Annotated in this window: 51 protein-coding genes and 5 pseudogenes (1 of these 56 running past the window's edge); 34 read left to right on the forward strand and 22 right to left on the reverse strand. The window is 68.3% G+C overall.

What is annotated here, in order from left to right:
• From K9S39_RS41580 to K9S39_RS41605, 5 genes are all read left to right on the forward strand, one after another.
• On the forward strand, window positions 1-314 hold the 3' portion of the coding sequence (locus K9S39_RS41580) for a hypothetical protein (protein ID WP_248868492.1). The gene continues 112 nt to the left of window position 1, outside the view; the window shows 314 of its 426 coding nt (coding positions 113-426); its start codon lies off the left edge, out of view; it ends in the stop codon at window positions 312-314.
• Window positions 315-340: 26 nt separating this feature from the next.
• Window positions 341-514 (forward strand): hypothetical protein, encoded by a 174-nt coding sequence (locus tag K9S39_RS41585; RefSeq protein WP_248868493.1) that lies wholly within the window; start codon window positions 341-343, stop codon window positions 512-514.
• A 392-nt stretch (window positions 515-906) separates the two neighbouring features.
• Entirely contained in the window at window positions 907-1,122 is a 216-nt protein-coding gene (locus K9S39_RS41590) for an ArsR family transcriptional regulator (protein ID WP_248868494.1), read from the forward strand.
• Window positions 1,123-1,892: 770 nt separating this feature from the next.
• Complete coding sequence (locus K9S39_RS41595; RefSeq protein ID WP_248868495.1) at window positions 1,893-2,219, forward strand: hypothetical protein; 327 nt, start codon at window positions 1,893-1,895, stop codon at window positions 2,217-2,219.
• A 1,203-nt stretch (window positions 2,220-3,422) separates the two neighbouring features.
• On the forward strand, window positions 3,423-3,932 hold the full coding sequence (locus tag K9S39_RS41605; protein WP_248869257.1) for a hypothetical protein: 510 nt from the start codon (window positions 3,423-3,425) through the stop codon (window positions 3,930-3,932).
• 30 nt (window positions 3,933-3,962) lie between these two features.
• Here the strand turns inward: K9S39_RS41605 and K9S39_RS41610 are convergent, their stop codons facing one another.
• Entirely contained in the window at window positions 3,963-4,397 is a 435-nt protein-coding gene (locus tag K9S39_RS41610; RefSeq protein WP_248868496.1) for a response regulator, read from the reverse strand.
• Window positions 4,398-4,807: 410 nt separating this feature from the next.
• Here K9S39_RS41610 and K9S39_RS41615 point away from each other — a divergent pair, with 410 nt between their 5' ends.
• Both K9S39_RS41615 and K9S39_RS41620 read left to right on the forward strand, forming a co-directional pair.
• Window positions 4,808-4,999 carry a hypothetical protein gene (locus K9S39_RS41615; protein ID WP_248868498.1) on the forward strand — a complete coding sequence of 64 codons (192 nt, stop codon included), beginning with the start codon at window positions 4,808-4,810 and terminating at the stop codon, window positions 4,997-4,999.
• Between the two features lie 7 nt (window positions 5,000-5,006).
• Window positions 5,007-5,780 carry an IS5 family transposase gene (locus K9S39_RS41620; protein ID WP_248868499.1) on the forward strand — a complete coding sequence of 258 codons (774 nt, stop codon included), beginning with the start codon at window positions 5,007-5,009 and terminating at the stop codon, window positions 5,778-5,780.
• On the opposite strand, the gene K9S39_RS41625 is transcribed toward K9S39_RS41620, so the two are convergent.
• Together K9S39_RS41625 and K9S39_RS41630 are read right to left on the reverse strand one after the other, a co-directional pair.
• Window positions 5,734-6,243 carry a hypothetical protein gene (locus K9S39_RS41625; protein ID WP_248868500.1) on the reverse strand — a complete coding sequence of 170 codons (510 nt, stop codon included), beginning with the start codon at window positions 6,241-6,243 and terminating at the stop codon, window positions 5,734-5,736. The two genes, K9S39_RS41620 and K9S39_RS41625, sit on opposite strands and share 47 nt — an antisense overlap.
• A 356-nt stretch (window positions 6,244-6,599) precedes the next feature.
• Complete coding sequence (locus K9S39_RS41630) at window positions 6,600-7,730, reverse strand: DUF6183 family protein (RefSeq protein ID WP_248868501.1); 1,131 nt, start codon at window positions 7,728-7,730, stop codon at window positions 6,600-6,602.
• Window positions 7,731-8,009: 279 nt separating this feature from the next.
• Here K9S39_RS41630 and K9S39_RS41635 point away from each other — a divergent pair, with 279 nt between their 5' ends.
• The 6 genes from K9S39_RS41635 (at window position 8,010) to K9S39_RS41660 (ending at window position 13,428) form a co-directional block, all read left to right on the forward strand.
• A complete protein-coding gene (locus K9S39_RS41635) occupies window positions 8,010-8,468 on the forward strand; it encodes a hypothetical protein (RefSeq protein ID WP_248868503.1) in 459 nt (152 codons plus the stop codon).
• Window positions 8,465-10,660 (forward strand): type IV secretory system conjugative DNA transfer family protein, encoded by a 2,196-nt coding sequence (locus tag K9S39_RS41640; RefSeq protein WP_248868504.1) that lies wholly within the window; start codon window positions 8,465-8,467, stop codon window positions 10,658-10,660. The genes K9S39_RS41635 and K9S39_RS41640 overlap by 4 nt, the downstream gene beginning before the upstream one ends.
• 8 nt (window positions 10,661-10,668) lie before the next feature.
• On the forward strand, window positions 10,669-11,613 hold the full coding sequence (locus K9S39_RS41645) for a replication-relaxation family protein (protein ID WP_248868505.1): 945 nt from the start codon (window positions 10,669-10,671) through the stop codon (window positions 11,611-11,613).
• Between the two features lie 17 nt (window positions 11,614-11,630).
• Complete coding sequence (locus tag K9S39_RS41650) at window positions 11,631-11,966, forward strand: hypothetical protein (RefSeq protein ID WP_248868506.1); 336 nt, start codon at window positions 11,631-11,633, stop codon at window positions 11,964-11,966.
• 89 nt (window positions 11,967-12,055) lie between these two features.
• Window positions 12,056-12,682: a hypothetical protein gene (locus tag K9S39_RS41655; RefSeq protein WP_248868507.1), complete on the forward strand. Its 627-nt coding sequence runs from the start codon at window positions 12,056-12,058 to the stop codon at window positions 12,680-12,682.
• A 2-nt stretch (window positions 12,683-12,684) separates the two neighbouring features.
• Window positions 12,685-13,428, forward strand: coding sequence for a hypothetical protein (locus K9S39_RS41660; RefSeq protein ID WP_248868508.1), 744 nt, complete (start codon window positions 12,685-12,687; stop codon window positions 13,426-13,428).
• A gap of 151 nt (window positions 13,429-13,579) precedes the next feature.
• On the opposite strand, the gene K9S39_RS41665 is transcribed toward K9S39_RS41660, so the two are convergent.
• The 3 genes and pseudogenes from K9S39_RS41665 to K9S39_RS41675 all read right to left on the reverse strand — a co-directional run bounded on the left by K9S39_RS41665 (window position 13,580) and on the right by K9S39_RS41675 (window position 15,136).
• Complete coding sequence (locus tag K9S39_RS41665; RefSeq protein WP_248868510.1) at window positions 13,580-14,167, reverse strand: hypothetical protein; 588 nt, start codon at window positions 14,165-14,167, stop codon at window positions 13,580-13,582.
• Window positions 14,168-14,376: 209 nt separating this feature from the next.
• A pseudogene (locus K9S39_RS43445) lies at window positions 14,377-14,469 on the reverse strand (IS5/IS1182 family transposase); the annotation flags it as partial.
• A 316-nt stretch (window positions 14,470-14,785) separates the two neighbouring features.
• Window positions 14,786-15,136, reverse strand: coding sequence for a hypothetical protein (locus tag K9S39_RS41675; RefSeq protein WP_248868511.1), 351 nt, complete (start codon window positions 15,134-15,136; stop codon window positions 14,786-14,788).
• A 320-nt stretch (window positions 15,137-15,456) separates the two neighbouring features.
• Here K9S39_RS41675 and K9S39_RS41680 point away from each other — a divergent pair, with 320 nt between their 5' ends.
• The 12 genes and pseudogenes from K9S39_RS41680 to K9S39_RS41730 all read left to right on the forward strand — a co-directional run bounded on the left by K9S39_RS41680 (window position 15,457) and on the right by K9S39_RS41730 (window position 22,200).
• Window positions 15,457-15,651: a DUF5708 family protein gene (locus K9S39_RS41680; RefSeq protein ID WP_248868512.1), complete on the forward strand. Its 195-nt coding sequence runs from the start codon at window positions 15,457-15,459 to the stop codon at window positions 15,649-15,651.
• Between the two features lie 84 nt (window positions 15,652-15,735).
• Complete coding sequence (locus K9S39_RS41685; protein ID WP_248868513.1) at window positions 15,736-16,752, forward strand: transposase; 1,017 nt, start codon at window positions 15,736-15,738, stop codon at window positions 16,750-16,752.
• Window positions 16,753-17,129: 377 nt separating this feature from the next.
• On the forward strand, window positions 17,130-17,393 hold the full coding sequence (locus K9S39_RS41690; protein ID WP_248869211.1) for a hypothetical protein: 264 nt from the start codon (window positions 17,130-17,132) through the stop codon (window positions 17,391-17,393).
• Entirely contained in the window at window positions 17,365-17,889 is a 525-nt protein-coding gene (locus tag K9S39_RS41695; protein WP_248868514.1) for a DUF6879 family protein, read from the forward strand. The genes K9S39_RS41690 and K9S39_RS41695 overlap by 29 nt, the downstream gene beginning before the upstream one ends.
• 16 nt (window positions 17,890-17,905) lie before the next feature.
• Entirely contained in the window at window positions 17,906-18,754 is an 849-nt protein-coding gene (locus tag K9S39_RS41700) for a DUF5753 domain-containing protein (RefSeq protein ID WP_248868515.1), read from the forward strand.
• Between the two features lie 99 nt (window positions 18,755-18,853).
• Window positions 18,854-19,069, forward strand: coding sequence for a hypothetical protein (locus K9S39_RS41705; RefSeq protein ID WP_248868516.1), 216 nt, complete (start codon window positions 18,854-18,856; stop codon window positions 19,067-19,069).
• Entirely contained in the window at window positions 19,066-19,452 is a 387-nt protein-coding gene (locus K9S39_RS41710; protein WP_248868517.1) for a restriction endonuclease, read from the forward strand. The genes K9S39_RS41705 and K9S39_RS41710 overlap by 4 nt, the downstream gene beginning before the upstream one ends.
• A gap of 164 nt (window positions 19,453-19,616) precedes the next feature.
• Window positions 19,617-19,763, forward strand: a pseudogene (locus K9S39_RS43450) (DoxX family membrane protein); the annotation flags it as partial.
• Between the two features lie 17 nt (window positions 19,764-19,780).
• A complete protein-coding gene (locus tag K9S39_RS41715; protein WP_248868518.1) occupies window positions 19,781-20,068 on the forward strand; it encodes a hypothetical protein in 288 nt (95 codons plus the stop codon).
• Window positions 20,069-20,483: 415 nt separating this feature from the next.
• Window positions 20,484-21,248 carry a hypothetical protein gene (locus K9S39_RS41720; protein WP_248868519.1) on the forward strand — a complete coding sequence of 255 codons (765 nt, stop codon included), beginning with the start codon at window positions 20,484-20,486 and terminating at the stop codon, window positions 21,246-21,248.
• Between the two features lie 280 nt (window positions 21,249-21,528).
• Window positions 21,529-21,726 carry a hypothetical protein gene (locus tag K9S39_RS41725; RefSeq protein ID WP_248868521.1) on the forward strand — a complete coding sequence of 66 codons (198 nt, stop codon included), beginning with the start codon at window positions 21,529-21,531 and terminating at the stop codon, window positions 21,724-21,726.
• Between the two features lie 243 nt (window positions 21,727-21,969).
• Window positions 21,970-22,200: a DUF6087 family protein gene (locus tag K9S39_RS41730; RefSeq protein WP_248868522.1), complete on the forward strand. Its 231-nt coding sequence runs from the start codon at window positions 21,970-21,972 to the stop codon at window positions 22,198-22,200.
• Between the two features lie 901 nt (window positions 22,201-23,101).
• On the opposite strand, the gene K9S39_RS41735 is transcribed toward K9S39_RS41730, so the two are convergent.
• From K9S39_RS41735 to K9S39_RS41750, 4 genes are all read right to left on the reverse strand, one after another.
• Window positions 23,102-24,025, reverse strand: a complete 924-nt coding sequence (locus K9S39_RS41735; protein WP_248868523.1) for a DUF1353 domain-containing protein — start codon at window positions 24,023-24,025, stop codon at window positions 23,102-23,104.
• Between the two features lie 507 nt (window positions 24,026-24,532).
• On the reverse strand, window positions 24,533-26,239 hold the full coding sequence (locus tag K9S39_RS41740) for an IS1182 family transposase (protein WP_248868524.1): 1,707 nt from the start codon (window positions 26,237-26,239) through the stop codon (window positions 24,533-24,535).
• A gap of 101 nt (window positions 26,240-26,340) precedes the next feature.
• Window positions 26,341-26,490, reverse strand: coding sequence for a hypothetical protein (locus K9S39_RS41745; RefSeq protein ID WP_248868525.1), 150 nt, complete (start codon window positions 26,488-26,490; stop codon window positions 26,341-26,343).
• A 113-nt stretch (window positions 26,491-26,603) separates the two neighbouring features.
• Window positions 26,604-27,062, reverse strand: coding sequence for a hypothetical protein (locus K9S39_RS41750; RefSeq protein WP_248868526.1), 459 nt, complete (start codon window positions 27,060-27,062; stop codon window positions 26,604-26,606).
• A 50-nt stretch (window positions 27,063-27,112) separates the two neighbouring features.
• On the opposite strand from K9S39_RS41750, the gene K9S39_RS41755 reads away from it, so the two are divergent.
• Window positions 27,113-27,292: a hypothetical protein gene (locus K9S39_RS41755; protein WP_248868528.1), complete on the forward strand. Its 180-nt coding sequence runs from the start codon at window positions 27,113-27,115 to the stop codon at window positions 27,290-27,292.
• A gap of 25 nt (window positions 27,293-27,317) precedes the next feature.
• A pseudogene (locus K9S39_RS41760) lies at window positions 27,318-27,545 on the forward strand (NF041680 family putative transposase); the annotation flags it as partial.
• A 246-nt stretch (window positions 27,546-27,791) separates the two neighbouring features.
• On the opposite strand, the gene K9S39_RS41765 reads toward K9S39_RS41760, so the two are convergent.
• The 10 genes from K9S39_RS41765 to K9S39_RS41810 form a co-directional block, all read right to left on the reverse strand.
• Entirely contained in the window at window positions 27,792-28,211 is a 420-nt protein-coding gene (locus K9S39_RS41765; protein ID WP_248868529.1) for a PaaI family thioesterase, read from the reverse strand.
• Complete coding sequence (locus K9S39_RS41770; RefSeq protein ID WP_248868530.1) at window positions 28,208-28,642, reverse strand: nuclear transport factor 2 family protein; 435 nt, start codon at window positions 28,640-28,642, stop codon at window positions 28,208-28,210. Before K9S39_RS41770 ends, K9S39_RS41765 begins: the two co-directional genes overlap by 4 nt.
• A 10-nt stretch (window positions 28,643-28,652) precedes the next feature.
• Entirely contained in the window at window positions 28,653-29,453 is an 801-nt protein-coding gene (locus K9S39_RS41775) for a helix-turn-helix domain-containing protein (RefSeq protein ID WP_248868531.1), read from the reverse strand.
• Between the two features lie 688 nt (window positions 29,454-30,141).
• Window positions 30,142-31,394 (reverse strand): IS3 family transposase gene (locus K9S39_RS41780; protein WP_248861262.1). Its coding sequence is split into 2 segments (ribosomal slippage): window positions 30,142-31,112 and window positions 31,112-31,394, totalling 1,254 coding nucleotides; the frame shifts between segments, so codons are not numbered across the junction.
• Between the two features lie 11 nt (window positions 31,395-31,405).
• Window positions 31,406-32,266 carry a hypothetical protein gene (locus K9S39_RS41785; protein ID WP_248868532.1) on the reverse strand — a complete coding sequence of 287 codons (861 nt, stop codon included), beginning with the start codon at window positions 32,264-32,266 and terminating at the stop codon, window positions 31,406-31,408.
• Entirely contained in the window at window positions 32,263-36,846 is a 4,584-nt protein-coding gene (locus K9S39_RS41790) for a hypothetical protein (protein WP_248861257.1), read from the reverse strand. Before K9S39_RS41790 ends, K9S39_RS41785 begins: the two co-directional genes overlap by 4 nt.
• A 3-nt stretch (window positions 36,847-36,849) precedes the next feature.
• Window positions 36,850-37,596, reverse strand: a complete 747-nt coding sequence (locus tag K9S39_RS41795; RefSeq protein ID WP_248861256.1) for a hypothetical protein — start codon at window positions 37,594-37,596, stop codon at window positions 36,850-36,852.
• Window positions 37,593-39,230, reverse strand: a complete 1,638-nt coding sequence (locus K9S39_RS41800) for a hypothetical protein (RefSeq protein ID WP_248861255.1) — start codon at window positions 39,228-39,230, stop codon at window positions 37,593-37,595. Before K9S39_RS41800 ends, K9S39_RS41795 begins: the two co-directional genes overlap by 4 nt.
• A 459-nt stretch (window positions 39,231-39,689) precedes the next feature.
• Entirely contained in the window at window positions 39,690-40,151 is a 462-nt protein-coding gene (locus tag K9S39_RS41805) for a hypothetical protein (RefSeq protein ID WP_248861254.1), read from the reverse strand.
• 471 nt (window positions 40,152-40,622) lie between these two features.
• Window positions 40,623-41,654 carry a TniQ family protein gene (locus tag K9S39_RS41810; RefSeq protein WP_248868533.1) on the reverse strand — a complete coding sequence of 344 codons (1,032 nt, stop codon included), beginning with the start codon at window positions 41,652-41,654 and terminating at the stop codon, window positions 40,623-40,625.
• A gap of 255 nt (window positions 41,655-41,909) precedes the next feature.
• Here K9S39_RS41810 and K9S39_RS41815 point away from each other — a divergent pair, with 255 nt between their 5' ends.
• The 5 genes and pseudogenes from K9S39_RS41815 to K9S39_RS41825 all read left to right on the forward strand — a co-directional run bounded on the left by K9S39_RS41815 (window position 41,910) and on the right by K9S39_RS41825 (window position 44,789).
• A complete protein-coding gene (locus K9S39_RS41815; protein WP_248861252.1) occupies window positions 41,910-42,203 on the forward strand; it encodes a DEAD/DEAH box helicase family protein in 294 nt (97 codons plus the stop codon).
• Window positions 42,204-42,311: 108 nt separating this feature from the next.
• A pseudogene (locus tag K9S39_RS43285) lies at window positions 42,312-42,497 on the forward strand (DEAD/DEAH box helicase family protein); the annotation flags it as partial.
• A 497-nt stretch (window positions 42,498-42,994) separates the two neighbouring features.
• The gene (locus K9S39_RS41820; protein WP_248868534.1) at window positions 42,995-43,516 is read left to right on the forward strand and encodes a helicase associated domain-containing protein; all 522 of its coding nucleotides are present in this window, start codon (window positions 42,995-42,997) and stop codon (window positions 43,514-43,516) included.
• Window positions 43,517-43,907: 391 nt separating this feature from the next.
• Window positions 43,908-44,234 carry a helicase associated domain-containing protein gene (locus K9S39_RS43290; RefSeq protein ID WP_406708112.1) on the forward strand — a complete coding sequence of 109 codons (327 nt, stop codon included), beginning with the start codon at window positions 43,908-43,910 and terminating at the stop codon, window positions 44,232-44,234.
• 171 nt (window positions 44,235-44,405) lie between these two features.
• The gene (locus K9S39_RS41825; RefSeq protein WP_248868535.1) at window positions 44,406-44,789 is read left to right on the forward strand and encodes a hypothetical protein; all 384 of its coding nucleotides are present in this window, start codon (window positions 44,406-44,408) and stop codon (window positions 44,787-44,789) included.
• Between the two features lie 335 nt (window positions 44,790-45,124).
• Here K9S39_RS41825 and K9S39_RS41835 read toward each other — a convergent pair whose 3' ends face one another.
• A complete protein-coding gene (locus K9S39_RS41835; RefSeq protein ID WP_248868536.1) occupies window positions 45,125-46,198 on the reverse strand; it encodes a hypothetical protein in 1,074 nt (357 codons plus the stop codon).
• Window positions 46,199-46,276: 78 nt separating this feature from the next.
• Window positions 46,277-46,903 (reverse strand): hypothetical protein, encoded by a 627-nt coding sequence (locus K9S39_RS41840; RefSeq protein ID WP_248868538.1) that lies wholly within the window; start codon window positions 46,901-46,903, stop codon window positions 46,277-46,279.
• Between the two features lie 63 nt (window positions 46,904-46,966).
• On the opposite strand from K9S39_RS41840, the gene K9S39_RS41845 reads away from it, so the two are divergent.
• On the forward strand, window positions 46,967-47,233 hold the full coding sequence (locus K9S39_RS41845; RefSeq protein ID WP_248861247.1) for a putative ATP-grasp-modified RiPP: 267 nt from the start codon (window positions 46,967-46,969) through the stop codon (window positions 47,231-47,233).
• 194 nt (window positions 47,234-47,427) lie between these two features.
• Window positions 47,428-47,945: pseudogene (locus K9S39_RS41850) on the forward strand (ATP-grasp ribosomal peptide maturase); the annotation flags it as partial.

Consider the following 47,945-nt stretch of genomic DNA (forward strand, 5'->3'; position numbering starts at 1 on the left):
CGGCCGGACACGAGACAGCCACCGCTACCGGAGAGCGGTGGATCGAGCAGCCCCGCTCCCTGGTGATCAGCGGAAAGCTGTCCAACACCGGTGCAGGCTGCTATTCGGTGTGGACCCGGTTCATCAACGACTTGGCCCCTGGCCCGCTCCGGAAACAGGCCGAGGTCTGCGGCCCTGGCACCGTCGGTGTCAAGGCGCGGCAGGCCTACCAGCTCACCACCACCGGCCAGCTCACGGTGTGCAAGGGCGCCGAAAACGCCAAGGACTGCGGTCCCTGGCAGTACATCACCTCGTGGCCCGTCAACCGAGACTGACCACGCCTACCGAAAGGAAAAGCAGCATGAACGGCATCGACAAGAACGACCTGGACGAGGTCATCGCCAAGACCTTCAACGAGGTCAAGACCGCCGTGAACACGCACAGCGAGAAGAGCATCCAGATGTACAGCCATGCTCTGCGGGCGCTGGTGGAGCTGCGGCAGCAGATCCTGTCCGAGGAGCGTGTTGGCAGCTAGCCACCGCGAAACGTCGGTCCTCAGGACCTGATCGTGGTCTTGAGGACCGGCGCTGTCGTCGGGGGAGACTGCCCCTGCCCGGCAGCCGGTCAAACCGGGACGTGAACACAGCCCGCCATGCGTTTCGACGCCGGCCACATCAAGCATGGCGTCACGCAGGGCGGATAACGACGGTCCTGGTCCGGCACGCTGATCGGCGTTCTGGCGGTCCGCATCTGCATGAAACCGGTCAATGGCGCTGCCGCCGACCGCGAAGGAATGGGGCTGCATCAGCGGACTCTCCAGATGACCGGCATACCGTCAGGTCATGCGTGGGGTAAGAAGAGTTACCTTGAGCGCCATGAAGCGAGCAGTCCGGCGCTGTGGCCCTCATAAAGGCACTAGGGCACCCTGTGCGCCTGCGCCTTGTTCAGGCCGTCATTCAGGGACCGTGCACGGTCCGGGAGCTAAGCGCTCTCGACGGCACCGGAACGAGCGGTCAGCTCTACCACCATCTGCGCTTGCTTACAGACGCCGGGTGGCTGCATAGCCCCCACCGCGGGCAGTACGCCATCACCGAAGAACGGGGCAAGCGCGTGCTCCTGGCTATCGCTGCGGCCAAACATTGACGTCCGCCTGATCTGACTTGAGTGCTCTTCAATCTTGAGGAAGGGCTCGCCGGCCCCCTCTGGGTCCAATCCATGCCCCGCCGAATGCGCCAGAACTATGCGACACGGTCGCTCGGCGATGGGCCACACGATTACTTCTGTGAACCCATCGAGGAGCGGATCTATGTCCTGCGGACGCCGGCCTGCGGCGACAACCATCACGGTCCAGGCCTTCAGCTGTGATCGGTCACGAAAACGCCTGGAGGCCACAGCTTCGGCTCCGAAATGCGCGAGAGATAGGGATCTGATCCTGCCCGGCGCAGGCGACCAGTCCAGTGCCTGAGTGAAACCCGTCACGCTGGCCGGTGCGCCTCAGCCTCGGCCCCCTTCATCAACAGCCGGAAGAAATGAATCCGGATATCGCTTGCTCGCAAAGGGGGATGGCCGAAATGATCTCTTGCGAGTCTGGCCCGATCCGTGATGATGTTTCCTTACTCGAAGCGGTTGCACTGTCCCTCAGCAGAGCGTGACTGCGCTCGCGCCTGCTTTGCGAGGAAGGAAATGAGGGGGAGGAAAGGTGCAGCAGGCGGCTGCAATTGCCGAACAGTCCGTCACATCTTTCGTAGCACCTGGCCTCGTTGAGCTTCCAGGGGATCGCTGAAGGCAGGGCGCGCCCCCCTCCTCTGCCCGTCCCAGGCTTGCGACGCAGACGACTGGGTTTCGAATGCTACATCCGAACAGTCTCCACCAGCGCACCGCACTGGACGATTCACGAACAACAAGGAGCAAAAATGCGCAAGTCCTTTTTCGTGGCAAGCTTCACAGCTGCAGCTCTCATCAGCTTGGCGCATACGGCCACTGCAGCACCTGTGACACAGTCAGGAACGGGTATCGAGAGGTCAACCGACGCCTCTGCTTCATTTGAAGCTCGTGGGTGGGTGCCTCCGGCCGGATACTTTCTTGAAAATAAGCTCGTAGGGTGGGACGAGGCTAGCTGCCGAAAGGGAGGAGACAAAGGAAAGGCCCAAGGAAAATGGCGTCAGTACATCTGTCACGAGGAGATGGTGAAGGTCGCCGACGTCTGGGTTCTTGCGCAGGCTCTGTACGTCAAGAAGTAACCATGACTGGGCGTTTCCGTAGCTGATGGCGCTGGTGGGAGTGGTTGCGCTTGCGGCACCTCAGGCCGATCAGCCCTACGGGGACGCCGTTCGAAGCGACCCTGGCGGGTTCTGCCGGATGTGGAGTTGACCCCCTGGTTCGCCAGCTCTCGGTGGGGCCTCCGCGTCACCGAGAGAAGCACAGCTCATTACATAGGAAAGCCTGCGATTGTCATTACCGCATGGCCAGCCCGGTACCTGCGAGTAGGATTCTCGGGCACGTCGGCACGGAGCCCGTCCTCTGTAGGCGATTGCGCAGATGTCTGCCAAGTGGCAGCTCTCCAACTCTGTCAGCAAATGCACCGTAATCGGTGTGTTGTGACAGCCTGATTGCGGCCATGGAGAGTGCGAGCTTCGTTTATTCCGTCGCGTGCTTCCTGCTCCTATCTCGCCCCCCAGTCACGACGCTCCCGGCCGCCGACGATGATGCCGGTCACTAGCAGTGGCGTCAGAGCTGCCGCGGACGCTTTGTGCGCTGGGCAGATGACGATCACGAACGAGGTGGGAGCAAGTCAGCGGGAGGAGACGAAGCCCGGTGACTGGTCTAGGTGGAGTGAGTACCGGCGCTCTCAGGTGCCCATCCTTGATGCGAGCGGAGTGATCACCATTGTGGGTCACGGGAGTCTCCGCGGGCTCGACAGCATAGGTAAGGGGAGACCAGAGCCTGATCGTAGGTCGGCCTTCCGCGAAGCCTCCATGGGTAGGTGGTGCTGTCAGCCTTTATGCGCCGCGATCCCTTATTCACCCGTGCCTTGACGTGCGGGTCTCCCCTGTCGAGATCAGCCTCTGAGCCACTGAAGCAACTCGTGGACGGGTGTGGCGTTGGGCTGATCGTGGAGATCATCTCACTCAACACCGTGAGTTCATCGAGGCGTTCACCGGGCTGCGCCCTCGCCAGTTCCCATGCTTGGTCCATGCAGTCCAGCGCGAGGGCGGCCGGGCTTTACCCGGATCGGCCAGGCCGCCCATGGGTTTTGACGCTGGAGGACCGGGTCCTGCTGGTGGCGATGTACTGCCGCACCAACCTCGCCATGCGCCAGCTCGCCCCGCTGTTCAGAATCTCCCCTGGCGCGGTCGGCCGGATCATTATTCGACATGGGCCCTTGCTGGCTGGCGCCGGCCAGGCACAAGCCAGGGAGACGTCAAGGCCTCATCATGGACGGTATGTTGGTACCCACTCGGGACCGGACAGTGTCGGCCTCGTCGAAGAACTACCGATACTCGGCGAACCTCCAGGTGCTGGTCAAAACGGAGACGCCGCTCGTACTGGCCGTCGGTCGGCCGCTGCCGGGCAATCGCAACGACTGCACCGCCTTCGCGGAGTCCGGTATGAAGGCTGCTTCGTCGATCGCCCCTCGTGCCAGGGCTCAGAGCATGTGGTTTCCGGGGCGACGCAAGGAGAAGGCCGTATTCGACATTTGCTGCGAGGTTGCCGACGCAGAAAACCCTACGTCTCTCCCGGCGCATCGGATTTTGGCGGCTTTCGTTTCCCGCAGTATTGAAGAGAGGGATCCCATCTGGTCCGAGCTGTCCGGATTTCAGTTCCTGCTCGCGCAATACAGCGGCCACGATGACTCAGAGGAGCCGGAGTATGTGTTCGTCTCCCCGTTCATTTCGAGTCCTGCGGCCGCCGGTTCGGAAGCGGCCGTCCAGGACGGCGCCGCCGGCAATTAGTGGGGCGGGGCGCAACTGGCCTGTTCTGCTTCAGTCCGTTCCTGGAACTGAGCCTTCGGAACTCACAGCGTCAGCGACGAGAGAAGGATCGATATAGCGGTCCCCTCTGTGTACCCTGCGGATGATCTGGGCAAGCTCGTGGGCCGAAGCCGACTTGGGCACGAACGCATTGACGCCAACTTCCAGAGCACGTTTGAGGTGGCCGGGCAGATCGTGAGTGGCAACAACCACGGTTTTGCATGCTGGGAGCGCTTCGTGAATGGAGGCCGCAGCGTTGATGCCGTCACGCTCCGGCAACCGTAGATCGAGGACAGCAACGTCCGGATGGTCTCGGCAGGCCAGGGACTTTGCCTCTGAACCGGAAGTGGCTGTGGCAACCACTTCCAAATCCTCCTCAAGGGCCAGTAGCGCGGTGAGCGCGTCCCGTATGCGGTGGTCGCCATCGGCGAGCAGAACACGGATCACGGGTACTCCCTCTGGGTAGTGGCAGGCAGACAGTCCCTTCTGCGGGAAGGACATGATACCCAATCTGCCGACTTACTCATTCCATCTTTGGCTGTACGGAGCCAGCCACAGTAGCGGGTTTTCGGCCACCGTAAGCGGAATGTTCAATTCAGCACCTCGCCATCCAGAGTGATCCGCGTCATATGCACATTCCGCAAAATGCTGCATTCATTCTCCAAGAGGCAGTCTTCGCGCAGATGCGGAATGTGTTCTACCAATAGCGAATCGGGCGGCAGGTCCCCTGTGGGCCAGTGTGAATGCGGTCCGCTTGGTGGCGAGAGCAGACGCCTTCCAGTTGCAATCGAAGAATGAGAAACAGGGAGCCCGTATGAATGACATCGTTTCTTTCCTAAACCACGACGCGAAGACAGGTGAAAATCGAGATCGAGCAGACCGAAGGAATTGTTTTCGCGGAGCAGGTGCCGGTGCTAGCCGCCCTCACCGCTGCGGTATTCACGGCCGGTATTTATCTACGCGACCACGAATGCCCTGTTCGGCTGATCGATTTGTTCGCGGCGCGGCCATCAGGGCCACCTGGCCGGGCGCGGCACCCGAATCGCTGAGTGGGCCGTGGTCCGGCCGCTGTTGCCGGTGCCGGCCTGGCTGCGTGGCCGGGGCGGGCAGCCGGAGACGTACTGCCACCGGGCGATGCTGGACGCGATCCGCTACCTGGTGGACAACGGCATCAAGTGGCGGGCGATGCCGGTGGACTTCCCGCCGTGGGACCGGGTGTATGCATTCTTCCGCCGGTGGCGCGACCACTGGCTGGTCAAGGAGTTCCACGACCGGCTCCGAGCGAAGGTCCGCGAGGAGCTGGGGCGGGACGCGGAGCCGACGGCCGGGGTGATCGACTCGCAGTCCGTCAAGGCGGATGCCGTCGTCGGATCCGATAGCCGTGGCTTCGACGGCGGCAAGCTGATCAATGGGCGCAAGCGGCACGTCGTGGTCGACACGCTCGGCCTGCTGCTGGGGGTGATGGTGACCGCCGCGGACACCGGCGACCGCGCCGCCGCCCGGGTGCTGCTTGCGCAGGTGGCCGACGCACATCACCGGCTGGCCCTGGTCTGGGCCGACGCCGGCTACACCGGCAGCCTCATCGAGTACTGCTTCGCGGCACTGGCGCTGGTCGTTTCGATCGTCAAGCGCAGCGACGACCAGAAGGGGTTCGTGGTTCTGCCCAAGCGGTGGATCGTCGAGCGGTTCTTCGCCCACCTGATGCGCACCCGCCGCCTGGCACGCGACTACGAGCGCCGCACCACCAGCGCCGAGGCGATGATCTACTGGTCGATAACGCTCCTCATGAGCCGTCGCCTGGCCGCGAGGCGACGGGTTGGGGAAGCGTGAACCGGCCGGGCGCGGACTCGGCCAGCCAGCCGCGGGCAACCAGGCGTTTCGCCTTCGACCGCAGTGCCTCCACCTTTGCCGGCACCACGTCCATGCCGAACACCGAGGCCATCTCCTGGCAGGTCAGCGGCCCTTGATGCAGGCGATGCCGGTCCGCGAGCGCCTGCAGGATGCGCTGGTAGTCGACCGACAGCACCGACCAGGCCAGCCCCTCACGCCACACCGGCACCTGCGACTTCGGCCTCGCCGCATCCCGCAGCTCCCGGGCGGCCTCCGCATCGGCGTTGCCGTTCTCCGGAACCAGCACCGCGCCGACCCGCGAGCGGGCGATGGCCCATTCCTTCCATTCCTGCTCGGCCAGGGCCAGCTCGGCCTGGATGCGGTCGGCTTCCTCCCGCAGCTCGTCCACCCGGCGTCGAGCGGAGAGTTCGTGCTGTTCCAGCAGTCCCACGACCGACGACATCCGCAACCTCCACAGGAGCGACGACACGACAGCCCACCACTCCCACGGGATCGCCAGCCCTATGCCCCACCAGCGAAAACGCAGCCCTCAAGCCCGGAAAAACAACAGCTACTAAGACGCGCTGTAGCCGACACCGCCGCTCAGCGGCTCCCCGAGGGACACCACCGCTCGCGGCGAACCAGATTACCTGAGATGAAGAGCGAACCAGACCAGATCACTTGAGGCAGGGGCCAGATCGGCAGAGACGGGACAGTCCGGTCTGCCGCCCGCAGCGGACACCTCACTTGTCCTTTGCCATTGAAGCCAGTCGATGTGCCATCCAACCCAGCCGACGCGTGGCCTTGCAGTCGGCGTGGTCAGTCCGTGTCCGTTGCTGCCAGCACCGCAAGGCCCCGGCGCTGGGGCTCCAGGACGGCCAGTCCGATATCCCACGCCACGTCCTCGAACCAGTTGGTGGTGGCGCCGAAGCTGTACCAGTCGCACGTCTGCACCCGGGACTCAGCCGCCGTCGCCGAGGCTCCTGACTCAGCTCCCGTCAGGGCTGTCATGGACTGCCATGCGGCTAGACGCCCGTAGGCACCCTGCAGGCCATTGTTGTATGCGCCTCCCGTTGAGGCGGCGGAAAAGAGCAGTCGCCACGCCTGGGCAGCCGAGCACGGGGCAACCGCGGAGGGGGCCAGCCCGTCCAAGCATTCCTCGTCCAGGGCCGCCAGGATGCCTGGCACGGCATCGATGGTGACGGGCTCCGCGAGGGCGAACGTTGCGGCCGCGATCCGTCCGTTGGACTCTTGAGACCAGTTCGTCACCGCCGCTGAGATGGCCTCCACCGCGGATTTTGTCGTGGTCCGCTTCACCGCGTGCACATGGGCGATCGGCTCCACGGCCGGCTCGCCGTGCGCCTCAGCCCGTCCCGACGGCAGCGGCCAGGACGCGCCGCGAGCGTGGTACCTCGGAAGCCCAGGTTCGCCTTCGGTCTCAAGCCGCGACAGCGGCAGCCAGGCCAGAGAGTGCCGGGCCCACTCCACCGAGGACACCCAGCGTGCGACCTCGGGCAGTTCGGCCACCTCGGCGCCTCGGAGTACCAACTCCTGTACGAGGCAAGCACGCAACTCCACCATCGGCTCGGCAGACGGGGCAGATTCGGCGAACACCGCGGCCAGTAGTTGCGGAGGCTGCTCGGAGGCCAGCTGGGACGCAGCCGCGCGGATCTGCTTTCGGGTGCCGGTGGCGATTATCAGCCGCACCGCCTGTGCGATGTTCTCCCGGCCGGGAGTAGTGGTGAGCAGCTGCAAGAGGCTCCCGAAGACGCTCCGGTACTGCCACATCCGTTCGCCGGTGGTCCCATATCGGGCGTGCAGAGCGGTCCCCAGGTCGGCGACGAAGGCAGGGTCGCCGTCACCAAGCCGACGTTCGGCCAGCTCCACTACGGGGTCGGCGTCTTCCAACTCCGTCAGGTTTGCCACGATCGCTTCTATGTTGTCCGGCATGCCCAGAGCCTATGTGGGGTCGGACACAGACGATCGCCGGGTCCGGCGTTACTGCCATTGCCAATGAACGGCCCGTGAGCCGACTGGGTTGGATGGCAAATCGACTGGCTTCAATGTCCAAGGACATCACTGTCAACGGCCGCCGACTCCAAAGGTAAAGAAAAAGAAAAGTCGAGGGGGTGCTGTCCGAATCGGCCTTCCAGCCGCACTTGGTCCTGGTGAAAGGACCGCAACCGCTGGAGGACCCATGCAGTACACCCACCCCGCCCGGAGCCGGGCATGAGCGCCGAGCTGCCCGGTGTGGCAGCCGCCCGCGACGCCGCACACGTCATTGCCGCGAGCTCCCCCTACCTCGCAGCCCTCATCCTCGCCGGAGCCGTCGCCGCCGGGATCGTCAGCCTGCGCCGCCGCCGGCATGCGGACGCAGCCCTGGCCCACCGGGCCTGTGTCGAGCTGGTGCCGACGTCCACGTTCAACCCCGGCCTGGAAGAGGTCGGCCGGGCAGCCCACCAGTTCGCCCGGATCCATCACGCGGCCGGCGCCCCGGCCCGCGGCTCCGCCGCCCGCCTGCGCTACACCGTCACCGACGGCCAGATGCGCTGCTACCTCGAAGGCCCGGCCGACGCGGCCGCGGTGATGCGCATGCCGGCCTACTCGGAGGTCGAGGTCCGCACCCCCCACGCCAGCGCCGACATCCACCCCGTGCACTTCTCCCTGGCCAAGGAGGCACGGCGATGACCCTCATCGACTTGACCAAGCCCCACCAGCCCTCGCCCGCCACCGACGCGGACGCGGACGCGCCGCAGTACTTCGAGCGCGCCGAGCTCATCCTGGCGCTCCCCGACGCCAAGCCCCTCGCGTCCCTGGGCTTGAACCCCGACCCGCTGCAGCCTCTGGCCGCCGCCTTCGCCGACGTCCGCAGTGAGGAGGGCGAGCAGGCCGAGGTGTGCCTGGACCTGATCCCGGTCAGCGAACGCCGCCTCGCCCGCCGCCGCCGCACCCTGCTCGCCGCCGCCCGCCGCCGCGGACCCTCCGCCTACGGCGAGCGCCTCACCACGGTCAGCGCCGCCGGCCTCGGGGCAAGCCTCATGGACGCCCTGACATCCGACTGGAACGGCAACCGCTCCGCACGCACCACGAACCGGGTGCCGCGACAAAGCGACGTCCGCGACAGCGTCGGCAAGTTCACCCCCGGCGGCGCGGTCTTCGCCGTCCAACTCCTGCTGCGCACCACCGCCCGCCACCCCCAGGCCGCCCGCGCCCGCATGAACCAGCTGCTCGCCGCCCTCGCCTCCACCAGCGGGGAAAACTACTTCCGCCCCCACCGCCCCAAGACCCGCCGTGCCATCGCCCGCTTCGACCACCGCATGGCCACCGGCCAGTTCGCGCCCCGCCGTCGGCAGTGGCTGACCGCCCCCGAACTCGCCGGATTCCTCAAGCCCCCCACCGCCCGCTGCTCGGGCAGCAACGTCATGCGCTCCGGCGGTATCGTCCCGCCCGCCCCGGCCACCCTGCCCGTCTACACCGGACAGCCCGACCTCGTCCCGCTCGGCGCCGTCGTCTACCCCGACGGCCGCGAACGCATCGGCGCGGCCCGCATCAAGGACCTGCTGTTCGCCCTCTTGCTGGGCAAGTCCGGTCACGGCAAGACCGAGGAGGGCCTCGTCCAGGCCATCGCCCTGGCCCACAACGGCCACGGCACCTGGTTCCTCGACCCCCACGGCGAAGCCTGGACGCGCGCACAGCCCTACATCGTCCACCCGCACCTGCAGGACCGGGTGTGGGAGATCAACCTGGCCACCCCCACCCCCGACCAGCGCGTGGTGTCGTGGAACCCGCTGTCGATGGAGGGGCGCGACGCCACGCACGTCCAAGAAGTCGTCCGCGCGGTCACCGAGGGCATCGCGGCCGCGCAGGACTGGGGCGACAAGGCACCGCGCGCCCGCACCATCCTGGCGCGCACCGTCCAGGCCCTGGCCCTCCTCGCGCTCCAGGCGGTCGCGGCCGGCCGCCCCGATCTGCAGCCCACCCTCTTCCAGATCCGCTCCTGGCTGACCGACGACCGCTGGCGCGAAGCCCTCCTGCCCCATCTACCGCCCACTGTGCAGAAGTACTGGACCACGACGTTCCCGAAGCTGGCGGAGAACGCGGTGCCCACGGTCACCTACGCCATCGACCGCCTCGACACCTCCGACTCGCTGCGCGCCTTCTTCGGCTCCCCGCGCTCCGGCTACGACGTCCGCACCGCCATGGACACCGGCCGCATCGTGTTCATCTGCCCCTCCGGCTCCGAAGCGGACGCGCTGGTCTCCTGCCTGCTCATCCACGACCTGCACCGCGCCGGCCTCTCCCGCCAGGACACGCCCCGCGAAGACCGCAAGACGTTCTGGGCCTGGGGCGACGAACTCACCGCCCTGGACTCCTCCTCCAAGGGCTTCCTCGCCGCCATCGCCGAACAACTCCGCAAGTACGAAGTGCGCTTCGTCGGCATGACGCAGATGGCACTGCGCCTTTCCGCAACCACCCGACAGGCGCTGCTGCAGAACCAGTCGATGCTCTCGACCTGCGCCGCCGACTACGACGAAGCAGCCTTCGTCGCCCGCCGCTGGAACGGGCACGTCACCGCCGAAACCATCACCGAACTGCCCAAATACCACTACCTGATGTCGATCGCCCTCGACGGCCGCCCCACCAAACCCTTCCGCGTCCGCGGCCTGCCCGTCGACGAACTCTTCGCCCACTACTACAACCCCGACAGGCTGCCCGCTCTTCGCCAGGCCATCGACACCAACACCCGCCGCCGCGCGGTCGGCGAGATTCTCGACGCCCTCGAAACCCTCGACGACGACATCCGCGCGCTGTTCACTGCACGCCCCGCCCTGCCGGCCGCCGGCGGCCCCGGCGACGACCAGCACACCCACCTCGGCTAGGAGCCACCATGCCCTACCCCCACCCTGTCCCCGCCGGCGTCAGCGTCACCGGCCAGCACGCCCTCGACGCCCTCTACCAGCACCGCCTGGTCTCCACCGGCCAACTCCACCGCCTGATCACCCCGCAGAACACCAGCTCCGAATACCTCCGCCGCCAGCTCCAGAGCCTGCGCAGCGACGGCCTGGCCGATTGCGTCAACCGCCGCCGCCACGGCCAGAGCGAACTGCTGTGGTGGCTGACCGAAAACGGCGCCGAAGCCGTGGAAGCCACCGGCCTGCTGGCCAAACGCCCCTACCGCATGAGCCGGCAGGCAGCCGCCGGCCCCCTGCAGGAGCACACCCTGGCCACCGTCGAAACCGGCACCGCTTTCGTCACCCACGCCGCCCGCCTCGGCCACGAATGCGGGCCCCTCGACTGGACCCCGGAGATCGCCCACTACTACCGCGCCGAAGACCGCCCCGGCGAGGAACTGTCGCTGATCCCCGACGCCGTTCTCCACTACGTCCACACCGAAGCCGACCGGCGCACGCTGCTCACCTTCTTCATCGAGGTCGACCGCGCCCAGATGACCGTGGGCCGCCTCGCCCAGAAACTCCACGCCTACGCCGCCTACCACGCCTACGCCCCGCAGCCGGCCACCCGCGCGGCACGCACCACCACCGCCAAGCCCCAGCTGGCATGGCGCAGCCGCTATCCCCTCTACCCCCGCGTCCTTCTCGTCCTCACCGGCGCCACGAGCGCGCGACTCCAAAGCCGCATCAACGACCTGCGCAGCCTTGCCGCAGCCGACCCCCGCCTGCCCACCGCCGGCATCAAGGCCGGCATCACCACACTCGACGAACTGCGCGACCGCGGCCCCTTCGCCCCCATCGTCACCCCCGTACTCGGCCCAGCCACCCCGACCGACGTCTGGCTCGCCCCCACCACCGCGCCTGCCGCCACCGCGGCCTGACCGACAAGGACACCCCCATGCTCTGGTTCACCACACCCAACCCCCCGGCTCCCGCACCCGCGCAGCCCCACCAGCCGGCCTGCACCGACCTGGACGCAGCGGCCCGGCCGCACACCCCGCCTATCGCCGAAATGCTCGCCCTGTACCGCCACACCCGCCCGATAGGGACGCTCGCCGGACAGGAACAGTCCGCGGAGGAGTACCGGAGGATCGCCCGTTCCGTCATCCACCACATCTATGAGGGCTGGCAGCAGCAGACCGGCGGCCGCGGAAGCATCGACGACCTTCTCCTGGTCCCCCGCGCCCCCACCACGGCCCCGCCGCAGGCGGACAGAGCCCGCATCCCGCACTGAAAAAAGCGGTGGCCGCGAAGTCATCACCTCCGCGGCCACCAAACGCCGTTCAGCGTCTGCACTCCCTGCTAGGAAAGCGCATCCTCATCATGCCTGACACCACCGGCGACCACCACACCGAGGAATCCGGCCCGGCACGACCAGAATTCACCCTCGTCCTCGACCCGAGCGACCAGGAGTGCCACACCACCGCCTCCCGCCAGCTGCGCCGCAGTGAAGACTTCCTCGCCGCCGCCCACCACATGATCACCAGCGGCTACCACCCCAAGGCCGGCACCACCACGCTGCGCCTGGCCAAGCTCTTCGCCGCCCGCATGCGCACCAGTCGCAACGGACACTTCGCCTTCGCCGCCGACGCCACCGCCCGCGCCCTCGGCGTCTCCCGCCGCACCGTGATGTACGCCGCCAAGCACCTGCGCGAGCTCGGCCTGATCGCCTACGTCGAACACGGCACCAAGGCCAACGTGCGGCGCACCAGGGGCGCCTGGAAGCCCGGCGACGGATACCGCGCCACTGCCACGATTTTCGCTGCCGTCGCCCCGCCCGCGTACGACGAAGCCCGCGGCCGTCGCCTGTCCGGACACGGCTACCACGCCCGCATCATCGGCGTCACCTCCCACGGCCGTCACCGCGCTATCGCTGAAGCCCGCCGCAAGGCCACCCAGACCGACCGGACGCGTTGCACCCCTTCTGTGGTGGTCTCTACAGACACCTAGAGGTGCAGGTAGACGGGGGTATTAACTACACCTCGCGCACGCGCTCGAGGCGCAAAACCCCCACCTCCCACCACCACCGCACCACCCCGCAGCGCTGCGCCCGGCACATCACCGCCACCGAGCAGCTCCAGACGGAGATCTGGTGGCTCCACCGCACCTGCTCACGCAAACTCGCCTACGCCCTGCGCCCCCTGCTCGACGCCGGCTGGACCGCCCAGGGCCTGGCCGCCGAACTGCGGACCTGGGGCGTGCCCGGACATCTCCGCAACCCCATCGCCTACATCCACCACGAACTGGCACGCCGCCAGCACACCGGAGACCTTCCCCCCACCCACGCCGCGCCCCAGCCCGCCAAAACCCCTGCCGCGGACGAGAACGCCGAGCGCTACACCGCCCTGCTCCGCTCCCTGGATGGCCCCAACACCCCCGCCTGGCAGCACTACGAGGCCGAGCTCCGCCCCGGCCTGCGCAGCGCTCTCGCGGCCCGTCGCGCCGAGGTGCCGGCGCAGCCGCCCCGGCACGCTGCGCGCCTGCGCGAACCGGAGAGCCATTTCTGGCAGTCGCTCGCAGCCCCTACCAGCGCCTCTCCGCTAACGTACCGGCGACGCACTCGTGGTGCGTGCCCACCGCGTCAGCCGGACGCGGAAGCGCGCGAAGGGTGGATGGAAGCCCTGCGCGACCAGCAGGCAGCCGAACGCGCCTTCGCTGCCCTGCGTGCCGAACTGGACGAGCGAGCCGGCCGATGACCAGTTGGACCGAGGGTAGGTTTCATCGTTTGCTCCACGGTTTGCTCCACGGTTTGCTCCACGGTTTGCTCCACGGTTGGTTTCATCGTGTGACCGAGAGTTGGACCGAGGGTGGGAAACCCCCTTTGACGCCGTGCCTCATTGATGCAGGTCAGACCCGGTGGGCAGGCCCTTTCGCCGCGCGGACATCTCTTCCTACGCGGTAGCCGGAGGAAGAGAATCCTTGTTTGGTGTGCCGCGCGGGCCCTGCCACGGCCGACCGGTCGGCCGGCGCCCGCACCCCTGCGACCCCGGCCGCGCCGCCCGCGTCCAGCTGGCCACGTTCATGCTGCGGGTCGGTGTCCCGCAGTGCCGTACCGCTGTGCTGGCGCGCCTCTGTTGTCAGCCGGGCCGCCGAAGCGAGCGTGCCGGGTCCGAAGAGCATGAGCCACAGGGCGATCATGTCGGTCTCTGTGGCGATGAAGTACGTGGTCAGGCTCACCTCTGCCAGCAGGACGGTGAGCAACCACCGCACCAGGGCCGTGTGTGATGAGCGTGCGAAGGGGGGAAAGACGGCCAGTGCGACACCATAGGCACTGACGGCGACCAAAATCGCCACCGGGCCCAGCAGGAAGGTGAGCAAGAGAGCGCCCAGGGAAATGGCAGCAATGGCCCAGCTGAGTCTCTTCAAGGGGCCCTGGACTCCCATAGCCGTGATAGCGCCCCCCAAGCCGAGCAATGCGACGATGGTCAGCAGCACTTCTTCTCCTGATGATTTTACTGAGTTCTGTGGATCGATATGAGCGGGGGCCCGCCCGCATCTTCCGCGAGAGATCCCGAAGATGCGGGCGGGCGAAGATCAGACCATTGACCGTCGGCTACTGGCCACTAGCTACTCCAGCACCCCCGACACAACACCCTCACACGGAAACGGACATCACTTCACGAACCGCCCACTAAGAAGCCGTCTCATTTGGTGAGTCGGCGGTAGCAGATAAGAGCGGCAGCGATGCCGACGAAGGCGAGGAAGTGCTCGGCTTTGCGTTCGTATCGGCGGTGGAGGTCGAAGAGGGCTGGCCGGCGCCGGTGGTCGGCCTGCTTGCAGCGCCCTGAACAGAAGCGAGCGTCGGAACGACGCTCCAGGCCCGCCAACCAGGTGACCCCGCAGACCGGGCACTCCCTCGTCTGCATCCGGGAGGAGGCGTCACGGAGCGCGCGTACGGTCCGGGCACCAAGGTCACGCGAGCTGACGGCAGTGTGTGTCCACTGCCGGCCACAGCGCCCATCGGCTGGCGCACCGCGCTGAAGGCGGCGAGCGGCGCTCGTGATGCCGGGTGTGGGCATCGCGAGCGCCGCTCGGGGGAGTGGGGCGGGGCCTTCAGTCTCTCGGGAGACGGAGGCGGTTGCGGCCGGACGGGCGCCGGGCCTGGGCGTTGCGGTGGGTCCAGCGCCAGCGGTTCGTCAGGGCGAGGCCCGCACCCATCACGAGGGCTGCGCCAACGATCAGGGGCGGGCCGACTGCGAAGCCGGCGAGGAGGAGGCAGTATCCGGCGGGCAAGAGCCAGCGGAACCAGGGCTCCCCGGGTTTGCGCAGCGCGTCCCAGACCAGGCCCGCCAGCAGCGCGAGGGCGATCACGGCGCCGATGACGGGCACGCCGGCCGGGGTGACGTTCACCGCGAGCGTCGTCGACGTCATCGCGCTGCCTCCCGCCACGCTGTCTCCCTCCATGCCGCCGCTCCGCATGTCGCAGCCGTCACCAGACCGGCCAAGGTGGCCATCCCCGATGCTGACCGTATCGAGTCAGTTGATCATTGCGGGACAGCCCTTAGCGACGCGGCTGGCGCGCCGGTGAGCGGCTTACGGGCCGCCCCACGATTGATCGCGGGGCGGCCGTGACATGACGAAGACCGCGACTTCCGGTCCATCGAAGTGTGTAGTGCGCATCTCATCCGTCGGGTTGAGGTTGCGCCCCGCGTCCCCACCTAGGGTTGTGAGCGAGCAACAGCCCTGGACGCCAGGGATGAAGCGACCTCAAGGAGATCAGCCACGTGGCTCCCGCCTCGAAGAACATCGTCGAGGGCGCAGTCTGCGCCGTCATCGGAGTTGCGCTGGGCTTGTTCACCGAGGATGTCCACATTCCCGTCTTTACGCTCACGAAGGTGGGCGTGGTGCTGATCGCTATCGGTGGCATACAGCTGCTTTACGGCGTGTACCAGGCGTTCGGCGCGCGGAGTGTGGAGTAGCGGACGGCCGGGCAGCGGCATACCGCTTGGACCGTGCTGCCTTCACGGGTTGCCTCGCGATTGATCTTGTTCACAGGTGGGGACATGGCGAAGGCCGTGCGAGTTGTCTGGGGTGTGATGCTCAGTCAGGCCCGCACGGCCATGTCCCATTCTGCCTTCTGCGGCCTGTCGGAGGAGCACCTGGGCGAGCTGGCCTCCGAGCTCGCCGCGCGCTGGGAGGCGCGATGTGAGTCCGGACGGCACGACCGACGTGGGGGTTCCCGTCGCCGGGAGGCGGGGGCCGGACCGAAGTACGGACTGGTCTTCGTCGACCGGCTGCTGGTGACGCTGGTGCACCTGCGGACCGGGCTCACCCACCAGGCCCTGGGAGTGGTCTACGGGGTGGGCTCGTCCACCATCGGCCGCGCGATCGGTGAGATCCGTCCGCTGCTCGCCGAGCGCGGATTCGCCGTCCCGGACCATCCTGGGCTGCGGCTGCGCACGCTGGAGGACGTGTTCGCCTACGCCGAAGCCGAAAACGTCACCCTGCGGATTGACGGGATGGAGACCCAGGTCCGCCGCCCGAGGGCGGGCAGACCCGGCCGGCGCGCGTTCGTGTCAGGCAAACGGAAGCAGAACACCATCAAGACGACCACGATCAGTGACGGGCACGGGCGCACCCTGTGGTCCGGGGCAGTGCGGCCGGGCCGGATGCATGACCAGACCTCGGTGCGCACCGAGGGCATCGCCGAGCAGTTCCGTCGGCACCCCACGGTCAAAGCAGAGGTCGACGACGGCTATCGGGGTCTGGCCATCGAGTTCCCCGGCCAGGTCTTCGCCCCGCCGAAGAAACCGAAGGGGGCGGATGACGACGCGCCGTTGACCGAACGGTATGGCTGGCGCGAGATGAAGCGCCGCCAGTCCTCGCGTCGCATCTGTGTCGAACACGCGAACGCCGAGCACCGCCAGTGGCGTCCGCTTCAGCGGTACACCGGACGCCGCGAGACCTACGGCGAAACCCACCGCGCCGTCGCCGGGCTGGTCTCTGCCCGCGCCGCCCGCAGGCCCACCCGGCACAAGCCAAGCACCGAACTCGTGCCCGTCCGCCCGGCGGCCTGCTGAATCACGCATCAGCCGAATCGCCAGGCCAACACACCCCAACATCAATCGCGGGGCAGCCCGTTAGCTGCGGGACGCACAGAGGCGCCCCGCAGGACGCCTCTGCCGTCTCCCCTCGCCGTGTGTGCACCCTGTTGTTACGCACCCGATTCCAGGCGACCGGCAGGAAGCCCGCGTCGGTGACGAAGTTACACAGATATCAGAGGCGACTAATTGAAGCCGAAGCAGAAAGAGGGCACGAACCGCGCCTCGCACTGGCCCGGTCGCCTCTGGTACGCATTCGCGGCGACCTGCGCGTCCCGGTGGCCTTGGCCGTCAGACGCGGGCGCGGGACGGTCGTGGCGCAACTGCGCGCAATCGGCTCGACAGGGGAGGCAGTGGTGACGTTACGGTTCGTCGGGATGGATCCGAACACCGGCGGTGAGGGATCGCCGACGGTGTGGGTGGAGGAGGAGAGCGCCGACCTCGTCCTGCAAGGCGAGGAAGCCGAAGCGCTCCTCAAAGATTTGATCGGCAGCACCCAGTGGGTGCCGGGGCACGCGACCGGCATCCCCGCCCACGAGCGGGTCATCCGGATTCCGGCCCGCATGGTGCCGATTCTGAGGGAGGCGTGCGATGTCGCTGAACGAAAAGCCGTTCGCTGACCTGCTCGCCGCTACCCGTCACAGCGCCGTGCATCTGGAGATGCGTGACCTGTACGCGGTCGGCGACGAGGCCGAGGACTACGCGGCCTTCCTGCGCACTGGGACGGCCAACACCGACCCGACCAAGTCGTTCTGGCCCGAGTGGCTGCCGCTGGTGACCGACGCGGTCGCCCGTGGCGTGGTGATGCGGCGGGTGCGGATCGTCTCCGAGCCGGTCACCGACTACATCCGCTACGAGCACGCCATCACCGTGCTCAACCTGCAGGCCGGGGAGGACGTGCGCTGGCTGTCCCGCCGCCAGGCCGCCGACCTCGCCCTGCCCGGAGCCGACTTCTGGCTCCTGGACGGCAAGGTCGTGCAGTTCAACCACTTCACCGGCGACGGCGACTGGGCGGCCAAAGAACGAACCGACAACCCGGACACCGCGGCGCTGTGCGCGGCCGCATTCGAGGCGGTGTGGCAGCGCGCCGTCCCACACGAGAAGTACACCGTCTGACCAGTAGCGACAGCCCATGCCCGCCTCCCCCTCCTCCAGCGCCCAGGCCGCGCGCGAAGCCCTCGCCGTGCGCCTGGCCCACCTGGCACGGGACGCCGGGATCAACGGGCGTGAGCTGTCCGCCCGGTGCGGCTGGCACCCGGCCAAGACCAGCCGCATCCTGCGCGCCAAGGTCGCCCCCTCCGACGCCGACATCCGCGCCTGGACCGCCGCCTGCGCGGCCGCCGACCAGACCGCCGACCTCATCGCCACCGCCCGCGCGGTGGAGTCGATGTACCTGGAATGGCGCCGCCAGCACCGCGACGGCATGCGCCGCACCCAGCAAGACGTCCTCGCCCGCAACGCCGCCGCCCGCCTCTGCCGCGCCTACACCTCCAACGTGATCCCCGGCTTCTTCCAGACCGCCAGCTACGCCGAGGCCCTGATGCGCTCCATCACCGACTTCCAGGGCACCCCCGACGACATCGCCGACGCCGTCGCCGCCCGCCTGGCCCGCTCCCGCTTCCTCTACGAAGGCGGCCACCGCTTCGTCGTCCTCATCGAGGAGTGGGTGCTGCGCACGCGGATCGGCACCGCCGAGACGATGGCCGGCCAACTCGCGCACCTGCTCACCGTGATGCCGCTGCCCTCGGTCTCCCTCGGCATCATCCCCCTCGGCGCCGAACGCACCGTGTGGCCGCTGGAGGTGTTCTACCTCTACGACGACCACCACACCGTGGTCGAAACGCTGACCGCGTCAATCAACGTCCGCCAGCCCCGCGAGCTCGCCGACTACGCCCGCGCCTTCACCGGCCTCGCCACGAGCGCCGTCCACGGCAACGCCGCCAGGACCCTCATCCGGGCCGCGATCGACGCGCTGGAATGAATCCGCGCAATCATCCGCAACTTCGTTGAGCGCCCTCCGGCAGCCTCCGTAGCGTCGAAGAACACCGACCCACCAGCAGCCGGGAAGGAACGGAACCTCATGCGCGCACGCACGAACACCACCGCCGACGCTGCGCCACAGGGCCGCGACCTTCAACAGCCTGGCTACGGCGTCCCGTCCTCGGCCTTGCTGGCCCGCTCCGACCGCGGCCTCGCCCGGTTCCTCGCCGCCACCAGCGACGACCAGCACGACGCCGACCGGCACACCGAGCGCCGACCGCACAGCCCCCACCCCACGCCAGCCAGGCCCCGATGAGCACGCACACGGTCCTGTACGACCCCGAGGAACGCATCGAGGCGGAACTCCCCCTGGACCGCGCCCCGCACGAAGCACTCATCACCGCCGTCCTCGCCTGGACCAACCCGGCCCTTGAGCCCCGCGACTACGCGCAGATCGCCCTCCAGCTGACCGGACACGCCCGCGCCGTGTCCGCCGACGTCCAGCGCCACGCCCAGCTGCTCCCCGCGGACAACGGTCGACGGGCGCTCGCCGAAGTCGTCCTGCGCGAGGCCGACCGGCGACTGTCCGTCCCGCTGGAAGGCACTGCCCGCTGCGTACAGGACCGCGCCCGGCTCGTGCAGGCGCTGTACCAACGGCTCGACCGCCTCACGCAGCCCGCACCAGCCTCCGCCCCCTAATCTGCCGCGTACCCGGGCGAGCCCCCGATCCCCGGGTGCGCGGCGTCGGCACCACACCGGCCCACCCGGGTCGGCCGCACCACTCGACTCCGAACGGGAGGGGCACGATCCCTCAGCTCAGCACCTGGCAGGCGAAGCTGACCGGCACCACTGCGCTCGCGGCGGTGGTTCTCATCCGCCTGTACGTGGGCGCGGTCTTCCTCTCCGAGGGGATCTTGAAGTTTGTCCGCCCCGACGCGCAGGGCGCCGGCCGGTTCGACAAGGCCGGCATCCCCGCCCCGGGCTTCTTCGCCCCGCTGGACGGTGTCTTCGAGATCGTCTGTGTGGGGTGCTGCTCCTGGCCGGCCTGCTCACCCGGCTCGCCGCCGTCCCGATGGTGGTCAACATGCTCGGCGCGCTGCTCATCACCAAGCTGCCGATCCTGTGGGGCGACACCCCGCTGTCTACCGGCAAGTCCGGCTGGTGGGACTTCGCCCACGAGTCCCGCACCGACCTCGCCCAGCTGTGCGGCAGCCTCTTCCTGCTGATCGTCGGGGCGGGCGCCTACTCCCTGGACGTCCGCCTGCACCGCAGCGCCGCCGCCTGGCCGACCGAGGCGGAAGGGGCACGCCGCTGAACGATGCGGCCGGTCAGCCCGGGGTGTCGCCGTCTAGGACTTCGCGGGCCAGCTCCGCCTGCGGCCCTGCGGTCCTCGGCCGAGGAATTCGCGGCGTCATGCGGGCAGCATTCTGACTTGGAATTCAAGGGAGGATCCGGCCGTGAGGGCCTCTGGGTGGCTCGATTCGCGTGGGATAAACCTCTTCTCCGGGCCGAGCAGAAGGCGAGCATCCCGCACTGGCGAGTCGCCTTTACACACCCTTCATCCCTTTTGGTGCTACTAGCGCTTTGCGTACACTCGGACGATTAGTCACTTGATCAGGTTGGGTGGACTCTTCGACTGTTACGGAACGTTGCATCACATGCTCCCCTGGGGGTGCTGTGTGTCGCTCGGTGTCGCGGATGCGGCAAAAGGGAATCAGGAGGGCTCCGTCATGAGCCGATCGAAGATCACGCCTCTCTGGAAGTCCGTTGTCATGGCCGCGGTGGGCGCGAGCGCGTTCACCTGCACGACAGTGGTGCCTGCCTCGGCAACTGCTCCCGCCGAACGGCTGGCAGCTTCGGGTCGCTACGTGAATGTTCATCAGTGTGTGTACTCGAATGGATCTGAGCACTACACGAACGTTCTGCCCAACACCGGTAATGCATCGTTCAATACGGCGACCAATGCCTCCGACACCCCTGACACCACAGTTCAGTGCGGTGCGGGAGGCGGTGGCTACTCCTTGAGCGCTGTGAACTCAGGCGTGTACAGCATCGACATGTGGGACCCCGACAGCAGGTACCTCAATGTTCATCAGTGTGTGTACTCGAATGGATCTGAGCACTACACGAACGTTCTGCCCAACACCGGTAATGCATCGTTCAATACGGCGACCAATGCCTCCGACACCCCTGACACCACAGTTCAGTGCGGTGCGGGAGGCGGTGGCTACTCCTTGAGCGCTGTGAACTCAGGCGTGTACAGCATCGACATGTGGGACCCCGACAGCAGGTACCTCAATGTTCATCAGTGTGTGTACTCGAATGGATCTGAGCACTACACGAACGTTCTGCCCAACACCGGTAATGCATCGTTCAATACGGCGACCAATGCCTCCGACACCCCTGACACCACAGTTCAGTGCGGTGCGGGAGGCGGTGGCTACTCCTTGAGCGCTGTGAACTCAGACGTGTACAGCATCGACATGTGGGGCTAGTGGCGGGGAACAAGAACTCTCCCCTTCCGATGCTGGGAGGGGGAATTCCGGGGGCGTTGAGCGGACGTTTATTCGGCGCCCTTGTGGCCGTAGTCGGCGGAAATGGCCAACCGGAATGCGGCTGGAACAGGCAACCGCAGTAAATGCGGGCACCTGATCTTCGTTCAGGGCGTCGTTTCCGCAGGTCGCCGGAGCAGCTGTCACGGTAAATGCACGGTTTAACGCGACAGCTGATGCGGGGACGTAGCCCGTTGACCTGCGAACCCGCCGTGTGGAGTTCATGAAGGACCGAAAGCGCGGACGACTCGACTGGCCCGACCATGTCGACTACGTCACCGACTGGACAAGCGCCGCCCGGAAGACAGCCGAACTCGTGCCGGCGGAACTCACCGACGCACAGTTCGTCATCGGTCTCGCCGTGCCTGCCTGCGCCCATACTGCCTACGCAGAGCCGGACGGCACCCGCGCAGCCTGGTGATACAGCCTTCGTGACCGTTCCTGGGCTGCCGCCCGGTGGCCCGACGATGGCCCGGCGCAGGTCTCCCAGCACGGCTCCCGTCGCCTGTGGGACGAGGTGGAGCGGCCTATCGCTGGTGGGAGTCCCGCGATCGTCCGGGCGTCGACCGGTACGGCCTCACCGTCACTCCGGACGGCGCTACGGTGTGGCTGGACGAACCCCAGCAGCCCGTACCGCAACCGCAGCAGTAGAAGGGGACGCGCGATGGCCGCCGATGAGTCACTGTCCGACTGGTTCGCCAGGCGCGACCAGCAGCGCGCCTCTGACCGGCAGATCACCGGCACCCGCCGTGCGCTCCCTCTCGCCCCCGGGAACCTTCGGGCATCCCACATCGCCCCCGACGCTCCCCGCCTGCTCACCGAGTGGGACGGACACCAGTGGGCACCGGTCGGCATCGCCCCGGATGCTGCTGCCGCCGCTGTCTTTCTGGCCTGACACGCACGCGTCGGCACCCGTCCCCAGACCACGGGGGCCGGGCGGCGGCGTCGGCCGCGTCGGTTGTGTACGTCACCGGCCAGCGGCCCGGATGGAGTGGCTGTTGAAAACACCTACTGGATCCTCGGCGGCGGCGCGGCGACCCGTGACCCCGCGCCGCCGCCGGACCTTGGTGTACGTCAACGCGTTGACGTACGGCGGCCGGTTCCGCCCCTCCCATGAGGATTCAGAACTTGTTTCTGAACCCCGATGCCGCAGGTCAGCACCGCGCTGCGGAAGTCCTGACGGACGGGTGTCGTTCGCGGAACGGTCACGGTGACGGGAACCCGAACGGAAGTGCTGAGGCTCTTGAGGCGCCCGGGGCAGGTGTCCTGTCTCTCGCAACGTTGTTGTTGACTCAGGTGACCTTGTTGGATTCGCCGTGGTCTCATATGACGTTGTCGCTGCCGCGCCGTGGTACCCCCACGGGTCTCAGAAGATGTTGTCGCTGCTCTTCGTTCTTCTCACGCGATCTTCCCCCTCGAGGCGATTTGAGGCCGATCCGCTGGCGACTTGATGTGCCGTCTGTTCCGTTCCGCACCTGGGTGCACGCCTTCGGTCTCGCCACCACCAGAGCTGCGGGAGCGAAGTGCTGCTCAACCTCTGCCACAGCGAAGGGCAGTGAAATGAGCCTGGATGAGGGTGGTCACGGGCTCCTATCTATAGCCCGTCCTGGCCCACGTAAGGGGCCCGCATTGCCCTTGGCGGCCGTCGAGAAGGCAGCGTCCCCGGCGCTGGGGACGCTGCAGGAGCCTCATCCCTGGCCGTCGTGCCGCCGCGGACCCAGTGCCGGTGGTGGGCCGCACCCGCGTCCTCGACAGGCAGCGAGGGCCGCGCCGTTGTCTGTGCGCGGAGCCTCGCATTATCGCTGGAAGAACACCGCGGCGAATACGAGCAGCACCACCAGCGTCCCCGCGCCCGCCAGCGCGATTGCCACCTTCGGCATCCTCGCCGTAAGCCACTCCAGTGCCTGGTAGAGCGCGGTGAGGGCGAGCAGCGCGACCGTGACGTGCAGCAGCACCGCCAAGCTCACCCCCACGACCGCGCCGGCGATCCGGAAGCGTCCCCAGCACAGCGACAGTGCCAGCGGGATCACGCCCGCGGCCGACAGCCCGCCGACGACCTCGACGAACCACGGCCGGTCGCCCATCCAGGGCAGATTCGGGATTCCGGTGATCGCGATGTCGAAGAGGTCGAGGGACGCGCAGATGCCGAGCACGGCGATCAGCCCGACGGTCAGGGCCGCAGTCGCGCGGTAGCGCCACGCCCGCGCCTTCGACCAGCCCGTTCCCCTGCCGTCGAGCATCGTCGCCGTCGCCACCGCCGACCAGACCAGCCACCGCCGGATCAGCGCGGTGCCGGCGTCCGCCATCGCGTCGCGCAACACGCGGTCGGCCTCCACCCGCAGCACGACGTGGCCGTTGGTCGAGGTGTACGTCGGGTCGTCCGGCTGGTGGACCAGTCCGTCGTGCAGCAACGTGGCCGGAAGGTGCTCCCCGGTCTTCGGCACGAGCCAGGTGAAGAGCGCGGGCACCGAGGTCAGGTCGCTGCGGAAGGTGCGAGTCTCCCGGGGCACCAGGAGCTCGCCGAGGTGCCGGTCGCGGTAGGCGATGCGGCGCTGTATCGCGAATTCCTCGCGCCCGCGCTCGGTGAGCCGGACCAGCTCGATCCGGGCATCGGAGCCCGGGTCGGGCGGGACTTCCGGTTGCCCTGCGACAGCGTCGACGCCACCGTCGTAGAACCGGCGCGGCTGCAGGGTGACCGGGTGCTCGACGTCCCGCCTCATCGCGCGGCCTCCTAAGCCCCGGTCTCCTCGCTGCTTCCGGTGGGCCTGGGCAGGCGGCTGATCACGGAGAGGCCGTCGGACGCGGACATGCATACCTCCCTTTCCTCACACGGATTACCCTTCTCTACCGGTTCCCTTCCGGCGATCGGCTGCCGATATCCGTTCTCCTGCGATCTATCACCCATGCGCCGATGACCGAGCGGCAACTTCACGTGAGACAGCGACGCCACGACGCTGCTGCCCGACAACGTCAACTGAGACTCCACCTCGTTTCCATCTCACGTCTTCTTGCATCAGCCCAGGTCACGACCTAGACCAGAGGTAAGATCAAATGAGACGGGACAGCAGGAGCCAAGTCCTCCATGGAGACTTTGGCCCGGACCCCATCACGGTGGTCACCAGTACGGCCCGGAGGCGCCTCCCCTGAGCGTAGCGCTGGCGCCACGTCGAGGGGTTCAGAAACAAGTTCTCAGCTTGACTCTGTCGGGGATCTTGGATCGGCCGAGGTCAGGTGCCGAGGGTTCGCCAGGACTTCGGCCGGGGTATCTCGCGCTGGTCGAGGTAGTTCTGGAAGGCAGTCGGTCGGCGGGGCGTGGGGGCTTCTTCGGTTGGTGACAGTCCGCTGAGGCGCTCGATGTTGACGGCGATGGCCGTCAGGACGTGCTGGATGTGGGCTTTCCCTTGTCCTCGGTAGCGGCAGCGGCGCATGCCGTGTCCGTGGGCGAACTCGTTGACCGTGCCCTCCACTCCGGAGCGGACCGCATAGCGGGTCTTCCATTCGGGTGTCTGTTGCTCGGTCCGGACGCGAAGTTGCAGGTCGCGGAGTTCTCGTGGGGGAAAGCTCACGGTGCGGGTGCTTTCGCGGGAGGTGGTGCACTGGGTGCGGGCCGGGCAGGGCTGGCACTGGCTTTTGGTGAACCTGGCCACGATCAGCGGGGCCGCGGTGGGTGAGGAGGTCGGGTAGGGGCCGTGCCAGCCCTGGCTGACCTGGCCCTGGGGGCAGGTGACCTGCCGATGGTCGTAGTCGATGTGGAAGTCGTCCCGGGCGAAGCCCTCGTTCCGGCGGTGTTGCCGGGTGGGGTTGCCCCGGAGTGGTCCGGAGACGGTGACCTGGTGTTCGCGGGTGGCTTGTTCCAGGTGGGGCAGGGAGGTGTAGCCGGCGTCGACCAGGTGCTCGGCGGGCAGGAGTCCGCGGCGGGCCAGGCGGGTGTGGATGCCGGGCAGGACCTGGCTGTCGTGGGTGGTGGCCGCGGTGGTGGCCACGTCCGTGATCACGTTGGGGCCGTCGGGAGCACAGGTCTCGGTCAAATGAGCGGAGAACCCCTTCCAGCTGATGATGTGTCCGTGCCGTGCGTAGCGGGCCGAGGTGTCGTAGGGAGAAACGACCGCCCGGGACGGGGGCGGCAGTCCGGGCCCGCCTTCCGTCTCGCCGGTGCGCCAGCGCAGGTGTCCTGCGGTGTCACGGTGGTAGTTCTGCACCATGATCTGGCGCAGGGCCTGGACATGAGGGCCGAACGCGCGATCTGCTCCGTGCCGGTAGAGGTGTTCCAGGAGCCGGACGGCATCGTTTCCGGTGGCAAGGATCCTGGTCTTGGGCTTGGTGGGGTTCTTGCCCAGACGGACCGGTCGGCCGTAGCGGAGCCCCCAGTTCTCATCGACCAGCTCGTCGAGCAGGTGAGGGGAGGTGCCGGCGACTTCTTCCAGTGCGGCGCGGACTGCCTCGGTGATCAGCTCCAGGCGGGTCAGGTCACGTACCGCGGCCAGGACGTGGGTGGAGTCGGTGCGCTGGGTGGTGCGCTCGTGCACCAGTCCGGCCTCCTTGAGGCGGGCCAGCGCGAGGTCGAGGAGGCGGTCAGCACGGTCGCCTTCGGCGAGACGGTCGCGGAAGTCGACCAGCACGCTGTGGTGGAACCCGGGGTCATCCAGCTCCATGGCCATCGCGTACTTGAAGTCGATGCGGCAGCGGACCGCCTCGGCGGCCTGCCGGTCCGACAGACCGAGCAGGAACTGCAGCACACAGACGGTAGCCAGTTGAGCAGGCGAGAGACCCGGGCGTCCGTCCCGCGGGTACCAGGCGGCGAAGTCCTCGTCGCACCACAGCCCATCGAGGCGGTCACGTACCCATATCGCCGTCGTACCACCCGGGTTGCTCGCCCGCGCGACCTGCGCAGTCAGAGGCGGGACCTGCTCACCGGAACGGGGGCGGAGGGACAATGGGCACCTCGACAGCTGCATCGGTCATCGGAACTACCCGAGCATGCCCGTTGACCATGGTGCCGCATCGCAAAACTCCAAGATCCCCGACAGAGTCAAGCTCAGTCCGTTGACTCCACGGTCGCCCTGCCGCCGCTGGTGCGCGCCTTGATCTTGTGAGGTGATGCGGGATCGACCGTGACGTCGACGGAGCGCCGTCCGCCACCGTCGTTGTCGGCGTCCACGGCATAACGGCCCTTGGGGACAGGCACCGTGACCCTTCCTCCGCCGGTCTCGGCGTCAACCTGGTCCGGCACCGCGGCGAATTCCGCGGTGACGCTGCCTCCGCCGCTCTTTGCCCTGACCTTCTTCGCCGTCGCCTGCTCTATGTGGATGCTGCCGCCCCCGTCTGCGCGTTGGTCGCACCGGACAGCCCGTGGACGGTGATGCTTCCGCTCTCGTTCTCCAGATGGGTCTGCATGGTGCGGGGCACTTGCACGCGGTAGTCCACGTCGCACGTCCCGGACCCGCCTCCGCAGCCGGACGACACCAGGTTCAACTTGTTTCCGCTAACAGAGTGTTCGGTCTTGGGCTTGTCCGCGTCGAAGGTGTAGGTCTCCGTCACTCGGATCGTCTTGCTGTCACTGGCCACGACTTCGATCTTGCCGCCGGTGTTCTTCATTCGTAGCGCGGAAACCGATTCCTTGACCTCGTACGAGGTGGATTCCGTCTGGTCCGACCCTGCTGGAGAACAACCGGCGAGCAGGGCCGAGGCGGCAACCGCGCACAGCGCGGCCTTCTTCGTGCCGTTGGTGAGTCGGACGGAGCGGGGGGTGGTCGTCATCGAACAGGGTTCCTCTGCGTATGAAGGCGTTGTAAAGTTACGTATGATCCATGATCACGGACCTGCGGCCGTGGGGGCAGACAGGGGTGGCAGTGGGCAGCGTGCGTGCGGACGGGCTCACACAGGCGAAGAGCGGCTATGTCAATGTCGTCCACTGCTCCGTCCTGGGACCCGAGGTGGCGGATGTGACCATTGGCCATGGCGCTGTCCTCCGCACACGCGAGCAGTGACTGCCGATCAGGATCGCCGCGGTAGGACCTCCGCCGCCTCTGGGAGAAGCCGGCCGAGCCCGGCCGACTCATCCCCGCCCGAGTCCGCCGGGGGTTCAGGAACCTCCGCCCGAACTTGCCTTGCCCGGCCCGTGCGCCGGAACCCAACCGGCCCGGCCCCGGCAGACCGCTCGGCTCGAAGAACCGACACCCCGCCACCCGCTACGACGTGGGCAAAACGGTCAGGCGGCCCGATGGGAGGAACGGCGGCTGACGGCCTACGCCAACTTTGCCCGGTCGCTGAAGAAGACTGTCACCCTGACCTACCGCGGGGCACCTCCGCTGGGCTGGTGTACAGACGCTCCCCCAGCGTGGGGTGGGTGTCAGGAGCGTCTACCAGAGCCTTTCGGGACCTCCACCCCTGCCCAGTGTGCAACGTGCAGGTATTGACCAGTTCAGGCCTTCCACCTCGAAACCTGCATCGAGGTGGGGTGCGGCTCCGCCCCCATCGCCGCCCGCCTCACGGAGCTCTGCGGGAGCTGTCGGGTAGGACCGCCTGGGTCTGGGTGGTCTGGGCGACCAGGCGGTTGTCGTCGTCGTGCAGGTCTGTCTGGACGACGACGAATGTGCGACCCATGTGGAGGGGGCGAGACGTGGCGCGGACTGTGCCGGCACGCGCTGCGCGGAAGAAGTTCGTCTTTGATTCGACCGTCGACGTGCTCGCGCCCGGCGGCAGGTTGAGGTAGGCGCAGGCGGCGCCCACGGCGTCGGCGAGGGACATCAGGGCACCGCCGTGGAGGGTCTTGCCGACGGTGCACAGGTCGGCCTCCCAGGCGAGGCTGCCGGTGACGCGCTCGGGGGCGGCTTCGTCGATGGTGATGCCGAGCCGGGCGGCGTAGGGCATGGCGGCGGCGAGTTCGGCGGGCTGCGGGTTCGTCATGCCTTGACCTCCGGGTCGAAGGCCCCGGCGACGGCCAGGCTGTCCTCGTAGACGTGGTGGCGGGTGATCAGGCCGTGCTCCACCGTGCGGTGCAGGGCGAACCGGGCACGGTAGCGGCGGCCTGTATGGCGGGCGGTCTGGCGGATCTCGCCCTGCAGGACGGCGTCGTCGCCGTCGACGAGGATGCGCTCGATCCGCGTGTCGGCCTCCTCTGGTATGTGGTGCTCGGCCAGCGAGCGGAAGTGGTCGGCGACGTCCGCACGGGTCGAGCGGTGGCGAATCGCGGGCATGGCCGACCGGCCTTGCTCGGCTTCCGGCCAGCTGAGCTTCCAGTCGACGTGCTCGGCGTACAGGTCGGCCATGCGCTCGGGATCGTTCTTGCCGAGGCGCTGCAGGAGCTCGTCCAGGGTGGTGTGGGTGTCCGTGGGCATGGTTCTCCGTTCAGGGAAGCGGGGTCGGGTTCGCGAGTGCCGCGGTTGTCGCCGCGTCCGAGGGGAAGAACGATTCGATGGCCAGCTCGGCCGTTGTCACCTCGAGCGGGGTTCCGAAGGTTGCCACCGTGCTGAAGAAGGCCAGTTCGCCGCCGTCGTGGCGGAGGCGCAGGGGCACGATGATGTCCGCCGGGCCGGGAAATTCGACCTCCGGTTCCCGCTCATGGCAGGGGTAGGCGACCAGCTCGTCGTGGAGCTCGCTCAGGACGGGGTCGAGACTGGCGTCGATCTGGCGGCGCAGGCGGCCCAGAAGGTGGGCCCGCCACTGGCCGAGGTTGCGGATGTGCGGTGCCAGGCCGTCCGGGTGCAGGGTGACGCGCAGGGCGTTGGCCGGTGGCGTCAGAAGCTCGGGCGCCACCTTGTCGGTGAACAGGGCGATGCTCGCGTTGCTGTCGACGATGTTCCAGGCCCGGTCGACCACGGCCGCGGGGTAGGGCTCGTGGCCTTCCAGTACCTGGCGCACGGCCGTCCGTACGGCTTCCATGCGCGGTGAGTCGAGCGAACTCTCCGTGTACACCGGGGCGTGACCGGCGGCGAGGAGAAGCTGGTTGCGCATGCGCAGCGGTACGTCCAGCTCCTCAGCCAGGCGCAGCACCATGGCGCTACTGGGCTGGGAGCGGCCCGTCTCGACGAAGCTCAGATGCCTCGACGAGATCTGTGCGCGCAAGGACAGTTCGAGCTGACTCAGTCGCCGCCGCTGACGCCACTCGCGCAGCAACTGGCCGACTTGTGGAGGCGCGGCCTTTGTCATGTGGGAGACGCTAAGCGGGCACCTGGGCCAGCGCCATTACCTCTGACGTAATCGACGCGATGACGCGGGCGGCAGCGGTCGTCCGCACTCAGGTGGAGCTTGCACCTGAGCCCGACGTGCGAGCGCCCCAGGCCCTCACCTCCCGCACTACCTCCACCAGGCGGGCGAGCAGGCTGCCACGGCGATTCGCCCTGGTGTTCCACTACCTCGGCCCCTTTGACATAAGAGCTGGCGGCGGGGGCGGACGACTCAAGGGAACTGCGTGGCTGAAGACGCTTGGCAGGCAGTGTACTTCTGCGCAGGTACGTCCGATGATCTCGTCAGCTGCCACCTCGGCCTCCTCAGACGCTCACCGCTGCGGGTTGTTACGTTGATCCACGTAGCCTCACTGGTATCGGTTTGTTGCGCTGGTCGAGGAGGGGCAGAGATCTTGTGGGTGAGAAGGGGCGGGGATGAAGTCCGTTTGGGTCGTGTGGCAGTTACACAATGTCAGCAGTCTCGGATATAGCCACGGTCCCCTACGAGGGACGATCGGGACGATCGTCGTTCTCCTAGCAGCCTTTGTAATTGGATACACCCTTCGTCGGTTCCGCTACGTTGCCCTGCCCGTGGCCGTGCTTGTCTTCGGCAGTGGTATCGCCTGGCTTGCCACCCAACTGATTGAACCGCCCCGGGTTCGGTAGAGAGCTCAGATGGTGGTTGTGACCTGGGGTTTCGTGGTTGCTTGGTAGTGGCTGGCTTCGTATTCGGCGGGCGGGATGTGGCCGAGCTCACCGTGGAGGCGGCTGTGGTTGTACCAGTCGACCCACTCGGCGGTGGCCAGCTCGACCTGCGACAGCGTCTTCCACGGCCGCCGGGGCTTGATCACCTCGGTCTTGAACAGGCCGATCGTGGACTCCATGAGCGCGTTGTCATACGCGTCCCCGACTGAGCCGATCGAGGCTGCGATGCCGGCCGCGTCCAGGTGCTCGGCGAGCGTGAACGATGTGTACTGCGAGCCCGCGTCGGAGTGGTGTATCAGCTCTCCTGCGCCGGGTCGGTGGCCGTCGCGGTCGCGCTGCCACAGTGCCATCTCCAGTGCGTCCAGGACGAGTTGGGTGTGTTTGGTGGTGGCTGCGGCCCAGCCGACGATGCGGCGGGAGAAGGTGTCCACGACGAAGGCGACGTAGACGGTGCCACTCCAGGCGGCCACGTGGGTGAAGTCCGCGACCCAGGTGCGGTTCGGGGCCTTCGCGACGAAGTCGCGGTCGAGCAGGTCCGGCGCCCGCGCGGCCGTCGGCTCCGGGATGGTGGTGATGACCTTCTTGCCGCGGACGGCGCCGGCGATGCCCAGCTCGCGCATCAGCCGCTCGACGGTGCAGCGGGCCACCGCGTGGCCCTGGCGGTGCAGTTGCCGCCAGACCTTCCGGGCACCATAGACACGGTAGTTGGCCTCGTAGGCCTCGGTGATCAGCTCCTTTGTCACCTCGTCGCGCACCGCGCGGGCGGAGGGCTTCTCCTGACGCTTCTTCGCCGCGTAGTAGGTGGAGGGGGCGATGCTGACACCGTGCGCGGACAGCACGGTGCAGATCGGCTCGACGCCGCCGAAGCGGTCCCGGTGCTCGTCGACGAACGCTACGAGCGTGTGTGTGGCCGGTCGAGCTCGGCCGCGAAGAAAGTCGACGCGGCCTTGAGGATCTCGTTCGCCCGCTTCAGCTCGGCGATCTCCTTCTTCAGGGCCTTGATCTGTGCGGCCTCCTCGGTGGTCGTCCCTGGCTGCCTGCCCGAGTCGATCTCGTCCTGCTTGACCCATTTGCGCAGCGTCTCGCGTGAGCCGATGCCCAGCTTCTGCATCACCGCGTTCATCGCGGCGGTCTCGGTCGGGTAGTCACCGCGGATCTCCGCGACCATGCGCACCGCACGCTTGCGGAGCTCGGGCGGGTAGGAGGAGGGACGTGCCATGACTCTGATCCTTACATGGAATCGAGCCTCCACATCACCCGGGGCGGTTCAGGGGGAAGACCGACGGCTTGTGCCCGGCGGCTGGTGTGCTGGGCGCAGTGCAGTCCGTCGATGTCGAGGTCTGCGTACATCAGCAGGTCGTCGATGGGGTGGTCGCGTTCGTGGAAGGAGGTCAGGGCGGTGGGGATGGAGGCGGTCAGTTGGTCGCCGGCGCCGAAGCCGAGCCAGCCGACCTGGCTGCGGTCGGGCCAGGTGCTGAGGATGTCGCGCAGGCTGGTGAACGCGGCGGTGTTTTCCACGATGAGCAGCCAGGGCGCGGGCCCGAGTTCGTACATGGCCAGCGGGGCGGGGGTGGGCTGTGCCCGCAGGTGTGTGGTGAGGTCCAGAAGCCCTTTGTCCACGAGGTGGTGGCGTTCGATGTCCTTGAGGCGTTTCTCGTCGCCGAACAACTGGTAGGAGCGGTCGGCAAGCGGGACGATCTCGGCATCCGGCTGGTCCCGCAGCAGGGTGTTGATGGGGCCGAGCAGCGCGTGATCGGCAGCCGTCAGCTTTATGGTGGTGGCGAAGTCCAGTTGCTTTACGTACGCCCGTGGTGCGGGCCGGCGGCGGGGTGGACGGGTGGCCTGGGTGCGCTTGACCCAGCGGGGCAGGGGCGGGTGGGCGCTGTAGTCCCATCCGTCACTGCCTTTGGGTAGCGTGGCCAGGCCGCGATTCTTCAGGGTCTGGGCGGCGTCAGCGAGGATGCGTCGGCGCCGTGGCGAGGTGGTCAGGCTGGAGTCGCCCTCGTCGGCTGCGGCTGCCAGTGCGTCGAAGCTGACGCGTTGGCGGGCCTGCCGGGCGAGGCATGCGGCCATGCGATCGGCGGCGCTCACCCGGCCTCCTCCTCGGGCATCTCGGCGCGTGGACCGGCTTTAGGGGGCAGGGCGCTGCGGCGCAGGAGATGGGCGGAGGCGATGCAGTCGTCGTCCTGAGCGCGGGCGACGCCGGCCGCTACGGCGTCTCCGTAGCGCTCGAGGATCTGGACGTAGCGTCGTTTCGTGCGCAGGTCCACGCCGTTGCGCATCCGGATGATGAGGGGGAAGCGGCCCAGTGCCGGGAGGTCGTTGGAGCCGGTGGTGTAGACGAGCTGGATGCCGTGGGCCCCGGCGACGCGGCGCTGCAGGTCGAGGAAGGGCCCGTAGTTGGCCTTTGCGAAGGGGTTGTCCAGGACCAGCGTGCCCACGCCGCCGGGGATGCGGCGGTCGCGCTGGGCGGCGCGCATCCGGGCGAGTGTGCAGTACAGCAGTACGGAGACCGTCAGGAGTTCGCCGCCGCTGAACTTCTGGATCACGGTGACGGATTCGCGTTCGACGGTGTCCAGGTTCTGTGTCGGCTTGATGATTTTCGCGACGATGTTGTCGCGGCCGCCGAGCGCTGCCAGGACCAGTTGTTTGGCCAGGGGCATCGCTTCGGGCAGGGCGCTGGCCCGTCCTGCGGCGGTGGCTGGCAGCGAGGCGATGAGCCGGTCGACCTCGGCGGACAGTCTGCGGGCCAGTTCGTCCCCGCGGGCGCGCTGGCGCAGTTCCAGCGAGAGGAACCGCTGGTTGGACCAGTTGCCCAAATTCTTGGGGAGGCGGGAGTGGCGGGCGACTTCTTCCACGCTGTCCAGAACTGCTTCGACGGTGCTCGCGCAGGCATCGACGACCCGGGCCTGGTCCTCGGCGGACTCGGCCAGCAGCGCGATGACCTGCCGCTCGCGCTCTTCGACGTCTGCTAGGAGCGCGGCCAGCCGTGCCGGTGTGGTCAGGTCCTGTTGCAGACGTTCCCGCAGCCGTCCGTCGACGACCGGCGTGTACTCCGGCTGGAGGGCGAGCCGTTCCACCTGCTGTACGTGCTTGCGGAGGGTGTTCTTTGCTTTCTCGAGGGCGCGTGCGGCCTGGGTGACCTCGCGCAGGAGGGCGTCCCTGATCCGTTCGGCATCCTGCGGCTGCAAGGTCTGAGCGGTCACGGCGGACAGGCCGTGCTGTTCAAGCAGGAGAGCGTCAATGGTCAGGTCCGCGTCGCCGTCGGCGCTCCGATCGGGTGGCTGGTGGTCGGCAGCCATACTCAGAGCACCGGCCGATTGCCGCAGTCGTGCGGAATGACTGCCTGCCAGATCGGCGCTGCGGTGGATCTTCTCGGCGTCCAGCCGCCGCACCTGGGCCAGGCTGCGGTCCCGTTCCAGAAGCTGTTCCTCTGCCTGCAGCTTCTCCTGAGCCGCCTGGGTACTGGGGAGGGCGAGCCGTTCCGCACCCGGGACGAGGTCCTCCAGCGCGGCGGCCGCCGCTTCGTGGGCTCGCGTGGCCTGCCGGTGCAACAGGCCCGCTTCGGTCTCTGCCCGCTCGGCCTTCTTGAGGGCCTCGGCGGCGGTGGCGATGCGGGCGGTGAGGCGTTCGGTATCCGCCGCGTCGGCTTGCTGAGCGAGTTCCGCCGCCCGCGTGCGTGCCGTGGAACCGGCCTTGACCAGTTTCTGGTTGAGGCCGTCGATGGCCGTCTCGGCGGTGGTGAGCCGCTGCTGCAGGGCGGTGTCGCTGATGCCGCCTCGCCAGTCCCGACGAGCCTGTCCCCAGCGCTCACGCAGAGCCTGCGCGCTTGCCTCGGGTACTGCAGCCGGACGTGCGGCGTCGATGACCTCGGCGGACAGCTCCTGTCCGATCTCTTCCACCCAACCGGCCCAGCGCTCCGCGCGCTCCCGGTACTGCCGAAGCGCTGCTTCCGCAGCCCGCTTGTGCTCCTGGGCGCTATGCCACCGCTTCTTCAACCCCCGTGCATCAGCCCGGTGTTCACGGACCTCGGTCCGGGCCCGCTGCCCCTGTGCTGCCCAGCGCTCCACCATGCGGGCCGTCTCCACTAGGGCCCGGATCTGGGGGAGTGCCTGTGCGAGCGCCATCAGTGCGCTCGTGTGGTGAGCGAGCCGGCGCTCCGCCTGGCAGCTGGCGTCCTCGGCTTCTGCTGCCTGCTGGGCCAGAGTGCTCGTGCGCTCGGTGAGCGTGTTCACCTCGTCGTCGAGTCGGCTGAGGAGCTCTTCCAGGGCGGCGCGCGCCCGCGTGCCGAATGCTTCCAGATGGTTCCGTAGCCGCACGATGAGGGCGCGATCGGCCTCACGCCGCACGGTGATGGTGGCAAGACGTTCTTCCAGGGTATCCAGACGCGCACTGACGCGGTGTAGTTCCTCCTCGCCGGCATCGGCTTCCAGGACCGAGGGGCGCAGCGGCAGGACCGCGATGCCGCCCGGTGGCTGGGACAGCAGGGCGCGGGCCTGGTCGTCGGTCCCGATGGCGATCACCGTGGACAGCGCGACATTGGCCTGCCGGGCCAGAGCCGCCACATCATCACCAGGCACCGGTCCGCAGATGACCACTCCGCCGATCAGATGGGGGATGGCCGCGAGGACTTCGTCATGCTGGTGGGCGGGTACGGTCTCACGTAGGAACTGCACCCCCGCTACCGCGTTGGCACCGCGCTCCCGCAAGGCAGCGACGGCCTGCTCGACTTCGTGGGGCGGCGGACAGAACCCGTCCTGGTCCAGCGCGGCGCGCAGCCGCTCATCCTCGAACGCCCGGGCACGCTCGGCGGCCAGTTCCGCGTCCGCGTCCGTTACCCGGTCGGTGAGCATCGCGATGAGGTCAGCTCCGACCTCATCCAGGTCCAGCTCACCTGCCGCATCCCCGATGCCCGCCAGTTCTCTCAGACGCGGCTCGCCGACCAGCTCTCGGCGTTCTTGGGTCAGCGTGTTCCACTGGTCCCATACCTGGTCGTGCCGCTGCCGCACAGCACTGAGCCGACCGGCGTACGACACCCGCTCCGCCGCGGTATCGCTGGTACGCTCGCGGGCCACCTCCAGCTGACGCTGTGCCTGCTCCACCTGTTCCCGGGCCGCCTCCTCCGCGTGGACGAGGCGCTCCAGAGCCTCGTGTGGCTCCTCCCGCTCGCTGAGCACGCCCGCGCGGCGGGCGGCCGCCAGCTCCGCCTTTCCGTCCTTGCAGTGGGCCTTGGCGGATGCAGCACGGCTCTCGGCATGGCCGGCCGCGGCCACCGCCTCCTCGTACCCTCGTTCGCACGTCTGGGCTTGTGCGGTGGCCGTCTCGAGCTCGGCACGCGCCTGGTCTGCCTCGCCCGCAAGTCGGGTGAGGCCATCCTCGAGCTTGGCGTACAGCGCGGCACCGGCCTGCTCTACAGCCTCCCGCAGCGGGGCCTGCTCACTATGGGCACGCGCCAGCAGCCGGTTGACCTGCCGCCGCTCGTCCTCCCGGTCCGCCAGCTCCAGGAGCAAGGGGACCGCCTGCCAGGCCGTGTGCTCCCGCCCCGCGGCACCGACTGCCTCAAATCGCGTGGCATGCTCCCCTTCGCAATCGCTCACCCGCAGTCGTTCGGCTGCCTCCCGTACTGCGGCCACGTGCCGCTGCCGGTCCTCGACCCGGCCGTCGGCCTCCTGCGCCTCACGTTCAGCGGCTTCGGCGCGCTGTCGCAAGGAGGCCGACTCCTGTTCCTGGTGCTCGGCCTGGGCCTGGATGTGTTCGCCGGCGCGACGCGCGAGCCGGACCTGCTGGCAGAGCGTCTGCTCAGCGACGGCGACCTCAGCTGTGGCCTTCTGCACCGGTCGCAGCCGCAGGACCGCTTCGGCAAGGAAGCGTTCCTCCAGTTCACGCGCGGGCCGGGCGGCGAGTTTGTCGGCGTGTTTGGACAGCGCCGCACGCGCCGCTGTGGGCGCGGACGCATCGACAATCATGTCGATGAGGAAATCGACGAACTCCTCGACCGTGCGGAACTTGAACAGCTCGGTGATGCCGCCCTCTTCCTGATTCATAGCCTTCTGGATCTTGAAGGCCTGAGGGTCCAGACCATGGCTTTCCAGCTGCTCTTCCCACGTGTACTGCTCGTCTGCGACGACCAGCTGCAACCGGCGTTCCAGCTTGTACGCCGCCTCCAGCGCCTTTACGTACGCGCTCATGGTGAGTTGGCCGCCCTCGGCGCGCACCGGCAATGACTCCAGTTCCAGACCGCCGGGCTGTGGCCGCAGCAGGTACCAGCGGCGCTCCAGGCGTTCCCAGCCGCTGCTCAAGTCCGCCGGGCGCTGACGGTCGCGCCACTGATAGACCCCTCCGGCGAGCAGCACTGCGCCGGCCGCGGGCCGTTCGGAGTCCCCCCATTCGGCGATCACGTGGGAGACCTGCCCGTCAGGGACGTACTCGGCGAGCGACTTGGCCTTGAGAGCCCCGATGAAGTCCTTCTTGGCCGGCAGCAGCAGGCTGAAGAACAGCGAAAGCAGACTCGACTTGCCGCCGCCGTTGCGCAGCCACAGGATCACGTCCACCGGCTGCACGAGCCTGCCGTCGATGGAGCTCGGTCCGCCGGTCAGGTCCAGGACGAGCGATTTGAACCCGGCCGCACGGTGGCCGATGTTCTCCAGGCGGAAACGTCGTAGTTGGAGCATGAGTCAGTCCTCCTCGGCGAGGTGGGCGCGGCGCAGGTCGCACAGCACGGTGAAGGCCGCCGTGGCGGCTGCTTCTCGCACCTGCACGCGGAAGCGGTGGGCGAGCCGGTAGTGCCCAGGCCCGAGCTCGTCGGCGCCGTAGGCCATCCCTTGGTCCACCAGCCAGTCCAGCGCCTCTTTGATCACGCGCTGGGTGCTGGACTGCGACAGCTGTCGCGTCGGCGTCAGCTGGGAGGGCGGGAGTTTCGCGTACACGCGCCAGGCGGCCTGGAGCTCGGCGTGAGGCACCGCCAGGCCGTCCGCGTCCACGGCTGCTTCGCGGAGCCGGTCCGTGAGCCGCCGCAGGAAGTCGTCGACCTCAGTGAGCGAGGTCCGTTTGACGCTCTCTTCCTCCAAGTCCGCCGGGGTGGGGTAGGCGCGGGCCGCGATGGCGATGTGGACGAGCCCGAGGACGAGGCGGTCCTTGACCCCCAGCTTGGGGTGGTCTTTGAGACGGTAGGACAGCCACGAACCCTCCCGGGGGTGCAGGATCAGCCCTTCGACCTGGTGAGCTTCGATCAGGTCCATGTCCAGGCCGTCCGCAGCCGCGTCCACCGCGTCGCGGAACGGCCCGTTCAGGCGGTAGCGCTGCAGCAGATCCCGGTACTGGGGAATGCCCAAAGGCCGCAGGCGCGGCTGGCAGCCGAACCGCACCAACGCGGAGGCGTCGGCCAGGTCAGCCGGGGAGTAGACATACGCAGTAGTGGTCATGCCAGGACCTCCACGTCGTCCTCGGCGCACGTGGGATCGGGGATCAACGACTGGGCGGGGACGAGCAGCAGATCGCTGCCGGCGAGGGTGCCGAGATCGAAGACGGCGCCGTCGTCGAGGACCACCAGGAGTTCTCCCAGCAGGTCCGCCAACTCGTCCGCCATCGCCTCCTCCTCGTCCTCCTCGGGGTCCGGGGCGAAGGCCCGCAGGACACAGACGGCCAGCAGGTCGGCAGCCTCCACCCGGTGCGCCAGCGCCTGCTCCAGCAGCCGGGAGAGCCGTACCGGTGCACGCAGGGCTTCCATGAGCACGGTGCGGGCGATAGCGACGTCCTCCTCGCTGTACATGTCGAGTTCACCGGCGTCGTCGGCAATCAGCTCGATGTCCTCGTCGGGGCACGTCTCCTGTACCTCGCGCGCCGGGGCCAGCAACGATGCCCACCAGTCCCGAAGCCGCGGCCGGTGCGTGATCACCGGCCCGCCGGCCGCGTCGGCGAAGAGGATCACGACGGCCTCGGCGTCCTCGACACCGAGGCAGAGCACCGGCTCCAGTACGTCCTTCTGCATCCCCACGAGCGCCAGGCGCGGGGGAGGCCGAAAACGCTGCTCGGCCTGCGAGCGCAAGAACGCCGGACGGGCGTCGATGACCTTCTCCAGCAGCTGTGTGTGGCGCAGATGGGCCCGACCCAGCAACTGCAGGATCCGTTCGCAGGTACGCCGTACGTCCGCGTCCTCCACGTCGTTGCGGACCCCGCGCATGTACTCCATCAGTTCGCGCTCCACGCGATGCCGTTCACCGAGGTGTTCGCGGGACGCTTGCAGCAGCTTGGGCACGTCCTGACCCCAGTCCACCGCCCGCACATCGCGTTCGGTCTCCTCCAGTACCGCTCGCACCCGCTCGCAGTACATGAGGGACAGCTTCAGGCTCTCCGCTGCGCTCTCTTCCGCCCGGCTCCACCGGCCGGTATCCACCTGGCGGCGCAGCATCATGTCCTTCGCCGCCTGGACGTCCTCCAGGTCGTGGTCCAGCCCGGACAGCAGCAGGTTGATGGCCGGAGTCGTGGCCCGAAGCACGGCCTGGCCACGTCGACCGAAGCCCTCCTCCAGTATCCGCAGCGACAGGGTCACCCGGCTGTGCCCCTCGCGATAGTCGCTGTACGAGACGTCGAACTCCTCCCCGTCCTGCGCGTCATTCAGCAGCTCACGCAGGACGAACCGGGCCACCGCCAGGTGCTCCGAGGCATCCCGTTCGGGCGCCGCTGACGCCGCCAGAGAGGCAAGGAACTCCACCACCTCCTCGGTGGTTGCTTCCGCCTCCATCTCCTGACGGCTCACCACCGCTTCCAGCGCAGCCAGGGCGAGCGTGCGGGGGTCGTAGCGATCACGGGGGAACCGTTGCCACGCCTGCCTCTGATCGATCCGGTGCAACGGTGCTCCGCGGGCCAGGACTGAGCTGCGCCGGACGAAGCCAGCCTCGGCCACCAGCGCGTGCCACTCGTCAATACCGTCGGGGACTGGCGGTGCCGAGGCGAGCAGCCGCCGTTCCTCCCGGTCCAGCAGGGCCTGGACCATCGGGTCGAAGTCGTGATCCTCCGCACGGTTCGAGCCGTCGAGGAACGCCTTGTGTTCTGTCATGCCGTCAGTGCAGCAGTCAGCACTGACAAAACATACGAAAAGAGGCTATTTGGCCACCCATGCGGATCGCGACCAAACGGATGAAAACGACCCCTCTGGCATCGGAAGCCAGGCCGGCAACGCAACGACCTGCAACGCGCCCACCCCCAGTCCCTCCCCCACCGCGCGCTCCAAACCAGCGTGTGGCGAGCGCGTCAGGACCGTACGGCGCCGCTCGGTGAGCCGGATGTTGCCGATCACCCTGCCGAGCCCTCACTGCTGTGAAGACGGCCCGCCGGGCTGCCTTCCGGCGGTTCAATGCCGGCATGACAGGCGGAGACAAGGCGGGGACCGATGGTTAGTGCCCGAGACCGAGGGAGACAGCGCGGGCAGGCCGGAGGCGGAGTAGCAGCCGGGATGACAGGCTCACCTGAAACGGAAAACCCTTACCAGGAAACCACCCGGTTTGGCAGGTGAAGGCTACATTTCCGCAGCCGTCATTCCCAACTGCCAGGGAAGGTAAGAGCGTTGGTCCAAAGAACCAGTTCCGGACGCGATGCGGTTGTGGCCCACGGCCAGCACCAGGCGGTGACGGCCCGCCGGACGCGCCGGGTCGTCCATCACCTTTTCCATCCCCTTCAGCCACCGAGCACGCCCCACAGCATCCCGTTGCCCGATGCGTTCGAAGCCCAGCATGGCGCGCGCGAGTTCCGCCGCCTCCGGGTAGATCACCAGCGGTGCCGCCCGTACCTCCCGGGCTCCCAGCCCGGCCGCCCAGGCCCGCTGCACCCAGCGCGTGGTGTCCGGCATCCGCGTCCACCAGTGGACCGCGACCTGGAAAGCGTCGGCGAACAGCTCTTCGCCAGCCGGCCCCAGGCGTGCGGCGAGCCGCCGACGCGAGCGGTGCGCCTCCACCACCTCCTCAATCCGCGCCAGCCGCACGAACTCCGGATCATGGCTGCGGGGTCATCACACCAGTACGCGTGGCGTCCACAGACCTGCCAGCTGTCCGGCGACATCAGCCATGCCGCCTCACCGATTCCGCGGCCACGCGCGCACAGTGCGCAGTACCGCACGAGGTGCCCCGCGGGCGGCTCCCACGGCCACGTCCACACTGCCTCTTCTTGACCCGGCAGCAGCTGGGCTGTGCCCAGGCTGGGCAGGGCCCGCTGCAGAACGTCCGGGGGCCGATCGGCCAGAACGGCCAGGTAACGCAGCCCGGCCTCGTTCACGTACATCTCGGTGTACTGCGGGCACTTCTCCACCTGCGCAGGATCCGCGGACGCCTTGCCCTGCCCGACCCGGTCCAGGAAAGCCCGCCAGGCCCAGTCCGTTCCGGTGCGCAAGCCGTGTCAGCTCCGGGTCTCCCGCTGGGGGTGCCGCCCGCAGGCCGCCCTGCCCGGCTGCCGGGGCTCACATGTCGCATGCGGGCTGTCCCAGCTGCCAGGGCAGACATGACGCCGCCCCCAGCACCTCGGTGGGCTGTGCCACCTGCGTATGGCCGGGCGACAGCCGCAGCTCCTGCGGCAGGCCGACGCCCGACGCGGGCCTGCGGCTGCGCTCGCCGGCGGCCTCGGACGTAGCGGCGGCGGGGACGCTGTGCCGCTGCAGCCAGTCCATCAACGCCCATCGGCCGACCGGGAAGTCGACACCCCACTGGTCCATCTGCTCCCGCATCTGATCCATCCACCGGGTGCGGGCCTGCCCGTCGCGCTTGTTGGCGTGCTCGAAGGCGGCCAGGTGGGCGGCCACGGCCGCCGCCTCCGGCATCAGAACGAGCGGCGCCGTGGGCACCGCGTGCGCCCTCAGGCCCGCGTCCCGCGCCCGCTGCACCCAGCGTGGGGTGCCCGGCAGGTGTGTCCACCAGTGCACCGTGATCTGGAAGGCGTCGGCGAACAACTCCTCACCGGCCGGCCCGTATCGCCGGTGCAGGACCTCGCGCTCCCGGTGGGCTGCGATGGTCTCCGGCAGCAGCTTCAGCGACAGCCCCCACGTACCCCCGGTGGAGTCGCTGTCGGTAAACCGCAGATGCTCCAGGCAGACCCGCCAGCGGTCCGGGCTGATCATCCACACCGTCTCGTGCACCCCGCCGACGGCGGCGCACGTCCCGCACAGCGGCACCAGATGCCCCTGGCGCGGCAGCCACGGCCACGTCCACACCGGCTCCATGCCGGTGGTCGGCTCCAGCAGGTGGGCGGCCGTGCTCGGCAGATCCTCCTGCAGCGCACGGGCCGTGCTCCCGCACAGCACCGCCAGATACTCAAGCCCCTGCTCGTTGACGTACAGCTCGGTGGTGGAGGGGTAGGCCCGCACCCGCGCCGGATCCCGCGAGGCCTGCCCGAAGCCCACCCGCTCCAGCAGCTCCTCCAGCTGAAGTCCCTGACCGTGTGCCAGCCGGCTGACGTAACTGCCGGTCGACTCCCCCCGCACCGGCGGCACGTGCACCGGTAGCGGCTGCCGAGGGCCGAACAGCCATGCCTGGGCCGCCTGTTCACCCCACCCCCTGCCCCCTCCCTGCTTGCTGGTGGCGGCCGCCACTCAGCAGCCCGGCGCCTGTCATGCTGCGCCGTCTCCGTGTTGTCGAACCCTCCTCACCGGTCCAATACGCCAGAAAGGGTGAACTGGCCTCGAAAGGGCAACCGGCCACCATATCCGCGCTGACCATGAGATTCCCGGTACATGATCACGAGGGGGAGACCGGTGCTCGGGACCGCATCCGAAGACCAGCTCACCGAAGACCAGGAAGATCCGTTCGTCACCCCGCTGCGTGGCCACCAGGCCATCGCCGTCCGTAACGCCGTCTCCGCGTTCCTCGACCACTACGCCCGCGCCAGCGTCGTGATGGCCACCGGCACCGGAAAGACCCACGTCGCCCTCCACGTCGCCCACCGCATCGCCCCGCACGGCAATGTGATCTCTTCGCCCCCAACATCCAACTGCTCTACCAGACCGCACAAGTCTGGCATCGCGAGGGCCGCCGGGGGCTGTACCTGACCGTCTGCTGGGAGGACGGCGGCGGCACGGTGCCCGGCGGTCTCCTGCGCGTCACCTCGGCCGAGGAACTGGCCCCACCACGCCGCCCGGGCAGCAGCCTTCGGGCCGCTGAACGTCTTTTGCACCTATCACTCGCAGGCGAAGGTCGAAGAGGCCCACCGGGAGCATCACCTCGCCCGCTGGGACCTCATGATCTGCGACGAAGCCCACCGGACCGCCGGCGACGGCAACAAAGCCTGGGCGCACGTCCTGGACGATGCGCTCATCCCCGCCCGCTACCGCCTCCACATGACCGCCACCCCCCGCGTTCTGGCCCCCGACGCAGGCGAGGACATCCTCGGCTCCATGGACGACCCGCGTCTGTACGGGCCCGTCGTCTACCGCCTCTCCCTGGCCGAAGCGATCGCCCAAGGACTCCTGGCCGACTACGAGATCGTCGCCGTCGAAGTCACCGAGAACGACCTCAGACAGGCCCTGCGCAACCCCCGACGCATCGACGCCACCAGCGAAGGCCTACGCCTGGCAGCCGCACAGGTCGCCCTCCTGCACGCCCAGCACCTCTACGACCTCAGACGCACCCTCACCTTCCACACCTACATCGCCGACGCATCCGCCTACGCCGACACCCTCGCCGAGACCGCCGAGTTCATGCCGCCGTACATGCGCTGCCGCCTGGTCAGCAACGTGGTCCACAGCAGAATCCGTCCCCTCGCCCGCCGCGAACGGGTCCAGGAATTCATCGACACCCCCGCCCCACGCCCCCCGCCGGAGAGGATCTTCCGCGGCGGGCAGTGCTCAGCAACTGCAACTGCTTCACCGAGGGCGTCGACATCCCCTCCCTGGACTCCATCCTGTTCGCCGAACCCAAGAGCAGCCCGATCCAGATCCTCCAGGCCGTCGGACGCGCCCTGCGCCAGACCCCCGGACAAGGCAAGATCGCCCGCATCATCGTCCCCGTCTACCTCAGCCCGGACGAGCAGCTCGAAGAAGGCGTCAAAGGCACCAGCTTCCACCTGCTGCACCAGATCCTCATCAGCCTCAGCGTCTGGGACGAACTCGTCTTCGACCGCATCCACTTCCTCAACGGCGACCGCACCCTGCGCCCCTACACCCCCGCCCGCCCGCTGCGCGCCGACGAACTGATCGACCTGCTCCACCCCAAACACACCCCCGCCCCCAACCAGATCTGGGATGCCGCCTACGCACACGCACAGGCATTCCACACCCAACACGGCCACCTGAACGTCCCGGCCGCTACCAAACCCCCGACGGCTTCTACCTGGGCTGGTGGCTGGGCACGCAGCGCAGCCTGAACCAGCACGGCATGCTTCTGCCGGAGCGTGCCGACGCCCTCGACCTGCTGGACATGCCATGGGAACACTCCCGCACCAGCATCGAGTTCACCCTCGACGTGGCGCGCGACTATGTAGCCCGGCACGGCCACCTGGTCCCAGCCCATGGCGAATCCCATGGCGGCATCCCCCTGGGCGCACGGCTCTCCCGGCTCCGCGCCGAAGCGGACCGCCGCGAACTGCCCTACTGCTACTACCGTGCCCTGAACGAGATCTACCCCTGGTGGAACAGCCGCTGGGACGAAACCGGGCAGTGGCGCCGCACCTACGCCGCCGTCGTGGCCGCCGCCCGCCGGAACAAGGTGCCCTTCCCCGACCACGGTTCCGAACAGGCCGAAAACCCCTACAGCGAATGGCTGGCAGACCAGATCGCCGCCCTGCCCCGCCTCACCACCACCCAGCACGAACTCCTCGGCCAGATTCCCCTGCGCCACCCTCTCGCCTACCTACTGCGCCGACCCGCGGATACTCGGCCTGGGCCTTCCACAAAGGACTGCGGGAGGCCTACCTGTTCCGCCGCGCCCACCAGCACCTCGCCGTCCCCGCCACTTACCGAGGCAACGACCAAGGCGACCCGCTCCATCTGCGACGCTGGCTGTCCGAACGACGCCGTAACGTCACCCGGCTCACCACACAGCAGATCAATGCCCTTCAGGCGCTGGACATGCGATGGCGCTGACCCACCGACCGCAAGAAGACCGCCCCCACCTCAAACGACGAACGACGATGAGGAACGAGGAGCTGTGATGCCGGCCAGTAAACCTGCCGAGAAAGCCGAGGAAGAGACCGCAACCAGCGCTGTCCATACACACTCCGAGGCGGGCCGGGTACACGATCTTCGCCGCCGTCCGTGTTGCTGGCGGACCCGAGCGATGTCTTGGCAGACGAGCTGTTCTACGCGACGGTAGAGGAATGTGAGGACTGCCGGACGGTCCTGCTCGACTGCGCCGCACAGGACGCGCGGGCGGTGAAAAAGCTGGTGGACTGGGCACTCTGGATCACCTCCGAAGTGCACGGCGGCCTTCCTGACGTACTCGTGGACCAAGACGCGCCCAAGGACTCTTTTTCCCCCTCGGTCACCTTCCGCCGCCTTGCCCAGGGATACCGCACGGGTCAGACAAACAGTGCTCAGCACAATGTCCGCGGACCAGAGCAGCGCCGGGAGGTGGCGGATGACGCTGTCACCCTGGTGGCCGGACTCGACCGGTACGGGGCAGACTTCCTCTACTGGTAACCGCCCTCTTGCCAGACCGCACCTGATCCCAAGGCAACGATGTGTCAAGATCATGGTGAGGACAACCTGATGCCCACCGCCCCCAGCCCCACGAGCTGCTCGCCCACTCCGGCTCCCCCCGAACGCCGTACGCTGCGCCCTGATCACCGCATCGTCACCGCCGGGGTCAACAACGACCTGCAAACTCTCGACGACGCCTGGACCACCGACGTCCTTCCCGATCTGGTTCCCAGTGGGGCCAGTACGAGTACGTCTCCAACATCGGCTTCGCCGCCTGAACCATCCGCCAGCGGCCTTCCGCGGCAGGCCTTGGCGAGCTGCAGACGGTGCTCGCCTCACCGAACGGCCCTTACGCAGCCGGCTCGTCGCCGATCTGAAGTTCGTTCACCCACTCCTGGGCCGCCGCGAGGTTCGGTGCGGTGCCGACCACCTGGTAGGTGAAGTCGTCCCCACTCCTCCAGGACCCGTGGCTCGTCGGGCCGGAGGTGGCCGGCGCCGCCGTGCACCGGACGGTGACGGCGGTAGATGTCCATCGGCGGGCGGCGGCGCTTGTTGTATGCGGCGAGCGGGTCGTCGGCGTTAACGCGCGGGACGGCGCGGGAGGGCTGGTTGGGGGGTCCGGGACGCGAGTGCTTGCCCATGCGCTCGATGGTCTCAGGCGGCGATCGTGGTCGGGCGTGCGGCGGCGAGATCCCGCGCCCGCGTTCGTACATCGTCGACGGCGGCGGTCTCGTACGGGCGGGCGCGTCCAGCAGGGTGTTGAGCCGGGAGGCGACGAGAGTGGAGTCGATGCGGGCGGCGTCGTCGAGTGCCTGGTGGGCCGCGGCGGCACCCTGCTCGGCCTCGCCCTCGTCGAACAGCGCGGCGGCGAGCCCGACGCGGTCCATGACGCGGACGCGGCCGAAGCCGGGCTTCCTCAGCGTGAGGGCGTCTTCGAAGTGGATGCTCGCGGGCTGCTTGCTCCGGCCGAGTCCGGTGAGGTCGCGGGCGGAGACCGCGCGGGCGCCGGCGTGCTCGGCCGCGTCGAAGTACGCCACCCACTCGGGGATGTCGTCGCCGAGCCCGCCTGCCAGGAGCTCGTCGGCATCGCCAAGGTGCCGCTCGGTCTGCTGCTGGTCGCCGAGGGCCGCGTGCACCCGCCCGGTCTGCGAGGCGACCAGCGCCTTCGTCGCGGGCAGTGTGGCCTTCTTGGCGGCGACGCCGAGCAGGCCGAGGGCGTCCTGCGGGTGCCCGAGGTAGATCATCTGGTGGGACATGCGGGTGACGATCTCCACCCCGCGGTCGCGCTGCCCGGCCTCGCCGGCGGCGTACGTGCCGTAACTCCACAGGCGCTGGGCGATGCCGTAGCGGCCTGCGTCATGGCTGACCCATCCCGCGAGCGCCGCCAGGTTGGCGGTCGCCGCGAACACCCGGGTCTTCAGCGTCGGCGGGACGCCGTCCTGGATGCGGCGGGCGACCTCGTCGAGCTGGGCGACGATAGCCGAGCGCTACAGGGCGCCGCCCTTGGAGGCGTCGGCCTTGGTGAAGAAGGCGGTCACCTCTTCGAGGGCGGTGACGGTGTCGGCGTCGAAACCCTTGCGGTCGTGGTTCAGCGCGCGGGCGGTGCCGCCGAGCATCCGTTCGGCGGCGAGGATCAGCGGGGCGCCGAGGGCGAGCTTGAGAGTGTCGCGGCGGTTCATGAAGTCCATCTGCGTCCATCCGGCCAGGGCCTGGGCGGCTGCTTCGGTCAGCAGCGGGAGCTGGATGCTATCCAGCACCGGGCCGGTGGCCGTCAGGCCGAGATCACCAGGCGTGAGCGGCTGGCCGACCGCGTCGGAGAGGACTTCCGCGAGCAGGGCGGGCACCGGCGGGCGGGGCTTCTCGCCGTCGATCCACCGCCGGATGCGGGTGGCGTCCGGCGCGATCTGCCGGTGGCCTCGGGCTTTGCCCGCCGCGGCGATCCTCCGGGCGATCTCGCCGTGGGACAGGCCCGTCGCCGCGATCCACAGTGCCAGGTGCGGGTTGCCGGATCTGCTGCCATCGCCTTCTCGCCCTCCCCGCTGCGTATACGGAGCGTGGCATTTTCGCCACGGTTCGCGACCCCTACGGTACTGGTCAGGGCCGGTGTCGGGCACCGATTCTGCTCAGGCGGCAGCCGCCCGGTTGACCGCTTTCGGCATGAGGGGAAGGGATTTCGCATGGCGACGCTTGCACCCGAGGCTCCGTGGGCGATGCGGCTAGTCACCGACCGGCTGCCGGTCGGCCCGCCGTCGTACGCGACGGTGACGCTGGACGCGTCCTCGCAGACCGCCCGCTACACCGACAGCGCCGGCCAGGTTGTGGAGATGGGCAAGCACGGCACGTCGAGGACGACCGGCACCGCGTCGATGTCCGGGGGCGGCGACGGGCAGAACCCGCAGCCGCAGGCCCAGGACGACCACACCACCGACTACGAGTCGGACTGACCGATGGCCTCCACCGTCCTGGTCGTCACCGCGCTGGAAGACGTCACCGCGGACTGGGTCATCGCCGCTGAACGAGCGTGAGGTGCCCGTCGTACGCGTCGACCCCCCGCCGTCGGACCGGCCCTGACCTTCGGGTTCCGTATCGGCGTACAGTCCCGGCGTGGGGCGGGCGGCTGCGCACCGGCAGCCGGGAGGTGGAGCTGGGGGAGGTGGCGGCGGTCTACTACCGCCGCCCCACCCCGTACGCCGCCCGGTACGAGCACCTGCCCCAGCAGCAGCGGGAGTTCGCCGCCGCCGAGGCGAGACACGGACTCGGCGGCGTCCTCAACGACCTGCACGGCGCGCTGTACGTCAACCACCCGTCCGCCGTGACCCGCACGGACTTCAAGCCCGCCCAGCTCCAGCGGTTCGCCGAGCTCGGCCTTGCGATCCCGCCGACCCTGGTCACCAACGACGTCGAGCAGGCACGGAAGTTCGCCGCCCGACACGGCCGTGTCATCTACAAGACGTTCCGCGGCCTGCCCCGCAGCGAGGACGGGCACACCGGGGCTATCTGGGCTCAGCGCGTCGATCCGGATTCCTTCGACGACTCGCTCGCGGTGACCGCGCACCTGTTCCAGGCGGAGATCCCCAAGACCGGCGATGTGCGGGTGACCGTGGTCGCGAAGAAGGTGTTCGCCCAGCAGATCGCCGCCCCGGACGGCGCGCTGGA

Origin of the sequence: Streptomyces halobius, assembly GCF_023277745.1 — a bacterium.
Classification (GTDB): Bacteria; Actinomycetota; Actinomycetes; order Streptomycetales; family Streptomycetaceae; genus Streptomyces; species Streptomyces halobius.

Excerpts from the sequence above, each read along its gene's own strand:
- K9S39_RS41585 (WP_248868493.1), top strand. The coding sequence starts at position 341 with ATGAACGGCATCGACAAGAACGACCTGGACGAGGTCATCGCCAAGACC.
- K9S39_RS41595 (WP_248868495.1), top strand. The coding sequence starts at position 1,893 with ATGCGCAAGTCCTTTTTCGTGGCAAGCTTCACAGCTGCAGCTCTCATC.
- K9S39_RS41605 (WP_248869257.1), top strand. The coding sequence starts at position 3,423 with ATGTTGGTACCCACTCGGGACCGGACAGTGTCGGCCTCGTCGAAGAAC.
- K9S39_RS41625 (WP_248868500.1), bottom strand. The coding sequence starts at position 6,243 with ATGTCGTCGGTCGTGGGACTGCTGGAACAGCACGAACTCTCCGCTCGA.
- K9S39_RS41630 (WP_248868501.1), bottom strand. The coding sequence starts at position 7,730 with ATGCCGGACAACATAGAAGCGATCGTGGCAAACCTGACGGAGTTGGAA.
- K9S39_RS41635 (WP_248868503.1), top strand. The coding sequence starts at position 8,010 with ATGAGCGCCGAGCTGCCCGGTGTGGCAGCCGCCCGCGACGCCGCACAC.
- K9S39_RS41640 (WP_248868504.1), top strand. The coding sequence starts at position 8,465 with ATGACCCTCATCGACTTGACCAAGCCCCACCAGCCCTCGCCCGCCACC.
- K9S39_RS41645 (WP_248868505.1), top strand. The coding sequence starts at position 10,669 with ATGCCCTACCCCCACCCTGTCCCCGCCGGCGTCAGCGTCACCGGCCAG.
- K9S39_RS41650 (WP_248868506.1), top strand. The coding sequence starts at position 11,631 with ATGCTCTGGTTCACCACACCCAACCCCCCGGCTCCCGCACCCGCGCAG.
- K9S39_RS41655 (WP_248868507.1), top strand. The coding sequence starts at position 12,056 with ATGCCTGACACCACCGGCGACCACCACACCGAGGAATCCGGCCCGGCA.
- K9S39_RS41675 (WP_248868511.1), bottom strand. The coding sequence starts at position 15,136 with ATGGAGGGAGACAGCGTGGCGGGAGGCAGCGCGATGACGTCGACGACG.
- K9S39_RS41685 (WP_248868513.1), top strand. The coding sequence starts at position 15,736 with ATGGCGAAGGCCGTGCGAGTTGTCTGGGGTGTGATGCTCAGTCAGGCC.
- K9S39_RS41695 (WP_248868514.1), top strand. The coding sequence starts at position 17,365 with ATGTCGCTGAACGAAAAGCCGTTCGCTGACCTGCTCGCCGCTACCCGT.
- K9S39_RS41700 (WP_248868515.1), top strand. The coding sequence starts at position 17,906 with ATGCCCGCCTCCCCCTCCTCCAGCGCCCAGGCCGCGCGCGAAGCCCTC.
- K9S39_RS41705 (WP_248868516.1), top strand. The coding sequence starts at position 18,854 with ATGCGCGCACGCACGAACACCACCGCCGACGCTGCGCCACAGGGCCGC.
- K9S39_RS41710 (WP_248868517.1), top strand. The coding sequence starts at position 19,066 with ATGAGCACGCACACGGTCCTGTACGACCCCGAGGAACGCATCGAGGCG.
- K9S39_RS41720 (WP_248868519.1), top strand. The coding sequence starts at position 20,484 with ATGAGCCGATCGAAGATCACGCCTCTCTGGAAGTCCGTTGTCATGGCC.
- K9S39_RS41725 (WP_248868521.1), top strand. The coding sequence starts at position 21,529 with ATGAAGGACCGAAAGCGCGGACGACTCGACTGGCCCGACCATGTCGAC.
- K9S39_RS41730 (WP_248868522.1), top strand. The coding sequence starts at position 21,970 with ATGGCCGCCGATGAGTCACTGTCCGACTGGTTCGCCAGGCGCGACCAG.
- K9S39_RS41735 (WP_248868523.1), bottom strand. The coding sequence starts at position 24,025 with ATGAGGCGGGACGTCGAGCACCCGGTCACCCTGCAGCCGCGCCGGTTC.
- K9S39_RS41750 (WP_248868526.1), bottom strand. The coding sequence starts at position 27,062 with ATGACGACCACCCCCCGCTCCGTCCGACTCACCAACGGCACGAAGAAG.
- K9S39_RS41755 (WP_248868528.1), top strand. The coding sequence starts at position 27,113 with ATGATCACGGACCTGCGGCCGTGGGGGCAGACAGGGGTGGCAGTGGGC.
- K9S39_RS41765 (WP_248868529.1), bottom strand. The coding sequence starts at position 28,211 with ATGACGAACCCGCAGCCCGCCGAACTCGCCGCCGCCATGCCCTACGCC.
- K9S39_RS41770 (WP_248868530.1), bottom strand. The coding sequence starts at position 28,642 with ATGCCCACGGACACCCACACCACCCTGGACGAGCTCCTGCAGCGCCTC.
- K9S39_RS41775 (WP_248868531.1), bottom strand. The coding sequence starts at position 29,453 with ATGACAAAGGCCGCGCCTCCACAAGTCGGCCAGTTGCTGCGCGAGTGG.
- K9S39_RS41790 (WP_248861257.1), bottom strand. The coding sequence starts at position 36,846 with ATGCTCCAACTACGACGTTTCCGCCTGGAGAACATCGGCCACCGTGCG.
- K9S39_RS41795 (WP_248861256.1), bottom strand. The coding sequence starts at position 37,596 with ATGACCACTACTGCGTATGTCTACTCCCCGGCTGACCTGGCCGACGCC.
- K9S39_RS41800 (WP_248861255.1), bottom strand. The coding sequence starts at position 39,230 with ATGACAGAACACAAGGCGTTCCTCGACGGCTCGAACCGTGCGGAGGAT.
- K9S39_RS43290 (WP_406708112.1), top strand. The coding sequence starts at position 43,908 with ATGGCTGGCAGACCAGATCGCCGCCCTGCCCCGCCTCACCACCACCCA.
- K9S39_RS41845 (WP_248861247.1), top strand. The coding sequence starts at position 46,967 with ATGGCGACGCTTGCACCCGAGGCTCCGTGGGCGATGCGGCTAGTCACC.